Origin of the sequence: Zavarzinia marina (assembly GCF_021568905.1) — a bacterium.
Classification (GTDB): Bacteria; Pseudomonadota; Alphaproteobacteria; order Zavarziniales; family Zavarziniaceae; genus Zavarzinia; species Zavarzinia marina.
Map to the genome: position 1 here is coordinate 165,080 of NZ_JAKGSB010000006.1, position 56,058 is coordinate 221,137.

Below are 56,058 nucleotides of genomic sequence, written 5' to 3' on the forward strand. Positions count from 1 at the left end.
TCGGCTGTCTCGACGGCGCGGTCAGACCAGGGGGGCACCCGTCCGCAGCCGGCGCCTGAAATCCCGCAACACCAGGAGGAACGGCGCCTGGCGCAGCACCCTCGGCAACAGCGCGTTGAGCGTGCCGAGGCGCCGGGCGACCCGCTCGAAGCGGCGCTGGCGCCTCTCGTCCCAGGGCAGCCCCATGGCCGTGCGCAGTTCCGGGGGCAGGAAGCCCGTGGTCATGAAGCGGTTGAAGCGCCCGAACAGCAAGGGCAGCGGCGCCGGCAGAAAACGCAGATCGGCCAGCGCGCCCAGAAAATCGCGCGTCGCGGGATCGATCCGCGCCGCCGCCAGCCCCGCCGCCCAATAGGCGTCGAAAGCGGCGATATCCTTCGGCCAGATGCCGGGCCGGACCTGCAGCATGGTGCCGAGCCCCGCGGCCCGCGCATGGAAATCCTCGCCCCGCCCGGCCGAGGTCTCGCCGCGAAAGGCCGCGACCGCATCGACGAAACCGCGATAGAGACAGGCGGCGACCCAGAGCTGAAGGTTCGGATCCATGGCGCTGTAGGAAACCGCGGCCCCCGGTTCGGAACGGACCTGGGCGTGGACCCGGTTCACCGCCGCCGCATAGGCCGCCTTTTCCGCCGCCGTGCCCATGGTCGCGACCGCGAGATAGGTCAGCGTGGTGCGGGTGCGCTTGAACGGATGCTTGAACAGGCTGCCGCTCTCGACCTTGCTGTCCTTCACGCCATGGCCGACACCCGGCCACGACAATTGCATGATCACATTGGCGCCGCCCGCCAGGATGTTGATGCCGTCCAGCACGCCGGGGACCCATCGGTCGAGGTCACGCGCGGAAAGCGGGATGTCCTCGGTCGCCCGATCGGCCTGAAGGGAGAGTGTCATGGCGTCCGCACCGTCGCTTTCTACCTTCCCGGACTCTCGCGGTGTCGCGCGCGGGCCACAACTCGCAATGGATCTTGCCCCGTTCCCTGCGCAAAAGGCGGGCAGCCATGCGCGGTGCGGCATGGTGTTTCGCCGCGCGCTCGTGTAATGAAAGCGGCCATATGCGCCCGACGCGCGCCAGCGCCGTTCTCTCGACCGCGATTTCGCGGCGCGGGGCGGCCGGCTCTCCCAGCCTCCACGCCGCCGTCGAGGCCCCCCTTCTACAGAGACCCCATGCCCTTTCCCTTCATCAATACCCATGTGAACGGCGCCCTTGCCGCGCGCGACTATGCCGAACCGACCGCCGTCCAGACCGCCGTCCTCGAACCGGCGGCCGAGGGCCGCGACCTGCTGGTCTCGGCCCAGACCGGTTCCGGCAAGACGGTCGCCTATGCGCTCGCCATCGTGCGCGACCTGCTCGGCGATGCCGAACGCTTCGCCCAGGCCCGCGCGCCGCTGGCGCTGGTGATCGCGCCGACCCGCGAACTGGCCATGCAGGTCCATGCCGAATTGAGCTGGCTCTACGGCCCGGCCGGGGCCCGCGTCGTCTCCTGCGTCGGCGGCATGGATCCCCGGCAGGAAGCCCGCGCCCTCTATGGCGGCTGCCATGTCGTCGTCGGCACGCCGGGACGGCTGCGCGATCATCTGGAACGCGGCCGGATCGAGACCGCCGAGATGCGCGCCGTCGTCCTCGACGAGGCGGACGAGATGCTGGACCTCGGCTTCAAGGAAGACCTCGAATTCATCCTGGAGGCGACGCCCGAAAGCCGACGCACCCTCCTCTTCTCCGCGACCATCGCGCCGGAGATCGCCCGCCTCGCGACCCAGTACCAGAAGGACGCGCTCAGGATCGAGGCGACGGCCAAGGGCGAGGCCCATGGCGACATCGAATATCGCGCCATCCGCGTCGCCCCCAACGAGATCGAGCATGCGGTGGTGAACGTGCTGCGTTACTACGACAGCCGCGTCTCGATGATCTTCTGCTCGACACGCGAATCCGTGCGCCACCTCTCGGCCCGGCTGCAGGAGCGCGGCTTCGCCACCGTGGCCCTGTCGGGCGAATTGTCCCAGAACGAGCGCAGCCACGCCCTGCAGGCGGTGCGCGACGGCAGGGCCCGGGTCTGCGTCGCGACCGACGTCGCGGCGCGCGGCATCGACGTCGCCGATCTCGGCCTCGTCGTCCATGCCGAACTGCCGAACAACCGCGAAACCCTGCTGCACCGCTCGGGCCGTACCGGGCGCGCCGGGCGGAAGGGCACCTGCGTCATCCTGGTGCCCTACAACCGCCGGCGCCGGGCGGAACAGCTTCTGTTCGGCACGCGCCTCAACATCGTCTGGTCGGGCCCGCCCACGGCCGACGAGATCCAGCGCCTGGACCACGACCGCCTGCTGGCCGATCCCCTGTTCGAACAGGCGGCCGGGGAGGACGATCTGACGCTTGCCCGCGAACTTCTCGAACGCCATGGCGCCGAAACCCTGGTCGCCGCCCTGATCCGGCTGCGCCGCGCCGACCTGCCGGCGCCGGAGGAGATTTCGGCGGAAGCCCCGCCGCCGCCCGCCGCGCGCGGCCCGCGCATCGCCGGCGGCCGGGGCCCCGGCGGTGACGGTGTCTGGTTCCAGATGAATGTCGGCCGGCGCAACAATGCCGATCCGAAATGGCTGCTGCCGATCATCTGCCGCCTCGGCAAGGTGACCAAGCAGGACATCGGCGCCATCCGCATCTTCGACCGCGAGACCCGCTTCGAGATCGCGCCCGACATGGCCGGCGCCTTCGCCGACAGCGTGCGCGACGCGAATGATCCCAAGATCCGGATCGAACCGGCCGGCGCCGGCGGCGAAACCATGCCGCCCCGCCCGCCGAAGCGCCCCCATCGCGGCCAGGCCCCGCGCGACGGCGCGGGCCACGCCCCGCCCCGCCAGAAGAAGCGCCGCCACGCCTGACGGCGTGGCGCCTGCGTCCGGGCTGTTCCGGTCTTAGTGCCCCATTCTTACTGGCCCATCATGCCGGGCAGGGCGCCCATCATGGCGCCCATGGGCATGACCTGGACGCCCGGCGGCACACGGAAGCGCGAGGCGTCCTGCGGGCCGACGTCGACGCGCGTGGCGGTGACCGTATAGGTCTTGCCGCCTTCGACGGATTCGGAGAACAGCATGACGTTGTCGCCGGTCAGGCAGACCTTGGATTCCATGCGATCGCCGTTCAGGGTGCCGACGGCGTCATAGAGCGTGCAGTCGTGGCCCGCGACGGTCTTGGCGCCGATCGCGGTCAGGGTCACGTCGCCTTCGGTGAAGACCTGCTGGGGCGACACGCCGCCTCCCATGCCGCCGGGCATCGGCTGGTTCATGTCCATCTCGAACGCCATCTTCATGGGCGCGGTCATGATCACCGTCATCTTGTCGGTCTTCAGGTTCATCAGCCCGGTCATGGACTGGCCCTGCTCGTTCATGTCCATGCGCATGATGCCGTCGTGATGGGCCATGTCCATCGCATGGCCGCCCGGCTGCACCAGATAGGAGATCGAATAGTCGACCGTCGGCAGCGGCACCGGATCGGCGAGCGCCACCCCGGGCAGAAGCACGGCGGCGGCGAGGACGGCAAGACGAGACATGCGGTTACTCCCTGTTTTCGGGCATGGTGCCATGGCGGGTCCCGGAAGACCAACCGCCAGGGCCGCCTGCGGTTCCCGCCATGCGCGATCGAAGCGAATCGCGGCCGCACCATGGCATGAAGCCGCCCGCGCCAAAGTGACCGCCGTCACCGCGCCGCCGCGTCACCCTCGGCCCGGGCGTGACGCTTGCGGGGGGCGGAAAGCCGGGGCACCCTTGGGCAAAAGACGGCGCCCGGACGCCGCCGGAGGAGAGCTCATGACCGAAATGCCCGTGTTCGATCCCCTGCTGCGGGAAGTGCCCAGCCCCTATTACACCCCCGCGCACCGCGAATTTCGCGCCACCATCCGCCGCTGGGTCGACGAGCATGTCGCGCCCTTCGTCGAGCAATGGGACGAGGCCGGCACCTTCCCCCGCGAGCTCTATGGCAAGGCGGCGGAGATCGGCCTGATCGGCATGGGCTTTCCCGAGGAATATGGCGGCATCGAAGGCACCGACCTGTTCCACATGATCGTCGCGACCGAGGAATTGGCGCGCGCCGGCTCCGGCGGCCTGATCGCCTCCTTGATGAGCCACAGCATCGGCGCGCCCCCCATTGCGGCCCTGGGCAGCGACGAGTTGAAGGCGCGGGTGCTGCCCGGAATCCTTTCCGGCGAGAAGATTTCCGCCCTCGCCATCACCGAACCCTCGGGCGGTTCCGACGTCGCCAACCTGCGCACCACGGCCCGCCTCGACGGCGATCACTACGTCGTCGACGGGGAGAAGGTGTTCATCACGTCGGGCATCCGCGCCGACTACGTCACCACCGCCGTCCGCACCGGCGGCAAGGGCTTCGGCGGGATCTCCCTCCTCCTGATCGAGACGGACCGGCCGGGCATCACCCGCACGCCCCTGAAGAAGATGGGCTGGTGGATGTCCGATACCGCCGCCATCCATTTCGACGGCGTCAGGGTGCCGGCGGCCAATCTGGTCGGGCCCGAAAATGCCGGCTTCCTCGGCATCGTGCGCAATTTCAACGGCGAACGCATCGGCCTTGCCGCCGGCGCCAATGCCTTCGCCCGCGTCGCCCTCGAGGAGGCGATCGACTGGGCACGCCAGCGCCAGACCTTCGGCAAGCGCCTGGCCGACCATCAGGTGATCCGCCACAAGATCGTCGACATGGCCCAGCGCATCCAGGCCACCCAATGCATGCTGGAGAACCTGGCCTGGCGCGTCGAACAGGGCGATGCCCCGATCGCCGAGATCTGCATGCTGAAGAACCAGGCGACCCTGACCATGGAATTCTGCGCCCGCGAGGCTATGCAGATCCTGGGCGGCGCCGGCTACATGCGCGGCGTGAAGACCGAACGCATCTATCGCGAGGTGCGGGTGAACGCCATCGGCGGCGGCTCGGAGGAAATCATGCGCGATCTGGCGGCCCGGCAGCTGGGGCTGTAGGATCCGCTCCGCTCCCCTTCGGTCAAGGAATTGTCGGTTGCGTCCTTCCCTCGTGATCTTCGATTGTGACGGTGTCCTGGTGGATTCCGAAGGGATCGCCAACCGTGCCCTGGCCGAGGCGGTCACCGCCCTCGGCCATCCGCTGGGCGAGGCGGAGAGCCGGCGCGACTTCGTCGGCCTCTCGATGAAATCGGTCATGGCGGGCATCGAGGCGCGGATCGGCCGCCCCTTGCCGGACGGCTGGCTCGACGATCTCCAGGTCAGGACCTATACCGCCTTCCGGGCCGAGCTCGGCCCGGTGCCCGGCGTCGCCGACGCGGTCCGCGCCGTGCAGGCCGCCGGTATCGCGACCTGCGTCGCCTCTTCCGGCACCCCGGACAAGCTCGCCCTCACCCTCGGCCTGACCGGGCTGGCGCCCCTGTTCGAAGGGCACGTGTTCTCCGCCGTCTCCGTTGCCCGCGGCAAGCCGGCACCGGATCTCTTCCTCCACGCCGCCGCGCGCATGGGCCATGGGCCCGAGACCTGCGTCGTCGTCGAGGACAGCGTGCCGGGCGTCACCGGCGCGGTCGCCGCCGGCATGCGCGCCCTCGGCTTCTCGCGCGAGACTTCGGCCGGCCTGCTGGCCGGCGCGGGGGCCGATGTCTTCGACGACATGGCCGCCCTGCCCGGCCTCATCGGACTGGAATGATGATCGACAATGCGAATTTCGCCGTCACCTGGCGCGGCGGCACCGATGCCTGGGAATGCGATCAGATGGGCCATATGAACGTGCAGTTCTATGGCGCCAAATTCGACATGGCGGAAGCGGTATTGCTCGCCCGCCTGGGCCTGCCCGCCGGCAGCCCCGTCCGCCCCCTGACCGAGCAGATCGTCTTCCGCAAGGAAAGCCGCGTGGGCGCGGCGTTGTGGATCCAGAGCGCGGTGATCGGCGTCGATCACCCGGGCGACGCGCTGCGCCTGCGCCACGTCATGCACCATTCGCCCAGCGGCGCCATCGCCGCGACGGTCGATACCACGGTCGGCCATCTGCCCCCCGAGGTTCTCGCCGCCGGCGAGAAGGTGGGGGTCGAGCCGGCACTGACCGGCGCCCCCGACCTGGCGGAGCCGGTCGGCAGCCACGACGGCGTCACGCTGGCCCGTGCCCGCGACCTCGGCCTGATCGAGACCGGCGTCTCCTGCCTCTCGCCCGACGATCTTCACCCGAGCGGCATGATGACCCGGAAAGGCCTGATCGGGCGCCTGTCCGAAGCGGTCGGCCATCTGATCGCGTCCGAGGACACGGCCGCCGAATTCCTGCGCGAACGCCACATCGGCTCCGCCGCCCTCGACTACAAGATCCGCTGGGCGGAACCCCGGGCTTTGGGCGATGTCGTGGTGCTGCGCTCCGGCGCCTCCGGCACCGTGGGCCGCACCCTTCGCTTCTTCCACTGGATGCTGGACGAGGCGACGGGAGATCCCGTCGCCTCGGTCGAGATCGTCGCCGTCTATTTCGACATGTTGGCCCGAAAGGCGATCCCTGTCCCGGAAGAGATCCTGAAGCTGTTCGACGGCAGGCTGGTCAACTGGCCGGCTGCTTGACCAGCTTTCGCCTTTTGGACGCGACGCGCCCCTTCCGCTTGTAGCCCCAGATCACGATCCCGGTGATCGAGAGGGTGGCGACCACCACCCCCATGATCGAGATCAGGATCCGGCCGGGCAGACCGATGATGCGCCCCGAATGCAGCGGATATTGAATCTGCAGGAAGAGGTCGCCGACGGTGCCCTCGCCCGGGTTCTCGGTCAGCAGGGGCTCGCCCGTCTGGTCGTCCAGATAGATGGTGGCGACGCCGAGACCGACGGGATGTTCCGCCTCGCCATAGGTCACCATATAGGCCCTGAACATCGAGAAGCGATAGGCGCCGAGGACACGGCCTTCGAAACCTTCGGCCTCGGCCTTCGCGGCGCCCCGCGCCATCGCTTCCTCGATCCCGACCTTGGCCGGCGGCGGATCCTCGACGAAGCGGGGCATGCCGACCTCGATCGGGCCCGGCGTGACCTCCGTCACCAGGGAAACCAGCGGCCGGAACACCTCGTACTGGAGATTGAGGGCGACACCGGACATGGCGATAACCGCCAGCAGCGCCCAGGGCCAGAGCCCCCCGGCGCGGTGGATGTCGACATTGCGGCGATAGAAGGCGGCCTTCTTCTTCATGGTGAAGGCCGGCCACCAATTGGTGAAGAAAGGCCGGTTGCGCGGCATGGTCAGAATGGCGCCGACGAAACAATCGACGAACCAGAAGATCGAGACCAGCCCCATGAACCACATGCCCCAGCGGTCCGGCAGGGCCAGGGAATAATGGAAGACGTAGAGGAAGGGGATCAGGTTCTCGGCCGAGAAGCAGCATTCGCCGAAATGGCGCGCGCCCAAGACCTCGCCCGTCACCGGATCGACGAAGATCTGATTGGGGACGGCGTCCTCCTCGATGCCCTTCTCCGGCTCGGCCCAGAAGACATAGGGATGGCCCGCCTCGTCGGGCAATGAAATACCCGAGATTACGACGTCCGGTATCGTTTCCTCGGTCCGCCGGGCCAGGGTGTCGACCGCCAGGGGCTCGCCCTCCGTGTCCACCTGGAAGAGCGAGGGGTTCAGCCATTCGTCGAGTTCGTGGTGGAACGCGATGACGCTGCCGGTCAAGCCCGACATCGCGAGGAAGGCGGCGATCGCGAGACCGACGTAGCGGTGAACGGCGAGGAGTTTCGTGCGCATCGTCCTAGAACCTGTAGCCGAGGGTCAGTTGCACCTCCGTCGGGGCGCCTGGCAGGACGTAGAAGGCGTCGTAGGAACCGACGTAATATTCCGCATCGAAGAGGTTGCTGACGTTGAGCCGCACCGTGAGCGGGCCGCGTTCCCAGGAAACGGCGGCATTGACCAGCGTATAGGCCGGCAGGATGAAACTGTTCGGCAGGGTGCCTTCCTGCTTCGTGTAATGCTGGACGCCCGCGCCGAAGCCGAGGCCGGCGAGCATGCCGTCCTGAACGCGGTAATGGGCCCAGGCGCTGAAGATGTGATCCGGCACGTTGCGCACACGGTTGCCCACCTTCGCGGCGTTGGTGTCGGCCGTCACCACGGCGTCGGTATAGGTATAGGCCGCGAGCAGGTCGAGCCCCCTCACGGGCGACCAGCGCACATCCGCCTCGATGCCCCGGCTGCGCTGTTCGCCCGTGACGTCGTAGAACTGCGTGCCGGTGCCGAGGTCGATGGTCGGCACATCCTCGACCACGTTCTGGCGTGTCAGATGGAAGAGCGCGATGGTGCCGGCCAGGCCGCCGTCCTCGGTCTCCGCCTTGAGGCCGATTTCCCAATTCTCGCCCGTCTCCGGCGGCGCGTTGCCGCCGGCGGCGACGGGCTTGCCCGGTTGCGGCATGAAGGACTGGCTGTAGTTCGCATAGGCCGCGAAGCCGGGGGCGAATTCATAGGTCAGGCCGACCTTGGGACTGAACTCGCCGTCGGTCGAACTCGCATAGGGCGCCGTCGCATTCGTCCCGACGAGGCCCGCCGCGATGAGGTCGACGATGCCCGACGCGGCCCCCGTGTCGTCCTGCCATGTGGTCGTCAGAACCTCGGCATGATCGTAGCGGGCGCCGAGGGTGACCGTCAGCAGGTCGAGGCGGATCTGGTCCTGGACGTAGAGACCGAGCTGGCGCGCGACCGAATCCTTGTGACTGGTCAACGGCTGATCCGGCACGGTCGCGCCATAGTCGGGCTCGAAGACGTCGATGGTGCCGAAGGTCCCGATGCCGAATTCGGATTCCGAGGCGCTCTCCTCGAAGTAGCTGTAGTCGATGCCGAAGGCGAGGAGATGGTTCATGCCCGCGATGTCGAAGCGGGCCTCGAGCGCGGTGTCGATATTGGCGATCAGCGCCTCGCCTTCGCGGGAATAGAAGAAGCGGACCAGGGTTCTGTCGTCGGGCGCGGCGCAGAGCGGGGTCGGGATCAGGAAACCGTCGAAGCAGAAGGGATAGACGATGTTCCGCCAATCCTCGTCGTGCCAGGTGATGCGCGCCTTCTGGCGCAGCGCCATGGCCTCGCTGAATTCATGGAGGAATTCATAGCCGATGCGCGCCTCCGTGGTCTCGCTGAGCGCCGGCGTTTCGGGTTCGCCCAGATAGCGGTCCTCGGGGATGGAACCATTGGCGTTCGGCGCCACCGTGCCCGCCGCCGGCAATGTCGGCGCGCCCCGGTTGCGGCTGTTCAGATATTGGCCGAGCAGGGTGAGACTGGTCGCATCATTCGGCTTCCAGGTCAGGGAGGGCGCGACCAGGACGCGTTCCGACGGATGGACATGGTCGATGAAACTGCCGTCCGACGTATAGGAGAAGAGGAGACGGCCGTAGAGGCTCTCGTCTTCCGTCAGGACGGCGCCCGCGTCCAGGCGGCCGATATAGTCGGCTTGCGAGCCATAGACGAATTCGACCTCGGCGAAATCATCGGCCACGGGACGCTTGCTGACGGCGTTGACCATGCCGCCGAGCGAACCCGCGCCATAGAGGGTGGAGGCCGGCCCGCGCACCACTTCCACCCGGTCGAACAGGAAGGGATCCAGCGCGGTACTGACGTAATAGGAATTGGACAGGCCGTCGACGAAGAGCGAGCTGTCGGCATCGAAGCCGCGGATCCTGAAATAGTCCCAGCCGTAGTAATAGCCGCCCGGCATGACACCGGCGGCGTTGCGCAGGATATCGGTCATGGAGCGGCTGCCCTGATCGTCCATCAGGCGGCGCGTGAACACCTGCACCGCCTGGGGCGTCTCGAGGATGCTGGTCCCGGTCTTGGTCGCAGACTGGCTGGTCGGGGCGCGATAGCCGTCGCCCGGGCCGAGCGGATCGCGGCCCGGATCATCGCCCGTGACCGTGATGACGCCGAGCAGCGTCGCCTCGACCGCCGCACCGTCGCTTTCGTGCCGGCTGCCTTCGGGGCCGCCGGTACCGCTGCCGTCGGCGACGGCACTCTCGTCCATCGTCTGCGCGACCGCGGCGGCCGCCAGGGACACCGCGAGGGCACAGAGCGAAATCCGCAATACGCGATACTCGAACACTCTCATCGCGGACCCGCCCCCTCCGCGGAACCATGCGTACAATCCTGTCCATAGACTAGGGAATTGCTATTGATATCCATTATCAAATAAATGGATCACCAAAGGCGATGCGGCCCGCCCGGCGCCACCGGCGCGTGCGGGCCGCGAATGGTCCTGGTCTAGAATTTGTAGCCGACCGTCAGTTGCGCCTCGGTCGGCGCCCCCGGCAGGACGTAGAAGTCGCTGTAGGAGCCGACGTAATATTCCTCGTCGAGAACATTGTTGACGTTGAGCTGCACCGAGAACGGCCCCGTCTCGTAGGAGACGGCCGCGTTGACCAGCGTATAGGCGGGCAGGGTGAAGCTGTTCGGCAGGGTGCCTTCCTGTTCGGTGTAGTGATTGACCCCCGCGCCGAACCCGAACCCGGCGAGCGGCCCTTCCTGCAGACGGTAGTGCGCCCAGGCGCTGAAGATGTGTTTCGGCACGTTACGCACGGTCTGGCCGATCTTGGCCGCATTGGCATCGTCGGTTACCTCGGCATCGGTATAGGTATAGGCCGCCGTGACGTCGAGGCCGGCTATGGGCGACCAGCGGACGTCCGCTTCGAGCCCGCGGCTGCGTTGCTCGCCGGTCACACCGTAAAAGAACGAGCCGGACGGCAGGACACCGCTCGGATTGTCGTCGACCACATTCTGGCGGGTGAGTTGAAAAACGTCGATGGTGCCGCTCAGCGTACCGTCCTCGCTCTCGACTTTGAGACCGACCTCATAGTTCTCGCCCGTTTCCGGATCGGCATTGGCGCCGGAGGCCGTCAGGTAGCCGGGTTGCGGCATGAAGGACTGGCTGTAATTGGCGTAGGCCGCGAAGCCGGGCAGGAATTCATAGGTCAGGCCGACCTTGGGGCTGAATTTGCTGTCCGATGATTTCTGGGTCAGATCCTCCACCGAGGCGTCGTCGATGCGCCCCCCGAGCGTGAGGGTCAGGTCCTCGTAACGGATCTGGTCCTGCAGGTAGACGCCGAACTGGCGCATCGTTGTCTTCGCCGGCGCCACCAGCGGCTGGGCCGGCACGGTGCCGTTGTAGTTCAAGGTGAAGATGTCGATCGTGTCGAATTGCGTGAAGTTCGATGCGGTCGCATCCTCGTCGAAGTAGCCGTAGTCCAAACCGAAGGCGAGAAAGTGCTCGAAGCCGCCGACATCGAAGCGGGCTTCGAGAGCCGTGTCGATATTGCCGATCAGCGCCTTGCTTTCCCGGGAGTAATAGAACCGCAACAGGGTGCGATCGTCGCCTAAGGGAAAGCCGGAGGGATAGATGATGTTCGCCCAGTCCTCATTGTGCCAGGTCACGCGGGCGTTCTGGCGGATCGCGATGGAATCATTGAATTCATGGCGAAACTCATAGCCGATGCGGGCCGTTTCGAGTTCCACACTCTCCGGCGCATCGGGCTCGCCGAGAAAGGTGTCGAGGGGGATGGAACCATTGGCGTTCGGCAGCACCGTGCCATAGGCCGGTAGGGTCGGCGCGCCCTCGTTGTCGTCGGTCGCATATTGGGTCAGCAGGGTGAAGCTGGTCGCCGTCGTCGGGTTCCAGGTGATCGACGGCGCGATCGCCAGATGTTCCGACGGATCGACCTCATCGATGAACGTATCGTCGGAGCCATAGGAAACCAGCAGGCGGCCGAGCAGGGTTCCGTCGTCCGTCAGTACCCCGCCCGCATCCACGCGGCCGATGTAATCGCCCTCGGTACCATAGATGAATTCGAAGTCCGCGAAATCGTCCATGATGGGGCGCTTGCTGACGGCATTGACCATGCCGCCGAGCGAACCCGCGCCGTAGAGGGTGGAGGCCGGACCGCGCACCACTTCGATGCGGTCGAACAGATAGGGATCGAGCGACGTGCTGACGTAATAGGAGTTGGACAGGCCGTCGATGAAGAGGGAAGCGTCGGCATCGAAGCCACGGATGCGGAAATAATCCCAGCCATAGTAGTAGCCGCCCGGCATGACACCGGCGGCGTTGCGCAGGACGTCGGTCATGGAGCGGCTGCCCTGGTCATCCATCAGGCCGCGGGTCAGCACCTGCACCGCCTGGGGCGTTTCCAGGATCGGCGAGCCGGTCTTCGTCGCGCTCTGGCTGGTGGTGGCGCGATAGCCGTCGCCCGGGCCGGTCGGATCCGAGGCGATGCCTTCCCCCTCCACCGTCACGGTGCCGAGCATGATGCCCTCTTCGGCGCCCTGCGCCCGCGCCGGCCCCACGCCCGCCATCGCCGCCAGTACCGCCAGGGAACCGGCGACGCCCCTCGCCCCAATGCTCTTCATCGTGCCTCCGAACGTCCGATGCGCCGGCCCTGGAAGGGCGCGCTTCTCGTCGGCACCTTAGGTATTTGATAACGATTCTTATTATCGAATTAATCTATTGTTGCAGAGCAACAACGAACCCACGGAATCCGTGCCCTCGCGGCCATGGGAACGAATGAACATCAAACATATGTTCAACGTGGGAGAGACGGCTTCAGCGCTTCCGCTTGCCGGGCTCGAACAAGCGGCCGACGCCATCCAGGGCGGAGGCGGCGGTGCCGAGGGGATCGCCGGCCGCCGCCTGGGCGGCGTTGCGGAACCGTTGGTTCGCGGCGGCGGCCGAACCGGCCACCGCATCGGCCATGGTCGCGCCCGGCGTCTTCGGCCGCCGGGCCAGCACGGCGGCCGGCGCCATGAACAGGGCGCCGGTGACGGCGGCGGCGAAGACACTGCCGATCAGCGGGCGCAACACCTCATAGAGGGCAAAAGCCAGAAATGCGGCCCCGACGAGAGTCGGGCCCGCCAGCATCAAGGCCCGTGCATAACCCCGTTCCATTGCCGCTCCTCCCCGGTAAGTCGCCGCCTTGCCGACGATGATCCGCCAGTCTCCGCCGCCATGCAATGCGGCGGCGCGGCCACTCTCTGGCGCGCGCCCCGCAATCCCGCCATAGTCCCGCCTGGACGATCGAGAATGGGAGACCCGGCATGACGCCCTTCGCCGAAATTTTTGCCCGGGCAGCGGCCCGCAAGGGTGGCCCCAAGGCGCTGGAGGCGATCCTGGCCGAAACGCCGTCCAAGACGCCGGACGAGATCGCCGCCACCCCGGACGACCGGATCCTGGCCCTGATGACCCGGCGCATCTTCTACGCCGGCTTTTCCTGGAAGGTGATCGACGACAAATGGCCGGCATTCGAGGACGCCTTCTTCGGCTTCGATCCCGCCGCCTGCGCCCTGATGTCGGACGAGCACTTCGATGCCCAGCTGAAGAATGCGGCGATCGTGCGCAACGGCGCCAAGATCCGCACCATCCAGGTCAATGCCCAGCTCATCCAGGATCTCCGCCGGGAACACGGCAGTGCCGCGCGCTTCTTCGCCGACTGGCCGGATGCGGACTACGTCGGCCTGCTGGAGATCCTGAAGAAGCAGGGCAGCCATCTCGGCGGCGATTCCGGCATGCGTTTCCTGCGCATGCTGGGCAAGCCCGCCTTCGTCACCTCGCGCGACGTCGTTGCCGCCCTGATCGCCGATGGCGTCGTGGCCAAGGCACCGGGCGGCAAGCGCGACATGGCCCTGGTGCAGGATGCCTTCAATGCCTGGTCCGCCGAAAGCGGCCGCGACCTGACGGCAATCAGCCGGACCCTCGCCATGAGCGTCGACGCGCCCGACGCCCATTGATCCACACCATGTCCGATTGCCTGGCCGCGCGCGCCGTCGATGTCCTGACCACGGCCGACGCGCTGGAGAAGAGCGCCAAATCCCGCGCCCATGCCGGGGCCTGGTTCGAGGCCAGGGCGGCGGGACGGCCCCTGCCCATCGGCCGGGCCGAACCGCCGCCGCGCCCGGCGCGCCCGGCCCGGCCCGAACTGCTGGCCCCGCGCGAGATGCCGCGCCGGCGCCCGGGCACGGCCCAGGGGCGGAAGGCCCTGCTCCACGCCGTCGCCCATATCGAGCTGAACGCCGTCGACCTGCATTGGGACATCGTCGCCCGCTTCACCGATACGCCCATGCCGCCCGACTTCTACGACGATTGGGTGCGGACGGCTGACGAGGAGGCCCGCCACTTCCGCCTGCTGCACGATTGCCTGACGGCGCGCGGCAGTTGCTATGGCGAACTGCCCGCCCATGCCGGCATGTGGCGCGCGGCCGAGGATACGGCCGACGACCTGCTGGCCCGCCTCGCCATCGTGCCCATGATCCTCGAAGCGCGCGGCCTCGACGTCACCCCGCCCATGATCGAGATCTTCCGCAAGGCCGATGAGGCGGACGCCGTCGCCGCCCTCGAAACCATCTATGCCGAGGAGGTCGGCCATGTCGCCCATGGCGCCAAGTGGTTCCACGTTCTCTGCGACCGGGATGGCCTCGACCCGACGGCAACCTTCCACGCCCTGAAGCGCCGCCATTTCCACGGCGCCCTGAAGCCCCCCTTCAACGACGAGAAACGCGCCGAAGCCGGCATCCCGCCGGATTTCTACTGGCCATTGGCGGAATGAACGCTCAGAGCGCCCGCGCGACATCGGTACTGGCGAAGTCCTGGCCGACGAAGAGCAAGGGGCAGTCATGGGCGATCGCCTCGGCATAGGCGAAGCAATCCCCGAAGTTGAGCCCGGCGGGATGGATGCCCTTACCCCAGCGGCCATAGGCGTCGGCCACCTGCTTCGCTCCCGCCGCCGACAGCGGAACGATATCGAAGCCCAATCCGTCGATCAGCGTCTCCATCTCCGCGCCCACGTTCCGCAGACGCGCGACGATCATCGCTTCCGCGACGGTTCCGGCCGAAATCAGCAGGCGATCGGCGGTCTCGAGCGCGGCGATACAGACCTCACCCTCGGCCTCGCCCAGCAGAATGGCCATCAGGGCCGAGGTATCGACGACGATCATTCGGGCAAGCCATCGCCGCCGTAGAGGACATCCTGGCTGCGCGCCGCTGCCGGGCCCAGTGTCGGCGCGGCCGCCGCGCGCAGGTGTTCCAGCAGGCGCCGCCTTGCGGCGGGATCGACGGCAGCCTTGATGGGCGCCAGTCGCGCGACGGCATGGCCATGGCGGGTGAGCACGACCTCCTCCCCCGCTTCGGCACGGCGCACCAATTCCGTCAATTGCGCCTTGGCGTCACTCACGGATATCCGCATGCCCCGGTCTCCGTTCCATGGTTAATCCGAAATGGACCAATAGTTGGTCCATCATATCGCGAACTTGCTTGAGAGCAATATCCAGGGGACCAAACGAAAAAAGCCGGCGGGTCGCCCCGCCGGCCTTTCTCGTTGGTGCCTGGGCCGATTACTCGGCGGCGGCGGCCAGTTTGGCGGTCTGGTAGAAGGTCTCGCCCTTGGCGGCCATGTCGCGGAGCATCTGCGGCGGGGCGTAGCGCTTGCCGTACTGCTGGGCGAAGCCGTCGGCCATCTTCACGAATTCGGCGACGCCGATCCGGTCGATGTAGGACAACGGGCCGCCGGTCCAGGGCGCGAAGCCCCAGGCCAGGATCGAGCCGACGTCGGCATCGCGCACGTCGGTCGTGACCTCTTCCTCGAAGCAGCGGGCGGCTTCGACGGCCTGGCGGACCAGCAGACGGTCGCGGATCTCCTTGATCAGCGCCGGCGTGCCTTCGGTCTGCTTCACCGGGGCGAGGTCGGCGAGACCTTCCCACAGGTACTTCTTGCCGTCGGCCGGATATTCGTAGAAGCCCTTGGCGTTCTTGCGGCCATAGCGGCCGAGCTTGACCACCAGGGTTTCCACGATGTCGTCCGCAGGCGTCGCCTCATAGGCATCGCCCAGGTCCAGCCTGGTCTGGGTGCGCACCTTGTGGCCGAGGTCGAGGGCGACGTCGTCGTTCATCTCGAGGGGACCACGGGGCATGCCCGTCGCACGGCCGACATTGTCGATGATGGCGGGCGCGATGCCTTCCGCCAGCATCTCGATGCCCTCGTTGACATAGGTGCCGAAGCAGCGGCTGGTGTAGAAGCCGCGGCTGTCGTTGACGACGATCGGGGTCTTGCGGATCTTCTTGACGTAATCCATGGCGACCGCGAGCGCCCGCTGGTTCGTCTGCTTGCCCATGATGATCTCGACCAGCATCATCTTGTCGACGGGCGAGAAGAAGTGGATGCCGATGAAGCTCTCGGGGCGCTTCGACGCCTCGGCCAGGCCGGTGATCGGCAGGGTCGAGGTGTTGGAGGCGTAGATCGCGGTCTCGGGGATCACGGCCTCGGTCTTCCTGGTCGCCTCGGCCTTGACCTCGCGGTTCTCGAACACCGCCTCGATCACCAGGTCGCAGCCGGCGAGATCGGCATGATCGGTGGTCGGGGTGATGAGGGCGAGGTGCTTCTCCTTCTTCTCAGGGGTCGAGCGACCGCGCGAGATCGCCTTGTCGAGAAGATTGGTCGAATAGGCCTTACCCTTTTCGGCGGCTTCGATGGTCTGGTCCAGCAGCACGCATTCGATGCCGGCCATGGCCGAGACATAGGCGATGCCCGCGCCCATCATGCCGGCGCCGAGGATGCCGAGTTTCTTCACCTCGGTCTCGGGCTCGCCCACCGGACGGCGGGCGCCCTTGTTCAGCTCCTGCATGGAGATGAACAGGGTGCGGATCATGTTGCCGGCGGTCGGGTCCAGCAGCAGCGAGACGAAGTAACGGGTCTCGACACGCAGGCCGGCGTCGAAGGGAATCTGCAGGCCTTCATAGACGCAGGACAGGATCGCCTTGATCGCCGGATAATTGCCGAAGCTCTCCTTGTGCGACATGGCGATGCCGCCCATGAGGGTCTGGGCGCCCGTCGGGCTGTAGACCGCGCCGCCCGGCACCTTGAACTTCTTGTCGTCCCACGGCTGGGCGCTGACGGGCGAGCCCATCAGATATTCCTTGGCGCGGGCGAGCAGCTGATCGGCCGGCACCACTTCGTTCACGATGCCTTCGGCCAGCGCCTTCTTCGGATCCAGTTCCTTGCCCTGCAGGAGCAGCGGCAGGGCCTTGGCGATGCCAATGATGCGGGGCAGGCGCTGGGTGCCGCCGGCGCCCGGCAGCAGGCCGACCTTCACTTCGGGAAGACCGAGCTTGGTCTTCGGATTGTCGGCGGCGATGCGGTAGTGGCAGGCCAGCGTGATTTCGAGACCGCCGCCGAGGGCGGTGCCGTTGATCGCCGCGACGAAGGGCTTACCGCTGGTCTCGTAACGGCGGAAGATCTTCTGCAGGGTGCCCGAATTCTCGGTCAGGGCCTTGGCGTCCTTCGGACCGAAGGCGGTCTTCACCAGCATGTCGAGATCGGCGCCGGCGAGGAAGGCATCCTTCGCCGAGGTAATGATGACACCCTTCACCGCCTCGTCGGCGATGGCCTTTTCGGTCGCTTCGGCGAAATCGCGGATCGAGGACTCGTTCAGCACGTTCATGGAACGGCCGGCCATGTCCCAGGTGATGGTGGCGATACCGTCGGCGTCGACGTTGTAATTGATGTTGTTGCTCATGGCTCTCTTACCCCGTCGCTCAGACGCGCTCGATGATGGTGGCGGTGCCCATGCCGGCGCCGACGCAGAGCGTGATCAGCGCGGTGTTGAGATCGCGGCGCTCCAGTTCGTCGAGAACGGTGCCGAGGATCATGGCACCGGTGGCCCCCAGCGGGTGGCCCATGGCGATGGCGCCGCCGTTCACGTTGATCTTGTCGTGGGGCACGTCGAGGGCCTGCATGAAGCGCAGCACCACCGAGGCGAAGGCTTCGTTCAGCTCGTAGAGGTCGATGTCGGTCGGCTTCATGCCGGCACGCTTCAGGGCCCGTTCGGCGGCGGCCGAGGGGCCGGTCAGCATGATCGACGGCTCGGAACCGATCGAGGTGAAGCTGCGGATCTTGGCGCGCGGCTTGATGCCGGCGGCATCGGCCGCTTCCTTGGAGCCGAGCAGCACGGCGGCGGCGCCGTCGACGATACCCGACGAGTTGCCGGCATGGTGAACGTGTTCCACGCGCTCGACTTCCGGGTAGCGGAGCTGGACGACGCCGTCGAAAGCCATCTCGCCGAACATCTGGAACGACGGGTTCAGCGAGGCGAGCGACTGCATGGTCGCATCCGGGCGCATGTGCTCGTCATGGTCCAGGATGGTCAGGCCGTTGATGTCCTTCACGGGGACGATCGAATTCTTGAAATAGCCGTTGTCCCAGGCGTGCTTGGCGCGCTTCTGGCTTTCGATCGCATAGGCGTCGACGTCCTCGCGCGAGAAGCCGTATTTGGTCGCGATCAGGTCGGCCGAGACGCCCTGCGGCGCGAAATAGGACTTGAAGGCGATCTGCGGGTCCATCGGCCAGGCGCCGCCCGAGGTGCCCATGGGCACGCGCGACATGGCTTCGACGCCGCCGCCGATCGACATCGGGCTCTGGCCCGACATGACCTGGGCCGCCGCCATGTTGGTCGCCTCGAGGCCCGAGGCGCAGAAGCGGTTGATCTGCACGCCCGCCGTGGTCTCGGCGTAATCGGCATTCAGGACCGCGATGCGGGCGATGTCGGCGCCCTGCTCGCCCACCGGCTCGACGCAGCCGAGCACGACGTCCTCGACCATGGTGGTGTCGAGATTGTTGCGGTCGCGGATCGCCTTCAGCGCCGTGGTGGCGAGATGAAGCGACGTCACCTCGTGCAGGCTGCCGTCCTTCTTGCCCTTGCCGCGCGGCGTGCGCACCGCGTCGAGGATATATGCGTCGGCCATGGTTCTCTCCTCAGGTGAAGCTTGTCGGTCTTTGATGTTTGCCCGTCATCCAGGCAGCCGGCCGGGATGACGCGGGAATGGATCACAGCATGCGGCTGATGAGTTCCTTCATGATCTCGTTGGTGCCGCCGTAGATCTTCTGGACGCGGCCGTTCACGAACATCTTCGCGATCGGATATTCCATCATGAAGCCGTAGCCGCCATGGAGCTGCAGGCACTCGTCCACCGCCTTGCACTGCAGTTCCGAACACCACCACTTGGCCATGGCCGCGGTCTGGACGTCGAGCTTGCCCTCGACCAGCAGTTCGATGCAGTGGTCGACGAAGACGCGGGCGATGCGGGCCTCGGTCGCGATCTCCGCCAGCTTGAAGCGGGTGTTCTGGAAGCTGAACACCGGCTTGCCGAACGCCGTGCGCTCCTTGGTGTATTTGGTGGTGATCGCCAGCGCCAGCTCGACGGTCTTGATCGCGGTGACGCCGATCTGCAGGCGTTCCGAGGGAAGCTGCTGCATGAGCTGGATGAAGCCCTGGCCCTCCTCGTGCCCGAGCAGGTTCGACGTCGGTACGCGGACTTCGTCGAAGAAGAGTTCCGACGTGTCCTGCGCCGCCATGCCCACCTTGTCGAGGTTGCGGCCGCGGCGGAAGCCTTCGACCTCATCCGTCTCGACCACGATCAGCGAGGTGCCATGGGCCCCCTTGGTCGGGTCGGTCTTGGCGACGACGATGATCAGATTGGCGAGCTGGCCGTTGGTGATGAAGGTCTTCTGGCCGTTGATGACGTAGTGGTTGCCGTCCTTCTTGGCCGATGTGCGGACCCCCTGGAGGTCGGAGCCGGCGCCCGGCTCGGTCATGGCGATGGCGCCGATCAACTCGCCCGTCGCCATGCGCGGCAGCCAGCGCTGCTTCTGCTCTTCCGAGCCGTAGGCATGGATGTAGGGGGCGACGATGTCCGAATGCAGCGAGAAGCCGGGGCCGGAGGCACCCGCCTCGATCTGGGCTTCCATCAGCATGGTGGAGGCACGGAAATTGAGGCCCGAGCCGCCGTATTCCTCGGGCATGGTGGCGCAGAGGAGACCGGCCGCGCCCGCCTTTTCCCAGGCTTCACGGTCGATGACGCCCGCCTCGTCCCAGCGTTCGTTGTGCGGCACGCACTCGCGCTCGAAGAACTTCAGCGCGTTGTCGTACACCATCCGGTCTTCTTCACTGAGCTTCAGGGTGCGCTCGAACATCGTTTCTCTCCTCTGCCAGGTTGTATGGTCTTGCGGAACCGTGGACGTTCCCCGGTTCCGCTGCCTTTTGTCGTGGCGGGGAACGGCGCTGGCCTCGCCGTTCCCCGCGTCTCCTCCGCTTGCGGAGTGATCAGAAGTTGGCCGCGTCCAGCGCCATGATGGTGTCGGCGCCGGCGGAGATCTTGGCCAGCAGCGACGCCGTCTCGGGCACGATGCGGGCGATGAAGAAGCGCCCGACGATCAGCTTGTTGTCGTGGAACTCGGTCGCCGTGCCGGCCGCCTTGGCTTCCAGCGCCACCTTGGCCATCTGCGACCACATGTAGGCGAGGACCTGGATGCCGAAGAGGTGCATGTAGTCGACCGAACCGGCGCCCGCGTTGTCCGGGTTGGCCATGGCGTTCTGCATGAACCACATGGCGCCGTCGCGCAGGTGGTCGGTCGCGGTGCGCAACCCGTCCAGGAAGGGCTTCAGGTCGGCGTTGCCTTCGTTGTCGGCGATGAAGGCCTCGATCTCGCCGATATAGGCCATCAGCGGCTGGCCGCCCTTGGCGCCGAGCTTGCGGCCGACGAGGTCGAGCGCCTGCACGCCGTTGGCGCCTTCGTAGATCTGGGTGATGCGGGCGTCGCGAACGAACTGCTCCATCCCCCATTCCTTGATGTAGCCGTGGCCGCCGAAGACCTGCTGGGCATTGACCGCGGACTCGAAGCCCTTGTCGGTCAGGTAACCCTTCACGACCGGGGTGACCAGGGCGACGATGTCCTCGTTCGCCTCGCGCACCGCCGCGTCCGGGTCGCGGTGGGCGATGTCGATCTTCAGGCCGGTCCACAGGTAGAAGGCGCGCGCGCCTTCCGTGAAGGCGCGGATCGACAGCAGCATGCGGCGCACGTCCGGATGCACGATGATCGGGTCCGCCGGCTTCTCGGGGAACTTGGTGCCCGAGATGGAACGCATCTGCAGGCGTTCCTTGGCATAGGCCGCCGCGTTCTGATAGGCGACCTCGGCCTGGGACAGGCCCTGGACGCCGACGCCGAGACGGGCCGCGTTCATCATGGTGAACATGGCGCGGAGCCCCTTGTGCGGCTCGCCGATCAGGAAGCCCGTCGCCTCGTCGTAGTTCATGACGCAGGTGGCGTTGCCGCAGATGCCCATCTTGTGTTCGATGTTGCCGGCCTTCACCGCATTGCGGGCGCCGAGCGAACCGTCCTCGTTGACCATGAACTTCGGCACGATGAACAGCGAGATGCCCTTCACGCCTTCCGGCCCGCCGGGGATCTTGGCCAGCACGAGGTGGATGATGTTGTCGGACAGATCCTGTTCACCGGCGGAGATGAAGATCTTGGTGCCGGTGATCTTGTAGGTGCCGTCTTCCTGCGGCTCCGCCTTGGTGCGCAGCAGGCCGAGGTCGGTGCCGCAATGCGGCTCCGTCAGGTTCATGGTGCCGGTCCATTCGCCCGACACCAGCTTCGGCAGATAGGTCTCTTTCTGCTCGTCCGTGCCCCAGACGTGGATCGCCTCATAGGCGCCGTGGGACAGGCCCGGGTACATGCCGAAGGCCATGTTCGACGACGAGACGAATTCGTTGACCGCGAAGCCCAGCACATAGGGCATGCCCTGGCCGCCGTATTCGGGATCGGAGGTGATGCCCGACCAGCCGCCCTCGGTGAACAGCTTGTAGGCTTCCTTGAAGCCCTTGGGCGTGGTCACCACGCCGTCCTCGATGGTGCAGCCTTCCTCGTCGCCCGACTGGTTGATCGGGGCGAGAACGCGCTCGCACAGCTTGGCGCCTTCCTCGAGGACCGCGTCGACGACGTCCTTCGGGGCGTCGGCGAAGCCCGACAGGTTGGAATATTTCTCGATGTTCAGAACGTCGTGCAGGACGAAGCGGATATCGTCCACGGGCGCCTTGAAGCTGGGCATTGGTCTCTCCTCAGACAGCCTGATTCCGGAAGGGGGACGGGGCGCCGCCGTGCGCGGGCCGCTCCCAGGCCCGCGCGCAACGATGTTGCGCATTCCCGCCGGTTTCCTTCCGGCTCGCATCGCCATAGCGGCTTGGCGAAGACAACTCAAGCATCTTTCCAAACAAATTTGTCAGCATGGCGGCGGTCACGCCGTCCGTGCCCTGCGCTGCCGGGGGGCCGCGATCGCCGCCTCGGGGTCGAGGCCGCGTTCCGCCAGCAGTTTCTCGAAATAGGTGCAGGCGGTGCCGAGCTCCGCCATGGTCTGATCGATGTCCTGGCGCTGGCGTTCCAGCGCGACCATCTTGTTGCGGGCGAGCACGAGGGTGAGGCGGATCTGTTCCGTCTGCTGGTCGCCGAGATCGTAGAGGTCCAGGATTTCGCGCAGTTCCGCCAGCGAGAAGCCGACCCGCTTGCCGCGCAGGATGAGCAGCAGGCGCACCCAGTCGCGCTGGGAATAGATCCGGGTCTGGCCTTCGCGGCGCGGGTGCAGCAGGCCGCGATCCTCGTAGAAGCGGATCGCGCGGGGCGTGACGCTGAATTCCTCGGAAAGCTGGGTGATCGAGTAAGTCTTCGATCCCGCGGGCTCCGCCCCTGTCCTCATGCGACCGCCTCCTCCTCTGGTTGGCGGAGTCATAGGTGACGTTGACGTTAACGTCAACTGGTCATTTGTCAGATTGGGAAATTTTATATCCCTGCCCATTGCCGAAATATTTCATCCATTGCGGAAAACCCCATATGCGAGTGCGCCGGCCGTCAACAGGGTTGTGGCAAAGACCGGCAAACCGGCGCAGGATCACGAAAACGGGAGAGCGCCATGACCAGCAATCGCGACCAGACGATCGAGCGTTACGCCGATTTCTTCCCCTATTACCTTCAAGAGCACGCCAAGCCGGAGACGCGGGCCCTGCACTATTTCGGCACCAGCCTGACCTTCGGCTTCCTGGCGGCGGCGGTGCTGACCGGCAATGCCTGGTGGCTGCTGGGCATGCCGCTGGCGGGCTATTTCTTCGCCTGGGTCGGGCACTTCGGGGTGGAGAAGAACCGCCCGGCGACCTTCACCTATCCGTTCTGGTCGCTGATCTCCGATTACCGGATGTTCTTCCTGTGGCTTTCGGGGCGGCTTCGCCGGCACCTGCGGGCCGCCGGCGTGACCGACTGAGGGCGCGAGCCCGCCCTGTGCATTGCACCACCGGACGGCGGCTCCCATAATCGGCCAGGAACTCGAAGCGCGACGGCCGATTCCCGATGCAGATCTACCTGCCCATTGCCGAGCTTTCGGTCGACGTCTTCATGCTTCTCGGTATCGGCGGGGCGGTCGGCTTCCTGTCCGGCCTGTTCGGCGTCGGCGGCGGTTTTCTGATCACCCCCCTGCTGATCTTCATCGGCGTGCCGGCGCCGGTCGCCGTGGGCACCGGGGCGCAGCAGGTCGTCGCCTCCTCGGTCTCGGGCGTCATCGCCCATTGGCGCCGGGGCACCGTCGACATTCCCATGGGCCTTGTTCTGACCGCCGGCGGCCTTGTCGGTTCCGGCCTCGGGTCGTGGGCCTTCGCGGCGCTGCGCAAGGCCGGCACGGTCGACGTCGTGGTCGCCATTTCCTATGTCGTCTTCCTCGGCACCATCGGCGGGCTGATGTTCGTCGAAAGCGCCAGCGCGCTCTGGAAGCAGCATCGCGGCGGCCCGCGACGGCGCAAGCTGCACCAGCACAATTGGGTCCACGGCCTGCCCTTCAAGATGCGTTTCCGGAAGTCGCGGCTCTACATCAGCGCCCTGATGCCGCTGACGGTCGGTTTCGCCATCGGCGTGCTGTCGGCGATCATGGGTGTCGGCGGCGGCTTCATCCTGGTGCCGGCGATGATCTATCTGCTCGGCATGCCGACCCAGGTGGTCATCGGCACCTCCCTGTTCCAGGTCATTTTCGTAACCGCCTCCGTCACTTTCCTCCAGGCCTGGGCGAACCAGTCGGTCGACGTCATCCTGGCCATGCTGCTGCTGGTCGGCTCGGTCATCGGCGCCCAGTTCGGCACCCGTGTCTCGATGCGCCTGAAGGGCGAGCAATTGCGCGTGCTGCTCAGCCTGCTGGTGCTGGCGGTCGGCCTTCGCCTCGCCGTCGACCTGCTGATCGAGCCGGCGGAACTCTATTCCCTGACCCTGATCGGGGGCCGGCCATGAGACGCGCCCTCGCCCTCTGCCTGTTCCTGCTGCTGGCCGGCGTCGCCCGGCCGCACGCCGCGCGCGCCGACAGTCTCAGCGCCGATCTCTCCCACCGCCTGATCGCCATCACCTCCAGCTTCACCGGCTCGTCGATCCTGGTCTTCGGCGCGGTGGTGCCCGACGGGCCGGGGCGGCGCGACGTGGTGATCGTGCTGCGCGGCCCGGACCAGAGCCTGCGGGTGCGCCGCAAGGAACGCGTCTTCGGCATCTGGGTGAATGCCGCGGCCCATCCCTTCATCGGCGTGCCCGCCTATTACGCCGTCGCCGCGACCCGGCCGCTGGAGGACATCGGCGCCGAAAGCCATTTCGCGCGCCATCAGATCGGCCTCGACGCGCTCCGCCCGATCGACTACGCCCTGCCCGAGGGCGCGCCGCCCGATCCCGCCGCCACGCCGTTCCGCGACGCCATCCGCCGCCTGAAGGAGCGGAACGGGCTCTACAACCCCATCCGCGTGCCGGTCACCTTCATCGGGCCGAACCTGTTCAGGGCCGAGTTCCAGTTCCCCTCCAACGTGCCCGTGGGCAGCTACAAGGCGGAGATCTATCTGTTCAACGACGGCGAGCTGGCGGGCGCCAATGCCTCCGCCCTCTTCGTCGACAAGACCGGCCTCGAGCGCTGGGTGTTCAAGGCCGCCCGCAACTATCCGGCCCTCTACGGCATCGCCGCGGTCGCCATCGCCGTCGCCTTCGGCTGGGGCGCCGCCGTCGTGTTCCGCCGCGCCTGAGCCCGACACCGGCCCCAACCCCGACCCCGGCACCGAGATGTTCTTCATCGCCTCCAAAATCTTCTGGCTGATCGCCGCGCCGTTCAACCTCGCCTGCCTGCTGGGCATCCTGGCGGTCGCCGCCGCGCTGGCCCGCCTGCGGCGGACGGCGCGGGGCCTGGCGTGGGGCGGGATCGCGGTCATCCTTCTCGCCGGGGCGACGCCGATCGGCCCCTGGGCGACGGCGGTGCTCGACCAGCGCTTTCCCATGCGCCCCGCCCTGCCCGGGACGATCGGCGGCATCATCGTCCTTGGCGGCGCCATCAGCAACGAACAGTCGATCGCCTTCGACACGCCGGTGCTGGCGGCCGATCCGGACCGGGTGACGGCGCTGCTCGAACTCGCGCGCCGCTTTCCCGAGGCGCCGATCATCTGGGCGGGGGGCTATGGCGGGCTGGGCAGCGTCGAGAAGACGGAAGCCTGGTTCGCCCGTGATCTCTATACCGCGATCGGCTTCGACGTCGCGCGCATCACCTTCGAGCCCCATTCGCGCAACACCCACGAGAACGAGGTGGAGGCGCGGAAACTGGCGGGCACGGTGGACGGCGCGCCCTGGATCCTGGTGACCGGTGCCGTCCACATGCCGCGCTCGGTCGCGATCTTCCGCCACGGCGGCTGGAACGTCCTGCCCTGGCCGGTGGCGCCCCTGTCGCCGGGGCCCGACACGGCGTGGGAACCGCTCGCCTTCGGGCAGACCCTGGAGCTTTCGACCCGGGGCCTGCGCGAATGGATCGGCCTCGTCGCCTATCGTCTCGCCGGCTATACCGACGAGATCCTGCCGGACTGAGCGGGCCTCAGGCGGCGAGGCCCGCGCGCAGCGACGCCGCGATCTCGGCGTTGGCCACGTCGGACGCCGCGACATTGCCGCCGAGCGAGATCAGGCCGTGGATCAGGCTGTCGTAGGCCAAGACCTTCACCGGCACGCCCGCCGCCGCCAGCGCCTCGCCATAGGCGCGGCCTTCGTCCTGCAGGGGATCGAAACCGGCGATCACCAGGGTCGCGGCCGGCAGGCCCGCCATATCGGTATTGCGGAGCGGCGAGACCCTGATGTCGGTCTTGTCCTGTTCGGGCGGCAGGAAATGGCCCATGAACCAATTCATGGCGTCATGGGTCAGCAGGAAGCCGTCGCCATAGGTTTCGTGGGACGGCCAGTCCCGGGCGATATCCACCACCGGATAGATCAGCAACTGGTGCCTGGGCAGGACATCGCCCGCGAGCTTCGCCTGCTGGCAGACGACGGCGGAGAGATGGCCGCCCGCACTGTCGCCGCCGACCGCGAGGCGCGCCGGATCGGCGCCATAGTCGGCCGCGTTGGCCACGACATGGCGCCATACCGCCAGACATTCGTCGATCGGCACCGGAAACTTGAACTCGGGCCCGAGACGGTAGTCGACCGACAGCACGCGGCAGCGCGCGGTATCGGCGTAGAAACGGCAGGGCTGGTCATAGGCTTCACGGTCGCCGATGACGAAACCGCCGCCATGGAAGAAGATCAGCATCGGCGCCGGACCCGCCGGCATGTCGTGAGGCACGTAGAGGCGCACCGGAATATCGCCATAGGGGCCGGGCACGCGCCGTTCCTCGACCCGGGCCATGGAACGCGGGCTGCCGCCGAACGTATAGGCCATGTCGCGATACATCTGGCGCGCCGCGGGCACCGGCAATTCGTTGATCGCCGGTCGCTTGGCCGCCAGGGCCAGCATGAACTGGATCTGCGGATCCAGGGTCTTGCCCTCGATCTGGATCGGCTTGCCGCCGGAAAGGCGCAGCAGCCACGACTTCGGCAGGCGCATCAGCAGCCACACCAGCCACTTCTCGATCAGTCGCTTCAGTTTCGACAAGTCGTCTCTCCCCTAGTCGTCTTTTTCAGCCGCGGGGCGCCGCCTGGGCCCCACGCACCAAGAGATTGGTCGCGAAACGGGCCGCGCGTTCCACGTCGTTGTCACCCGTCTCGATCATGCGCCCAGCCATGTTGACGGCGATGCCGTGAATGGCCAGCGTCAGATAGTCCGGATCGGTGCCGGCCGGCAACAGGCCGCGATGCACCGCATCCTCCACGTCCTCGCGCAATTCGCCGCGCCCCTCCGCCAGTTCGGGACTGTTGAACACGGTGGCGATGGCCGCCACGTTGCGCCGGATCAGGTCGTAGGTCGGCCGGTCCTCGACGACATAGCGGAAATAGGTCGAATAGGCCTGGTAGCAGAATTCCTCGAAGGTCCGCGCGGAGCGGCGCTCGGCGCGGAGTCTCTTCCGCAGGCGGCGGGCGCTGTCGTCGACGACGGCCCGGAACACCGCCTCCTTGGTCGGGAAATAATTGTAGAACGTGCCCGAGGCCAGCGAGGTGCGGCGGATGATGTCGCGCACCGTCGTCGCGTCATAGCCGAGACTGGCGAAGACTTCCCGCGCCGCGACCAGGATCTGGGCCCGGTTCTGGGCCTTGGTCGCCGCCCGCCGGCCGCCTTCGGCCTCGGCCCTTTCGCCGATGGGCCTTTCGTCGATGAGCCTTCCGTCCATGGGTCTTCCGTCCATGGGCTCGTCGTCAACCGACATTGCCTCGTCCCCGACAGACACAACGCTGTCCGCCATGCCACCCCCGTCCCCGGAATCCCCCGAATGCCGAAACGCCGCCGGACGGCGGCCCCGGCGGCCCGGCCGGGACGGAACCGCTGTTCCCGCCCCGCCAGACTCGGCCAAGAAAATGATGCTGTCGACGTTTTTCACACAGACGCCCGCCGCCCGAAAGCGATCGCCATCTTCCAGAAAATGACGCCAGCGTCAATTCACGGCGCCGCTCGGCGTGATGCTTGTCGCCATCTGCCGGCCTCGCTAGTGTCGCGTCGGAAAGTATGACACAGGCCGGCATGTTTCGCGCGACCCGACGCCCCTTGGCGCTCCTGATCCTTCTTCTGTCGCTGCTGGCCGTGCCGACGGCACGGGCGCAGTCGAACAACCCCGACCAGCCGATCGCCGGCGTGCCGGTGGCGGCGGATGCCGCCGATTTCACGCGCCAGGTGGAAACCTGGTCCAGGCGCCTCGAGGTACTCGACGGTGCCGTGCGCGATCCAGGCGCCGGCGAGGCGGAACTGATCGCCTGGCGTCACGAACTCGAAACCATCCGCGACAACGCCCGCGAAGCCGCGGCGGCGACCAACGAATCCCTGGCCAAGACCCGCACCCTGCTCGACGCGCTGGGCCCGCCCCCGACCGAGGAAGGCGCCAAGGAGGCGCCGGAACTGGCGCAGCAGCGCGCCAATCTGAACGCCGAACTGGCGGATCTGGACGGCCGCGCCAAGCGCGCCGCGATCGTCGCGGCCCGTGCCGTCGCCCTGATCGACATCGCGGTGGAGGCAACCCGCAAGTTGCTGACCGACCGGGTGTTGTCGCGCGAACCCTCGCCCCTCTCCCTCGAGCTGCTCGCCAAGGCCGGGCCCGAGGGCATGGATGTGGTCGAGCAACTGGCCGACGCACCGGCGAACTGGTGGACCATCGTCGCCGGTTCGGTCGATCTCGGCGGCGCCCTGCCGACCCTGCTCCTGGTGATCGCCGGGGCGACGGTCATGGGCTGGCCGATCCGCCGCTGGCTCCTGCGCCGGGGCGGGCCGCGCGCCGAGGTCGAGGCGCCCAATCAGGCGCGCCGGGTGCTGGCGGCGGCGGCCGGCGGGCTTGCCTCCTGCGTCATTCCGGTGCTCGCCATCGGCTCGGTCTATGTCTCGCTCAAGGTCCACGGCCTGCTGGTCGGCGACATGCGCTTCATCGTCACCGGGCTCATCGTCGGCCTGTCGCTCTATTTCGTCATCGCGGGCTTCGCCCATGTCGCCCTGCAGCCGCATCTGCCGCAATGGCGCGTCGCCGGCCTCGAGGAGGAGAGCGCCGACAGCCTCGATGCGCGGCTCAGGCTGCTGGCGGTCATGGTCGGCATCAGCGTCTTCCTGCGCATCGCCCTGCGGATCACCGACCAGGGCGAAAGTCTCGACGCCCTGCTCGATTTCCTGGCCAATTCGACCCTCGCCTTCGGGCTCTGGCCAATGCTGAGCGACCGGGCGTGGCGGCGCAGCGCCGCCACCATGGATGCCGCCGACGGCGAGACCCAGGATCCCCGACTCTATATCCTGCCGCGCCGGATCCTGCGCCTCGCGGTGCTGGCGATCCCGATCTCGGCACTCGCCGGCTATCACAATCTCTCGGACTACCTGACCCGCAACGTGGTCATGGTGGGCCTGCTGTTCGGCTTGTTCTGGGCGATCTCGACCCTGGTCGGGGAAGCGGTCTGGGCCCTCATCAATGCCCAGCGCGGGCCGCTCCGCCAGATCCGCGGCGCCCTCGGCCTTTCCGAGGATTCGGGGCGCATCGCCCATTTCTGGATCGCCGGCTTCTTCAACATCGTCCTTGCCGGCGTCATCTTCCTGCTGTTCCTGCCGAGCGCCGGGGTGCCGCGCCAGGACATTCTCGATTTCCTGGAATCCGGCGTCACCGGGGTGACCATCGGCAATTTCACCCTGTCCTTCACCGACATCCTGCTGTCGATCACGATCTTCGTCCTGGCGCTTCGCGTGACGCGGATGGTCCAGCGCCTGCTGGAACGGCGCATCCTGCCCCAGACCCGCTTCGACGTCGGCGCGCGCAATTCGATCAAGTCGGCGGCGGGCTATGCCGGCACCACCCTCGGCCTCGTCGTCGCGGTCTCGGTCGCGGGCATCGACTTCTCGAACATCGCCATCATCGCCGGCGCGCTGTCGGTCGGTATCGGCTTCGGCCTGCAGAATGTCGTCAACAATTTCATCTCGGGCCTGATCGTGCTGGCGGAACGCCCGATCAAGGTGGGCGACTGGATCATCGTCGGCACGGCCGAGGGCACGGTCCGGCGCATCAACGTGCGCGCGACCGAGATCGAGACCTTCACCCGCGCGACCGTGGTCGTGCCGAACGGCGAACTGCTGTCCCAGTCGATCGTGAACTACACGCTGCGCAACAAGATGGGGCGGATCGAGATCCCCGTCGGCGTCGCCTATGGTTCCGATACCGCATTGGTCGAAAAGACCCTGATGGAGGTGGCGACGGGGCACAAATCCGTGCTTTCCTATCCCAAGCCCTATGTGGTGTTTCAGGCTTTCGGCGCCAGCTCGCTGGATTTCATCCTGCGCTGCTACATCGCCAACGTCGAGGAGATCCTCTCGGTGCGGACGGCGCTGATGTTCGCGATCGATCGCGGGTTCCGCGAACGCGACATCGAAATCCCCTTCAACCAGACCGACGTCAATTTCAAGGACCGCGATTTCGAGCGCCTGGCCGCCCTCGTCGACCGCCTGGTCGAGGCCCGCCTCGCCGCCGGCGCGAACAAGGCGGCCGACACCGATACGGCCGAGGGGAAGACAGAAGCATGAGCGATACCACCGAACGCCCCAAGCTGATCGGCGAGATGATCGGCGACAACAAGGACATGCTGCTCGCCCCCATTCCCTTCGCCATGGCGGTCGGGATGGAGGTGGTCTCGGCCGGTCCCGCCCGCGCCACCCTGCGCCTGCCGTGGCGCGAGGACCTGGTGGGCAATCCCGAGACCGGCGTCCTGCACGGCGGCATCATCACCGCCCTGATCGACAACGCCTGCGGTTCCGCCGTCATCTGCGCCCTGACCAAGATGACCAGTGTCGCCACCCTGGACCTGCGCATCGACTATCTGCGCCCGGCGACCCCGGGCGAGGCCGTACTGGTGGACGCGGAATGTTACCGCACCACCCGCAACATCGCCTTCATCCGCGCGCTCGCCCATCACGGCGACCGCGACAATGCGATCGCCCATTCGGTCGCCACCTTCATGCTGGGCGCCAACAGGACGCCGCCGGTGGATCGCACGGGACCAAGTGACGGAACGGAAAAGGAGACGACGGCATGAATGCGCCGCCCGCCAAGCTGCCGCGCCTCAACCAGCCCGTCGGCGCCGACGATCTGTCGCGCCTGATGCAGGCCATTCCCTTCGCCCGCCTGCTCGGCGTGACCGCGACCACCGACGACGAGGGCCGCGTGATCGCCAACATGCCCTTCGCCGACCATCTGATCGGCAACCCGCGCCTGCCGGCGCTGCACGGCGGCACCATCGGCGCCTTTCTGGAAATGACGGCGATCGCGCAGCTGATCGCGGAAATGCCGGTGCCCGGCATTCCGAAGACCATCGACATCACGATCGACTATCTGCGCTCGGGCCGGCCGCGCGATACGTTCGCCCGCGCCATCGTGGCGAAGCACGGCCGGCGCGTCGCCAACGTCCGCGTCGAAGCCTGGCAGGAAGACCCGACGCGTCCCATCGCCACCGCCCACGGCCATTTCATGCTGCCGAACGAGAGCGCCTGACTCAGCGCCGGCGCGTCGCGACGAAGCCGACGACGCCGGCGAGCAGCGCGGAAACCACCGCGTTCCAGACCGCCATGGAAAGCCCCAGGAACGACCAGGCGATATCGCCGCAGCGGACCAGCGGCGCCTGTTCGATCGCCGTCAGCATCTCCTCGACCGTGGCGGCATTGCCGCCGCCACCGCCGCAGGATGCCAGCCCCTCCCACCATTCCTGTTCGACCCCGGCATGGAAGACGGCGATGCCGACCCCGGCCAGCAGCGCGAGAACGCCGAGCGCCAGCGCCCCGCCACGCGGCCGCCCGCTCAGCGCCAGGGCCAGCACGCCGCCCGCGATCGCCCCCGCATGGGCCCAGCGCTGCCACAGGCAGAGTTCGCAGGGCGCCAGCCCACCGAAGACCTGGAACCCGAACGCCCCGGCCAGCATGGCCCCCGAGCCGAGCACGAGGAGAAGTGCTGCCATGAACACCGGGCGGGATCGACGCGAACTTCCGACCATGACCTTCCCTTCAGCGCGGATCCGCGCCTTCGCTGTGGATTCTCTCGGGGTGATAGCCCTCGGCTTCCAGCAGGGCCAGCACATTGTGCGGCCCGACGAGATGCCCCGCCCCGACGGCGATGAAGCTGGTTCCTGCACCGGTCAGGACATCGCGGATCTTCGCCATCCAGCGTTCGTTGCGTTGCCGAAACAGCCGGTCGTTCAAGGAGCCGGGTTCGAAATCGTCGCCGATGACGGCCTCGATGCCTTCGACGTCTCCTCCCTGCCAGGCGTTCGCCATCTTCTCTGCGACCAATCGGCTCCCCTCTTCGTCCCGGACGAAATGAAGTCGTACGCGCATCATGTGCAGTTCGGCATCCCAATCCATTTCGGAAAACGCACGAAGCTGGTCGCCAATCGTCTCGAGATAATGCACAGGCTTGTCGACGCTCGACGCGGCGATCTCGAGATCGTTGTCCGGATAAGCATTCGTTTCGCCGCCTCGACCAAAAATGAGATTGACATCGATCAGCATGCTGACGGCCCAGGGCCGCAGATGCCTTAAAATCACCGGCGGGATGTCGGACCGTTCCGCTGCTTCGTCCACAAGTTCGATTTCTTCATCGGTCAGTTCCTCGACGAAGGAAGCTCCGTAGTTTACGCCGTAAGTCAGAATAGCGACCGTAAAATCGAAGTCGTTGCTGATGTCGACTTCGAGCCACAGCTCATCCGACTGCTCGAAAGCCCGGACGACACGCGGATCGGCCCATTCGAAATCGGCGGAGACGGCATGCATCGTCCCGAACAGATAGACGGTCGAATCCCCGTCCCGCACCACCCAGAGAGCCGGTTCCGCCGATGCAGCGCCGCCGAACGCAAAAAACGGGAGAAGAACCAGGCCAGCCCATTTGAACGCCCTCGACCACAGGGACATGGCGCGTCCCCTCACGGTCCTTCGCCGCCGATACGGTCGATCCGATAGCCCTCGGCTTCCAGCATCACCAGCACGCTGTCGGGCCCGGCGAGATGGCCCGCGCCGACGGCGATGAAGCTGGTGCCGGCGCCTGCCATGAGGTCGCCGATCTGGCCGACCCAATTGACGTTCCGCTGGCGCATCACCCTGTCGTAGAGGGGGCCGCCGGGTGCGAGTTGGCCGTCGCTTTCGAAGAGACCGTAGATCCGGTCGGTGTCGCCCGACATCCAGGCCTCGATCAGGTCGGGAATGCCGGCCTTGCCGGCATCGTCCATCCGGTCGAGCGTGGCCCGCAACAGGTCCAGTTCCTGTTCCGGTTCGAGACCGGCGAAGAGGCTGAACTGTTCGTTCAGGGTTTCGAGGAAGCGGATCTCCTTGCCCGCCGCCTCGGCGATGATCATCAGGTCGCCGTCGGCGCCGACCGCCATGTCGCCGGCCTGCCCGCCCGTCTCGATCATCATGGAGACGAGCCAGGGGCGCAGCCGGTTGAGACCGCCCTTCGGCATGCCCATGCGCCGTTCGGCCCGGTGCAGGCGCGCCGCATCCTCCTTCGACAGGCGCTTGTCGAGATCGATGCCGTAGTTGATCGCATAGCGGAGCGTCGAGAAGATCGAGCCGAGAATATTGTCGATGTCGGCCTCGAGCCAGAGCTCGTCGGACGCCGCCAGCGCCGCGTCGATGCGCGCGTCCCGCCAGTCGAGGTCCGCCGGCAGGATATGGATGGTACCGAACAGATAGACCGTCGAATCCGCGTCCCGCACGACCCAGAGCGCCGGCTCGGCCCGGGCAGGTCCCTGTGCCGCGAAGAAGAGACAGAGCGAGAGAAGAAAGGCGGCGGCGCCGCGAAGCATCATCGAAGAGCGGTGGTGCCCGCTGTCAGACTCGAACTGACATGGCTTGCGCCGAGCGATTTTGAGTCGCTTGTGTCTACCATTCCACCAAGCGGGCACGGCTCCGAAGAGCGGAGCGCGGAGCTTCTCCGAAGTCATCCGCGTTGGCAAGATCCGATCGCCAGCGATCGGTGGCGGCAAGATCCGATCGCCAGCGACCGGTGGCGGCAAGATCCGATCGCGCGACCGGCCGCTATGCGAGGCGGCGCTGGGCATAGGGCTTCCACAGCCCCTCGATCTGCGCCAGGCGATCGGCGATCACGCGCAGCGACAGGGGATTGTGGGCAAGGCCGAGGTGGCTGGAGAAGACTTCGATGCTCTCGTGCATCGGGCCGTCCGCTTCGAGGCAGGCGCGCCAGGCGACCAGACCGTCGGAGCGGCTGTAGATCGCCGTCGTCGGCACGGGCGGCGCCTTGGCGATCCGGTCGCGCATCGATTCGACGGCGAGGCGAAGGGCGTCGATCAGGCTCTGCGGGGCATCGCCGCTCAGGACGTCGTCCGCCAGCGGGCGGGTCGGGGTGCCGAGGGTGATCACCGCGCGCACCGCGTCCGGCCGGCTCTTCGCCGCCTCGCGGGCATAGATGCCGCCGATGCTGACCCCGACCAGGCTGACCTTGGTGCCGTGGAGATCCGCCAGATGGGCGATTCGCGCCTGGAGCGCCGCCATCACGTCGGGCCTCGGCCCCAGGTTGAATCCCTGGTCCCAGCCATAGACGGCATAGCCGCGATCGCCGAGGAACTGGCGCAACGGCCAGGTCGCGATGTCGCCAGTCAGGAATTCGGGGACCACCAGGACCGGGTGGCCGTCGCCCCGCGCGGTCATCGACAGCAGGCCCCAACTCGCGGCGAGACCGGCCAATTCGACCGTGGCGCGCGCCTCCGCCGCCAGCATGAAGGTGCGTCGAATGAAACTGAACGTGCTCAAGACCGGGTCCGCCATCGCCTTCCCAAGCCCCGTATTGGCGACGAAACGCGCCGTTGAGTCAATCCGGCGCCCCGATACCGCCCGCGCCCGCGCCCCTTCGGACCGGCCGCCGGGAACGGCGCCTTCCGCCTGCGCCCGCTTGCCGCGCGCGCCCGACAGTGTTCTATAATGGCGCCAACAGGAGAGATCGTCATGTTCGACAAATTGGGGAAGGTCCTGCGGGACAACCCGCTGACCGGCATCGCCACGGCGGTGGTCGACGCGGCGACGGGCAAGAAGACGCCCGACGGCTCCGCCCATGCCTTCACCTTCGACGGCCTGCGCGGCGGCGAGATACCCCTGTCGCAATATGCCGGAAAGCCCCTGTTGGTGGTGAATACCGCGTCGAAATGCGGCTTCACCCCGCAGTACAAGGGGCTCGAGGCGCTCTATGAGGAATTCGGGCCCAAGGGGCTGGTGGTGGTCGGCGTGCCGTCCAACGATTTCGCCGGTCAGGAGCCCGGCACCTCGGACGAGATCGCCAGCTTCTGCGAAATCAATTATGGCGTCACCTTCCCCCTGGCGGCCAAGGTGCCGGTGACCGGGGCGGACGCCCATCCCTTCTTCAAGTGGATCGCGGAACAGCGCCCCATGGCGCGGCCGCGCTGGAACTTCCACAAGTACCTCTTCGACGGCGAAGGCCGCCTGGTCGAGACCGCCGCGTCGGTCACCAAGCCGTCGTCGCTGCGCGGCGCGATCGCCAAGATGCTGGACGAACCCGCCAAATAGACCATGTCAGAAGCAGCCGGCGCCATAAGCTCGGACGCGCGCCCCGCCGGCGCGCCCGAACGCGGCACGCCCGCCCCCCGGGGCGCGGGCAGGGTCCGCGACGGACGACAGACCACAGGAACCGGAGGCGACATGCGCGCCATCGCCAGGGAGCCCGATCCGCCGCCGACATGGCTGGCGGTCGCCGAAACGCGGGCGATCCCCGAACTGCTGTTCTCGATCAAGGTCGGCCCCTTGCTGCGCATGGCGCCGCGCGGCGACGGCCATCCCGTGCTGGTGCTGCCCGGCTTTCTCGCCAGCGATCTTTCGACCGTGCTGCTGCGCCGTTTCCTGACCCACCGCGGCTATTCCGTCCACGCCTGGGAACTGGGCCGCAACCTCGGGCCCAACGCGGCGCTGGAGGACGGGCTGCGCCATCGCCTGCTCGAGATCGTGCGCGCCCACGGCCGCAAGGTCTCCATCATCGGCTGGAGCCTGGGCGGCGTCTACGCCCGCGAAATCGCGCGGGAAGCGCCGCAACTGGTGCGCCAGATCATCACCCTGGGCAGCCCGATCGCCGCCGGGCCCAAATCGACCAATGCCTGGCGCCTGTTCGAGCGCCTGTCGGGCGAATCCGTCGACGACGTCACGGAAGCCTATGCCCAGCAGATGTTCGCCCCCGTGGACGGCGTGCCCTCCACCGCCGTCTATTCCCATTCGGACGGGATCGTCGCCTGGCGCGGCTGTCTCGAAGCCGACGGCCCGATGCGCCAGAACGTCCGCGTCCGGGGCAGCCATTGCGGGCTGGGCCACAATGTCGCCGCGCTCCTGGTGATCGCGGACCGGCTGGCCCAGGCGGAGGGCGAATGGTCGCCGTTCCGGCCCCATGGCGCCCTGTCCCTGCTCTTCCCGCGCGGCGGCGCCGCGCGCGGGCAATTGTCCGCCGCTTAGAGACGCCCCGATCCAGGACGCCCCGATCCAGGACGCTTCGACACCCACGGCTTGACACGCGGCGCCGTGCCGTCAGTCTGGCCGACGATTTATCAGCAACGTCAACGCGAGGCCATGACGATATCCCAGCCGGTTCCCCTGACCGACGAAGAGAAGGCCGCGGCGCTGCGCCGCATGAAGCGCGTGGCGGGCCTGATGATCCTGCTGATGGCGGCGATCTTCCTGGCCAGCCGCCTGCTGGCGCCCCAGTTCCCCTGGGTCGAGATTCCCGGCGCCTTCGCCGAGGCGGCCCTGGTGGGCGGCCTGGCGGACTGGTTCGCCGTCACCGCCCTGTTCCGCCACCCCCTCGGCATTCCGATCCCCCATACGGCGATCGTGCCGCGCAATCAGGCGCGCATCGGCTCGACGCTGGGCCGATTCGTCGCCTCGAACTTCCTGAAACCGGAGGAGGTGACGGCCAAGCTGCGCCAGGTCGATCTGCCCAAGATCATCGCCGACTGGCTGGACGAGCCGGAAAATCGCGCCCGCGCGTCCGAACGCATCGCGAAATCCGTGCCCGCGATCCTGAACGCCCTCGACGACGAGGACGTCGGCCGTTTCATGCAGACCAATCTGTCGGCCCGCGTGAAGGACATGGGCGTCGCCCCCGTGCTCGGCCAGGTCGTCCAGCTCCTGACCAACGAGGGGCATCACCAGCGCCTGCTCGACGAATTGCTGGAGCGCGCCCACCGCCTCGTCCACGACAATCGCGAACTGATCGAGAAGCGGGTGGACGAGCAATTGCCGCGCTGGCTGCCGAAGGCCGTCGACCGTGCCGTCTATACCAAGGTGCTGAGCGCCCTGGACAACACGCTGACCGAGATCCGCGACCCCGAGGGCCCGTGGCGCCAGCAGTTCGACGAGGCGACCCAGGCCTTCGTCCACGAATTGCGCACCAGCCCCGAGATGCGCGAGAAGGGCGAGGCCCTGCTCCACCGCCTCCTCGGCAACGACACCCTGAAACAATATTTCCGCGATATCGCCCGCGCCCTGAAGGAGCGCATCCACCGCGACGCCATGGCCGAGGATTCGGGCCTCAGGCGCCAGATCGACGCCGCCATGCGCGTCTACGGCGAGACCCTGACGCGCGATCCGGCGATCCGCCACACCCTGCAGAGCTGGATCGAGCAGGCGGTGAATTCCACCATCGTCGCCCGGCGCGAGCAGATCGGCGAATGGATCGGCTCGATCGTGCAGAAATGGGACAAGGACATGATCGTGACCAAGCTGGAGACCCAGGTCGGCCGCGATCTCCAGTTCATCCGCATCAACGGCACCGTGGTGGGTGGCCTGATCGGTCTCTGCCTCTATCTCGTCGAGACGGTCACCGGCTGATCACGGCACCTCGCCCGCCGCCTCGGGCATGGGGCTCGGCGCCGGCGTCCCGCGCCGCAGATAGGCGTTGACGCGGGCGATGGCGTCCAGGCGGATGTCCTGCCAGAACAGGGCGTAGTCGTAGACGTGATAGTCGCCGCCCGGCAGCAGGATCGCCCGGAAGACATAGGGTTCCGGCTCGGAAATGCGCAGGATGCCGTCGTGGCAGCGGGTGTCCACCAGGGCGGTCGACAGCGGTTCCAGCTCGCCGGTGACCATCGAGCGGACCGTGCCGCCGCGATTGGCCTCGCGCGGGATTTCCGCCTCGTCCATCGTAAAGCTGACCGGATTGACGCAGAGGATGGGCCGGCCCGCCACCGGCGCGAAGCCCGTGTCACGCTTCGGATCCCAGATTTCCGCCCGATGGCGGTAGAAGTCGGGCGCGCCGTCGCGCGCGAAACTGGACCACGCGAGGACGCAGCCGGTCGCGCCCGGGGCGCGGCACGGCCGCAGCGGCGCCAGCACCCCGTCGAAGAGCTCGACGGGCAGCGGATAGCCGACCGCATAGGCCGCGACCAGCCGGCGCCGCAGGTCGGCATCCGGTGCCACCACCTCGGCCAGCAGGCGCTGGAGGTGCAGCGTGCCCTGGCTGTGCGCGACCAGGATGAAGGGCCGGTCCCCGCCCCAATGGGCGAGATAATGGCGGAAGGCCGCGAGGACGTCGTCATAGGCGACCCCCAAGGCCTTGCGCCCGTCCTCCCGCGATTCGTCCTGGAAGGCCGCCAGGGTCGCCTGGCGGTAACGGGGGCCATAGACCCGGCAGCAGCCGTTGAAGACGGCCGCCTGCCCGAGCTCGCCGGCCAATCGCCCGGCATCCGGATCGTCGAAGGGCGCGTTCCAGCCGGCGGCATCGACATAGGTCGTCGGATGGACATAGAAGGCATCGACCGGGGCATGGTCCTGATTGTCCCCGGGAACGGCGCCCTTCGGCACGAGATCGGCCGAATCCGCCCGGTCGGGCAGGGCCAGCCAGGCATCGGGATCGTCATAGTCGGGCGCCGGCGGGACATGCGCCGCGTCGAAGCGGCCGGACGGCGTCACCATGAAGGAGAGCAGCGCGAAACGGAAATGATAGGCGCCATAGCCGAGCACGGCGACGACGGCGACGACTGCCAGAATGATCCGTCCCATGTCCGGCCCTTCACTCGGTCTTTCCGGGTCCAACGGCATCCGGGCCCACGCGGGGCCCGGACGGAACGGAGGGCGCCGCTGCGGACGCCCTCCCCTATATGGTCGTGATCGGCCTCAGTCGGCGGTCACGGTGAGGCCCAGGGCCTTGGCCATGCCTTCCATGTCCTCGCCCTTCTCGCTCAGTTCCTGGAAGGAGACCGGCTTTTCGGGCGACAGCGCCACCGTCAGGCCGCCGCGCTTGTTCACGAAGTCGAGCAGGCCCTGGACCGCCGCCTTGGTGACGTCGCCCGGCGCGCTCGCCATCTGCAGCTGGAGGAAACCCTTGACCTGCTCGACCAGCGCATCCGGCGTCGCCTGCATCTGCTTCGACACCATCTTCAGCACGCGGTCGATCAGGGAGTTTTCCTTATAGGCGAGGCTCGCCTCGACGACGCTGGCGTCGAGGAGGGCCAGCGGCGGCTCGAACGACTGGGACGCTTCCTGCAGCGCTTTGACGTCGAAGTTGCCGAGTTTCATCTTCAGGGTCAGGGAACCGCCGTCGACCACGGTCAAGGTGAAATCCTCGAGGTCCATGGTCTTGGTCTCGGGCTCGAAGGTGTAGTCGGTGTTCAGCTCGAGCTTGATCGCCTCATAGCCGAGATCGACCAGGGGCTGGCGCTCGGACTCGGGAATGATGCTGATCGGCAGGGAGAAGCCGGTCATCTTGCCCGACCCCTTGGTGGCGATGCCGTCGACATAGTCCGAGGAACTGCCGACCATGGATTCGAGGGTCACCTTGGCGCCGTCCTTCGGCCCGAAGGAGAGGCCCGCCATCTCGTAGCTGTCGATGCGCATCTTGGCGAAATCGGGCTCGGCCGAACTGTCCTCCGTCAGCGGCGCCAGGGCGCTGCCGATGTCGACACCGCCGATCGCCAGCTTCTGCAGGGAGAAGGCGACGTCGGCGTCGGAGACGAGGCCGTCCACGCCCTCGATGCTCAGCTCGTCGAAGGCGAGCGCCTTCAGGTTCTCGATGGCGACGCGCTTCAGGGTCACCCGATCCTCGGGCGAATCCATCCCCGTCGCCTCGAAATCCGAGAGGACGGCCGATTCGGCGCTGATCGAGAGCAGGGCGCGGATGCCCAGGGCCCCTTCGTCGACCATGCCGCCGGCGGCGGAGGCCAGCGCCGCGAGATCGGCGACGCCGATGCCGCGCAGCGCGATGCCGCCGATTGTCACCTTGCCGTCGCCATATTCGGGAACGGTGGCGAGAGTGCTCAGGTCGAAGGCGCCGAGCGACTTGCCGTCGAAGGCCGAGAGCATGATGGAGGCGATGCTCATCACGGTCTTGGTGGCCCCCGGCGTCCCGCTGTCGGGCGGACCGCCCGCGACATTGGCGACGCTGATCGAGGAGAAGCTGAAGGCCTGCAGGATGTCCGCCGCCTCGGTCGGGCCGAAGCCGCCCAGCTCCGCGAGAGTGGCGGGCGGCGCCTTGGCGAACTGGCGCGCCGCCAGATCGGCGACCTGAAGGTTCTCGAAGCCGAGACCGCCGCCGCCCTCGGGCCCGATGGTGACCTTGGCCGCGGTCAGGCGGCCCGCGATCGGCAGGAATGCGGTTCCGGGAGCCTGGCCTTCCGGATAGGAGGCCGAATCGAAGACGGTCTTCGCATTGGCCGCGAAGGCGTTCTCGATCACCACGCTTTCGAGGCGCAGCGCGCCGTCCTCGGTCCCGCCGGCGCCGAGGACGCCGAAGCGGAGTTCGGCGAAGAGCAGCTTCTGCGGGCTGCACTGAAGGCCGCTGTAGGTCGCCTTCACCTCGGGCGGAAGGGCGGCGAAGGTCGCATCCACGCTGGTCTGGATGTTGGCGCAGTCGAGGGCGGGCGCCGCCCCGGCGACCGGCCCCGGGCCGCTTTCCTTGCCGAGGAAATACCAGCCTGCCGCGGCCCCCACGCCAACCACCACGGCGGTTACGGCGCCGATGACGATCTTGTTCATTGTCTCCCCTTCCGGTGAGTTTCCCCTATACGCGATGTCGGCCGACGACCGCGTCCCCTGGCGGCGTCCGGCGTCGGACCGGAAACCTAGAACAACAATGCGGCGGAGGCGAGACAATGTCGCGGATCACACTTCGGCCACCGACCGAAAAATATGCCGATGCCGATCGCCGTCCACCCCCGACGCATGGGATTGGACCCGGCCGGCGGATGTCATAGTCTGCCGCCATGCGGGATCAAACGGGCAGTCGGGGCATGAACAAGTCTTCTGTGGGGGGCCGGCGGCCGGCGCGGCGCAAGGGTTCGCTGGCGGTCGCGTCGGTCGCGGCGCTGATCGTCGGCCTGATGGCGCCACCCCTCCTCGCCGCCTCCGGCAAGGGTGGCCTGCCTTCGGTCAAGGCGCGGCCCGCTCCCGAAGCGGGCGTTCCAGAAGCAGGCGGGGCGGGCGGCATCGCGCCCGACGACGGCAACGGCCTGCGCGAACTGGCGGCCGACGACGATACCCGCAAGCTCCAGCTCGCCCTCATCTGGGCCGGCCATTCGGCGCGAATCGCCGACGGCGTCATGGACGAGGCGACCCGCGGCGCCGTCCGCGCCTTCCAGCGCGCCATCGGCGAGCGTGCCACGGGCGAACTGACCGAGGACCAGAAGATCGAACTGCTGCGCCAGGGCATGACCGCGCGGGCCGAAGCGGGCTGGACCTCCTACATCAATCAGGATCTCGGCTATCGCGTCGGCTATCCCGGCATCCTGCTGACCAGGGCGCGCGCGACCGAAGGCGGCAGCCGCGTCCTCGCCAGCGACGACGGCGCGCGCCGCCTGGAGATCGAGGTCATCGATCCCATGTCCGACCGCGAGTTCGAAGCCTTCTTCCAGTCGGTGCGCGGCCTGGACGACGGCCAGAAGACCATCACCCGGATCGAACGCGGCGCCCGGGGCTTCCTGTTCGAGGGGCGGGAGGGCCGCCAGCACTTCATCGGCCGGGTCGAGCGAAGGGCCAGGGCCATCGTCGGCTTCACCTATTTCCACCCGGCCGGCAGCGACGGGGTCATCGTGCCGGCGATCGCCAGCGAGTTCGAGGTGCCCGACGTCCTCGGCCCGCCGGAACCGCCGCCGCCGGACACCGAAGTCGGCCTCTACGAGAAGAACGACGCCCGCGTCGGCGAGACCCCGGACCGGGGCGAGGACGGCGCGGGCCCCGATGTCGCCGAACCGGCGCCCGCGAGGCCGCCAGCGCCGGCACCTTCCCGGCCGCGCCCGCCGGCGACCGCCGATGCCCGCGATCTCGTCCCCCTGCCCAGCCTGCCCATGGCCGTCGAGACCCAGCCGCTGGATCCGGCCGGCCTGTTCCAGAAGGTGAAGGATTCGGTCTGGGTTGTCGTCGCCTCGCCGATGCGCGGGGACCTGCCCTATCTGGAGGACGGCTTCAGCCAGGGGTCGGCCGTCGCGGTCTCGGACCAGCACCTGTTCACCAATTGCCACGTGCTCGAGGACCAGCAGTTCTTCGGCATCTTCCGCAACGAGGACATGTCGGATCTTCGGCCCGTCACCGTGAAACTGATGGACGAGGACGGCGACCGCTGCATCATCCGCGTCGACAAGCCGGACCTGCCCGCCCATGTCGCGATCCGCAGCCATGCCGACGTGGTGATCGGCGAGCGCGCCTATACGGTCGGCGCGCCGTCGGGTCTGGACCTCACCCTCGGCGAGGGCCTGGTCTCGTCGAAGCGCCGCCACAAGGGCCAGCAATACGTCCAGACCAGCGCGCCGATCTCGCCCGGCTCGTCGGGCGGCGGGCTGTTCGACAACCGGGGCAATCTTCTGGGCATCACCACCTTCATGCTGCGCGACACCCAGGCGCTCAATTTCGCCATCGCCGCGGAGGAATTCCTCCGCGACGCCGGACAGTGACTTGCGGCGGGCTCAGTCCCGCTTCAGGAGGTCCGGAAAGGACGCATGCAGCTTTGCCACCTTGGGCTGGGCGACATGCACGATATAGGGCTGGCGCGGGTTCTGCGCCGCATAGTCGTGGTGATAGGCCTCGGCCGGGTAGAAGGCGCCCAGGGGCTCGATCGTGGTGACGATCGGGGCCTCATAGGCGCCGGCCTCGGACAACAGGCGGATATAGTCTTCCGCCGCCGCCTTCTGCGCATCGTCGGCCGGGAACACGGCCGATCGATACTGGCGGCCGACGTCGTTGCCCTGGCGGTTCAATTGCGTCGGGTCGTGGGCGACCGAGAAGAACAGCCGGAGCAATTGGCCATAGGACGCGCGCGCCGGATCGAAGCGGATGCGCACCACTTCGGCATGATCGGTCATGCCGGTGCAGACGGTGCGGTAGTCCGCCGTCGCCGCCGTACCGCCGGCATAGCCCGGCTCGACGCCGAGGACGCCGTCGACCGCGCGATAGACCGCTTCCGTGCACCAGAAGCACCCGCCCGCCAGCACCGCGCTCTGCTCGGCGCCGTCGCCGGGCGGCACGTCGATGCGAGGGGCCGGAAATTCTGCGGGCTTCAAGGCCCGGCCCAGGGGAAGGGGGCAGGAGGTCATCACGTCTCTCCTTTCGGGATCGGGCGGCGGGACTGCCGCAAACCTATGTTCGCCGTCGGCGGCCCGAAGTTACGGGCCCGGCGTGACGTTAAGGTCAGGGCCGCATCGCGTCCAGCGCGGGGCTCGTCGACCTGCCCACCAACGGCGGAACTGTGCTATCCCCACGGTACGCGACGTTCGACGAAGACCGAAAGGCGATTCATGACGCACCGCTCGTTCAGGCTTGCCGCCGCTTTCCTCGTGCTGGCCGCGCCCCTCGCGGCCGCCCGGGCCCAGGACGCCGCCGCCGAAATGGAGACGGAGGTCTTCGGGGCGTGGACCATGCGCTGCGTCGAGCGCACGGACGCCCTGCCGCCCTGCGACATCACCCAGGCCGTGGCCAGCCGCGAGACCGGCAAGCCGATCATGCAGGCGTCGCTGGCCTATGCGCCGGACAAGGACAAATACGCGGTACAGATCCTGCTGCCGCTCGGCTTCCTGATCCCGCCGGGCCTCCACGTCCGGATCGAGGGGGTCGAGCCCGACATCACCGACTGGCTGGTCACCCGATGCGAGCCCCAGGGCTGCTTCATCGAGGGGCTGCACGATGCCGCCGTGCTCGCACCCTTCCGCGATCACGAGACGGCGGGCGTGATCGTCATCGGCAAGAACGGCAAGCCCATGATCTTTCCGATGGCCCTTGCCGGCTTCGGCGATGCCCTGGACGCCATGACGGCGCGCAACCGTCCCCCGCCCGGTCCCGGTCAGGCCGGCGACTGGAAGTAGCGGCTGGGCGCCTCGCCCAGCAGACGGCGGAACATGGTGGTGAAGGCGGCGACGCTCTCGTAGCCGAGATCGAGGGCGACGCTGGTCACCGCCTCGCCGGCGCCGAGGCGCGGCAGGGCGGCGAACAGGCAGGCGCGCTGGCGCCACTGCGCGAAGCTGAGGCCGGTCTCGGCCCGGAAATTCCGGGTGAAGCTGCGCCGGCTCATGTTCAGGCGGCGGCACCAGTCGTCGATCGTCGCATGGGGATCGGGGGCTTCGGCGAAACGGTGACAGAGGTCCGCCAGGGGCCCCGAAACCGGCATGGGCAGGCCCAGCGGCAGCACCGGCAGGGCCACCAATTCGTGCAGCAGCAGCGACATGACGGCGGCGGGCCTTCCGCTCTCCTCATATTCGAGGGGCAGGTCCACCGCCTCCAGGATCAGGGCCCGCATCAGGGGCGTGATGCGCACCACCCGGCTTTCCGCCGGCAGGCCGTCGATCGCCCCCGGTTCGACGAACAGATTGCGCACCGCGAGCGGCGCACCGGTCGAGCGCATGGCATGGGTCAGCCAGGGCGGGATCCAGACCGCGCGATCCGGCGGCACCAGGAGAGTGCCGGCGTCGGTGGTCACCAGCATCACGCCTTCGACCGCATGCAGGAGCTGGCCGCGCCGGTGACGGTGCGGGGTGATTTCATAACCCGCGGGATAGTCATTGCCGACGGCGAGCACGGGCCGGGGCACGGCTTCGAATTCCGCAACACTGATATTCCGCGCCATGGCCCACTCCCGAAAGTGATCGACCCAGCCGCGATGGCAGGCCAGATTCCATAGCATAGGATGACGGCGCACCAGCGGGAATTTCCGCCCCGACGAGAACCGAGATGAGCGACACGACCCTGACCGCCGCCGCCCGCCCCGCAAAGGAAGGCGCCGGCACGACCTATGCGATCCTGCTGGCGATCAGCGCCTGCCATCTGATGAACGACCTGCTGCAATCGCTGCTGCCGGCGATCTATCCGATGCTGAAGGCCAATTTCGCCCTCGACTTCGCCCAGGTCGGCCTGGTCACCCTGACCTTCCAGGGCACGGGTTCGATCCTTCAGCCCTTCGTCGGCCTCTATACCGACAAATATCCGAAGCCCTATTCCCTGGTCGTCGGCATGGGCCTGACCCTGTCGGGGCTGGTGCTGATCTCCCAGGCCTGGTCCTACCCGGTGCTGCTGCTCGGCGCCGCGCTGCTCGGCTCCGGTTCGTCGATCTTCCATCCGGAATCGTCGCGTGTCGCGCGGCTCGCCTCCGGCGGGCAACACGGGCTGGCGCAATCCCTGTTCCAGGTCGGCGGCAACGCGGGCTCCGCCCTCGGGCCGCTGGTCGCCGCCTTCATCGTCCTGCCCAACGGCCAGAGTTCCGTCGCCTGGTTCGCCGCGCTGGCCCTTCTCGGCATGAGCGTGCTGTGGCGGGTCGGCACCTGGTACGGTCCCCGGCGCCTCGCCGCCGCCGCGCCGACACGCGCCTCGATCGGCGGCGTCGCCCTGGGCAATGCGCGGATCGCGGGCGCCATGGTGGTGCTGATCACCCTGATGTTCTCGAAGTTCATCTATATGTCGAGCTTCCAGAGCTATTACACCTTCTTCCTGATGGACCGTTTCGGCCTCTCCATCGGCGAAGCGCAGGTGCGGCTGTTCGTGTTCCTGGGCGCGGTCGCGGTCGGCACCATCGCGGGCGGGCCAATCGGCGACCGCATCGGGCGGAAATACGTGATCTGGGGCTCCATCCTGGGGGTGCTGCCCTTCACCCTGGCCCTGCCCTACGCCAGCCTCTTCTGGACCGGCGTGCTCTCGGTGCTGATCGGCCTGATCCTGTCGTCGGCCTTCTCGGCGATCGTGGTCTATGGCCAGGAGTTGATGCCCGGCCGGGTGGGCACGGTGGCGGGCCTGTTCTTCGGCGTCGCCTTCGGTCTCGGCGGTATCGGCGCCGCCGTGATCGGCCAGATCGCCGATGCGACCAGCATCCAATATGTCTACCGGCTCTGCGGCTGGCTGCCCCTCCTCGGCGTCCTCACGGTGTTCCTGCCCAGCATCAGGGAACGCCGCGCCTGAAGCGGGCGCGATAGGCGGCTGGGCTGATCCCGAGCCGCCTGTTGAAATGGTGGCGGAGCGTCGCCGCCGTGCCGAAGCCGCAGGCCAGCGCCACCTGCTCGATCCCGGCGTCTCCGGCTTCGAGCAGATCGCGGGCCCGGCGCAGACGCTCCGCCAGCAGCCATTCGCCCGGCGCCATGCCGGTCGCGGCGCGGAAATGGCGAAGGAAGCTGCGAAGGCTCATGCCCGCCCGGTCCGCCAGTTCGGCCAAGGGGTGGGATCGGTCCAGATGGGCCAGCACGTCGTCCAGCAGGGGCCCGAGCCGGGCCGTGCCGGAAGGCCGGGGCACCGGCCGCTCGATGAACTGGGCCTGGCCGCCGTCGCGGTGGGCGGGCAACACCAGGCGCCGCGCGACGCTGTTCGCCGCCGAGGCGCCGAAATCGCGCCGCACCAGATGCAGGCAGAGATCGAGCCCCGCCGCCGACCCGGCCGAGGTCAGGACCTGCCCCTCGTCGACATAGAGAACGTCGGGATCGACCGTCACCGCCGGATGGCGCGTGGACAGCGCCGCGGCATAGCGCCAATGGGTGGTCGCGCGACGCCCGTCCAGCAGGCCGGCGGCGGCCAGCACGAAGACGCCGGAGCAGATCGACAGCAGCCGTGCCCCGCGCCCGTGGGCCCTGCGCAATGCGGCCGACAGGGCGTCCGGCACCGGCGCCTCGACCCCGCGCCAGCCCGGCACGATCACGGTCCCCGCTTGGTCCAGCAGGTCCAGCCCGCCGTCCACCATTAGTCGGACCCCGCCGGTCGCCGCCAGCGGTCCCGCATCGACGGCGGCGACGGCGAAGCGATACCAGTCCGGCCCCATTTCCGGCCGGGGCAGGCCGAAAACCTCCACCGCCAGGCCGAATTCGAAGGTGCACAGACCGTCATAGGCCAGCGCCACTACGAGGCGGTCGGGCGATGGATCGGCGAAGACAGGCTTTGGCATGATCTTGATGATAATCGGCAATCGCGCCATCTTCCAGCGCGGCGGCGGCGGCCCGATGATCGCACCATCAGGAGGTACCCCATGCCGAGCATCGTGACCGCGATCCCCCCCGCCCCGCCGGCCGAGGCGGAAGCCCATTTCCGCCGCCGCCTGTCGCTCGAGACCGATTGCGCCGACGTTCACGCGGTGCTGGCCGAAGGGCCGGCGGATTTCATACTGCTGGACGTGCGCGGCCCGGGCGCCTTTGCCCGGGGCCATGTACCGGGCGCCGAGAATCTGCCGCATCGGGAAATCGATGCCGAACGGCTGGCCCGCTATCCGGCGGACGCGGTCTTCGTCGTCTATTGCGCCGGGCCCCATTGCAACGGCGCCGACCGCGCCGCGCTCCGCCTCGCCGCCCTGGGCCGGCCGGTGAAACTCATGATCGGCGGTATGACCGGCTGGGCCGACGAGGGGTTCGCGGTCGAACGGGATCTGTGATCCCCGGCGAGCCCCCTCGCCTCACCCCTCTCCCCAAAGGGGCGAGAGGGCGGACCGAGCACGAAACGAACGCCCTCGCCCCGCTTGCGGGGAGAGGGTTGGGGTGAGGGGCGAAACGCCGCTCCCACCCCCTGCCCCGATCAGCCCCGGGCGTTCGCCGCGTGGAGCCGGTTGGCGGCGCTGGCCACCGCCTTCAGGGAGGCGACGGTGACGTTGCGGTCGCGGCCGACGCCATAGAGGGTGCGGTTGCCCTCCCCCTTCATCTCGACATAGGTGACCGCCTCGGCGTTGGAGCCGTGGCCGACGGCGTGCTGGCTGTAGTCCACCACTTCGAGACCGATGCCCAGTTCCTTGGCCAGGCTGTCACAGAAGGCGTCGATCGGGCCGGTGCCCTTGCCGTGGATCTCCTTCGCTTCGCCGTAGACCTTCACGCGCGACGTGATCGTGCTGTTCTCACCCGTGTCGTTGCCCGGCAGGGTGTTGTGGTGCAGGAATTCGAGGGGATATTTCGCCTCGAAATATTCCTTCTCGAACATGTCGAACAGATTGGCGGCGGAGACTTCCTTGCCGGTGGTATCCGTGTGGTTCTGCACCACGCGGCTGAATTCGATCTGCAGCTTGCGCGGCAGGTGCAGGCCGTAATCCTCTTCCAGCAGATAGGCGACACCGCCCTTGCCGGACTGCGAATTGACGCGGATCACCGCCTCGTAGGACCGGCCCAGGTCTTCCGGATCGATCGGCAGATAAGGCACTTCCCAGACGACGTCGTTCTGCTGGCGGCGCGCGGCGAGGCCCTTCTTGATGGCGTCCTGATGGCTGCCCGAGAAGGCCGTGAAGACCAGATCGCCGACATAGGGGTGGCGCGGGTGCACCGGCAGCTGGTTGCAGTATTCAGCCGTGCGGCGCAGGTCGTCGATGTCGTCGATCTCCAGGTCCGGATCGACGCCCTGCGTGAACATGTTGAGCGCGATATTGATCACGTCGACATTGCCCGTGCGCTCGCCATTGCCGAACAGGGTGCCCTCGACTCGGTCGGCGCCGGCCATCATGCCCAGTTCGGCGGCGGCCACGCCGGTGCCCCGGTCGTTATGGGGATGCAGCGACAGGATATAGCGGTCGCGCCACTTCACATTGCGGATGAACCATTCGATCTGGTCGGCATAGATGTTCGGCGTCGCCATTTCGACGGTCGCCGGCAGGTTGATGATGATCCGGTTCTTCGGCGTCGGCTGCCAGACGTCCATCACCGCCTCGCAGACTTCCTTTGCGAAATCCAGTTCGGTGCCGGTGAAGCTCTCGGGCGAATATTCGAGGACGATCTCGGTCTCCGGGATCGTGTGCACCAGGCTCTTCACCAGTTCGGTGCCCTTGACCGCGATGTCCTTGATGCCGGCGCGGTCCAGGCCGAAGACCACCCGGCGCTGCAGGGTCGAGGTCGAATTATAGAGGTGCACGATGGCACGCTTGGCGCCCCGGACCGCATCGAAGGTGCGGGTGATCAGTTCGGGGCGGGCCTGGGTCAGCACCTGGATGGTCACGTCGTCCGGGATCTCGCCCTCGTCCACCAGGAAGCGGGCGAAATCGAAATCGGTCTGCGAGGCCGAGGGGAAACCGATCTCGATCTCCTTGAAGCCCATCTGGACGAGGGTGCGGAACATGCGCAGCTTGCGCTCGTGGCCCATGGGCTCGATCAGGGCCTGATTGCCGTCGCGCAGGTCGACGGAGCACCAGATCGGCGCTTTGGTGATCACCTTCGACGGCCACTGCCGGTCGGGCAGGTCGATGGGCTGGAAGGCGCGGTATTTCTCGATGGGCATGCGGGACATTGTCGGGTCCTCGGAATCTGTCTTTCGGTCTTCGGTATCGGTTCAGGCAATCAGGCCGCGGCAGCGGGACGAAGGGGCGCCACGGCCCCGATAAGTCGCGCCAGCGCCCGCGAAACGGCACCGAGGGCGAAGGGATGAACGGCGGACCGAAGAACGGTCTCGAAGCGAGTATGGCGGGACATGTGTGAATTTCGCGTTGATCGAAGCGGCTGGCTGAAGATCGGGACTACCGATATCGGAACATGGCGTTCCGCCCGACGCCTAGGAGGCGCCGGTCAAATAAGTCGGCCGAGAAGGGTCCGGATCACGCGGGTCATCATGGCCGACAAGATGGGCGCCCGATCCATGAAGGTCAAGCAAGGATTTCCACGAAAGGCGCGGAAATCCACGCTGCTCCGCACCCTTCGCATTGCATGGCCGCGCCCGCCGGTCCACGATCCAGCGAGCAAAAGCCAACACCCACGGGGGCCGATGACCGCCGACGCGCCTTCAGAGACCGACCTGGCGACGATCCGGGCCCTGCCCCTCTGGCGGGGCGAAATCACGGTCGAGGCCCTGTCGGGCGGCATCACCAACCGCAATTTCGTGGTGACGGACGCGACGCGGAAAGCCGTCGTCCGCCTGGGCGGCGACATTCCGGTGCACGGCATCATGCGCTTCAACGAGGTCGCCGCCAGCCGCGCCGCCGCCGCCGCCGGCATCTCGCCCGCCGTGCTCGACGCCGGCCCCGGCTATCTGGTGCTGGACTTCGTCGAGGGCGAGACCCTGGACGAGGCCGGGGTGCGACGGCGGCGCGATGCCTGTGTCGAATTGGTCGCGCGGGCGCACCGCGACATGGCGGATCACCTGCGCGGCCCCCTGTTGTCCTTCAACACCTTCCATGTCCTGCGCCACTACGGCCATGCGCTCCGCGAGGGCGGCCACCGGCTGGCGGGACACCTGCCCGACTTGCTGGCCGTCGCCGATCGGCTGGCACGAACCATAGGCCCGATCGATCTGATCTTCGGCCACAACGACCTGCTGGCGGCCAATTTCATCGACGACGGCAGCCGGCTGTGGCTGGTGGATTGGGACTACGCCGGCTTCAACACGCCGCTCTTCGATCTGGCCGGCCTGTCGTCCAACAATGGCTTCGGCGCGGCGGACGACGCCGCGATGCTGGGCGCCTGTTTCCCCCGGGTGGACGATCACCTGCGCCTTCGCTTCGCCGCCGTCCGCTGCGCCTCCCTGCTGCGCGAGGCGATGTGGAGCATGGTGTCCGAGATCCATTCCGGCCTCGACTTCGACTATGCCGCCTATACCGCCGAGAACCTGGCCCGGTTCGAGGCGGCGCTCGGCCAATTCGCCGCCATGGACCGCTCATGACCGACCTGCCCGATAGTGCCCGGATCATCATCGTCGGGGGCGGCATCGTCGGCTGCTCCACCGCCTATCACCTGGCGAAGCGGGGGCTGGAGGTGCTGCTCCTCGAGCGCCATCAGCTCACCGCCGGCTCGACCTGGCATGCCGCCGGCCTCGTCGGGCAATTGCGCACCTCCGCCAATATCACCCGCCTGCTCGGCTATTCCGTCGATCTCTACCGCCGCCTGGAAGAGGAGACGGGTCAGGCCACAGGCTGGAAGATGAACGGCGGCCTGCGCCTCGCCTGCAATCACGACCGCTGGATAGAGGTGAAACGCCAGGCGACCACGGCGCGCAGCTTCGGCCTCGAAATGCATCTGCTGTCCCCGGCGGAGGCGCGCGATCTCTGGCCCCTGATGCAGGTCGACGATCTGGTGGGCGCTGCCTTCCTGCCGACCGACGGCCAGGCCAATCCGACCGACATCACCCAGGCGCTGGCCAAGGGGGCGCGCATGGCCGGCGCCCGCTTCGCCGAAGGGGTCTCGGTCGACGGGCTGTCGGTCGAGAATGGCCGCGTGACCGGCTTGGTCGCCGACGGCCGGACGATCCGGGCGGAGAAGGTGGTGCTCTGCGCCGGACTCTGGACAAGGGCGCTGGCGGCAACTGCCGGGGCCAATGTCCCGCTCTACCCCGTGCAGCACCAATATGTGATGACGGAGGCGATCCCGGGCATCACGTCCTCCCTGCCGACGCTCCGGGATCCCGACCGCCTGACCTATTACAAGGAAGAGGTCGGCGGGCTGGTCATGGGCGGTTACGAACCGAACCCCATTCCCTGGGGCGCGGAAACGGCGCCCGCCGATTTCGCCTTCCGCCTGCTGCCCGACGATTTCGATCATTTCGAGCCGATCATGGAACGCGCCATGGGCCGCGTGCCGGCCCTTGCCGAGGCCGGCATCAAGCAGATGATCAACGGGCTGGAAAGCTTCACCCCCGACGGCAATTGGATGATCGGCGAGACGCCGGAGGTGCGTGGCCTCTTCGTCGGGGCGGGGTTCAACGCTTTCGGCATCGCCTCCGCCGGCGGCGCCGGCATGGCGCTGGCGGAATGGGTGGCGGAGGGCGAAGCACCCTTCGATCTCTGGCCCGTCGACATCCGCCGTTTCGGCCCCCACCACCGCGACACCGGCTTCGTTCGCGACCGGACGCTGGAAGCCTATGCCCGCCACTACACGATCGCCTGGCCGGCGGAGGAATATGAGAGCGCGCGGGGCCTGCGCCGTTCCCCACTCTACGACCGGCTGAAGGCCAAGGGCGCCTGTTTCGGGGAGAAGATGGGTTTCGAGCGCCCGAACTGGTTCGCCGCCCCGGGCGAGACGGCGCGGGACGTCTATTCCTTCACCCGTCCTGGCTGGACCGACGCCGTGGCGCGCGAGCATCGCATGGCACGGGAAGCCGCCGTCATCTTCGACCAGAGCAGTTTCGCCAAGGCCTATGTCGTCGGTCGCGACGCGGCGGCGGCGCTGGACTGGATCTGCGCCGGCGACGTGATGCGCCCGCCCGGCCGTGCCACCTATACCCAGATGCTGAACGCCAGGGGCGGCATCGAATGCGACCTGACCGTCGCGCGCCTGTCGCCCGATCGCTATTACATCGTCACCGGCACCGGCTTCGCCACCCACGACTTCAATTGGATCGCCCGCAACATGCCCGTGGGCCTGGATGCCCATCTGGTCGAGGTGACGTCGGCTTTCGCCGTGCTCTCCCTGATGGGCCCGAAGTCCCGCGCGATCCTGGAACGCCTGACCGGGGATGATGTCTCGAACGAAGCCCTGCCCTTTTCCGCCTGCCGCGAGATCCGCCTGGCCGGCGCCCCGGTCCTGGCGATCCGCCTCACCTATGTCGGCGAATTGGGCTTCGAGTTGCATGTCCCGAGCGAATTCGCCGCCAATGTCTATGACGCGCTGTTCGCGGCGGGCGCCGAATTCGGGCTGATGGATGCCGGCTATCGCGCGATCGAGACGCTACGCCTCGAGAAAGGATACCGGGCCTGGGGATCGGACATCGGGCCGGACCATGATCCGCTGGTCGCCGGCCTCGGCTTTACCGTGAAACTGAAGTCGGGCCGCGATTTCCTGGGCCGCGACGCCCTGCTGGCGATCAAGGCAAAGCCCCTGCCCCGGATGCTGGCGGGTTTCACGGTCGACGACCCTGACGCCGTGCTGCTGGGCCGCGAGACGATCTTCCGCGATGGCGAACGGGTCGGCTGGCTCTCGTCCGGGGGCTATGGCCACACCATCGGCAAGGCGATCGGCTATGGCTATGTCCGGCGCGCGGCGGGCGTGGACCGGGATTTCGTGCTCGCGGGCACCTACGAACTGGAAATCGCCACGGAACGCTTCCCGGCCCGCGTCACCCTCTCCCCGCTCTGGGATCCGAAGGGGGAAAGGGTGCGGGCCTGAACGTCAGAGCAGCTTTGCCGCCGGGGCGGGCAGGTTCTCGAATTCGGGCGCCTGCTTCTGCATGCGCGCGGCCAGGGCCGCCGGCATGTCGTTGCCGAAGATCATGGCGGCGTTCCAGGTGGCGATATAGTTGAGCCCGTCCGCGACCGAATGATCGCGGCTGTAGTTCAGCATTTCCTTGGAGCCGGCGACGGCCAGCGGGCTGTGGCCGGCGATTTCGCCGGCGATCGCCATCACGCCCTCCAGCATCGCTTCCTGGCTGTCGTAGACTTCGTTGACGAGGCCGAGTTCCTTGGCCCGTTCGGCCGGCAGGCGGCGCCCGGTATAGGCCAGTTCGCGCACCACGCCCTCGGGGATCAGCTTGGGCAGGCGTTGCAGGGTGCCGACGTCCGCCGTCATGCCGATATTGATCTCGGCGATGTGGAAGAAGGCGTCCCGGGTGGCATAGCGCATGTCGCAGGCCGTCACCATGTCGACGCCGCCGCCGATGCAGCCGCCCTGGATGGCCGCGAGCACGGGAAAGCGCTGGCGTTCCATGATCGAGAAGCAGTCCTGCAGCGCCAGAACCTTGCGGCGGAATTCCTCGCGCATGCGGGCCGGATCCTCGATCTGGGGGGCCAGGCTGGCGAAGAGCGACAGGTCCATGCCGGCGGTGAAATGCCTGCCGGTCGAGGACAGCACCGCGACGCGCACGTCCGGATTGCCGCCGAGGTCCGTGAAGATGTCGCGGATCTCGGTCCAGAACGCCGGGATCATGGTGTTCAGCGCCTCGGGGCGCTTGAGTTGCAGATGGGCGATGCGGTCCTTGATGGTGACGTCGAAAGCCTGATACGCCATGGGCCTCTCCTCTTTTCGTTGGGAAAAGCCCTAGCACGGGCGCCGCCCGACCAGAAGCCCCCCGCCGAGCACAAGGCTGACGCGACGTTCCCGTCCACCGCCTTGACAGGGCCAAGCGAGCGTTGCACCAAGTCAGGCGTCGAGAGGGAGCGAGACGACGTGGCGGCACGCAGAACAGAGACCATCACCCTGATGGCATCGAGCCCCGGCACGGCGCGGCAGATCACCGTTCATCGCTACGGCACGGCCGGCAAGGGCCCCAAGGCCTATGTCCAGACCGGCCTTCATGCCGACGAACTGCCGGGCCCCGTGGTCGTGCAGCATCTCCTTTCGCTGCTCGACGGGGCCGAGGTCACGGGCGAAATCGTGGTCGTGCCCCATGCCAATCCGATCGGCCTGTCGCAATATCTGTTCGGCAAGCATGCCGGGCGCTTCGAATTCGACAGTCTCGGCAATTTCAATCGTCTCTATCCGGATCTGGCCGGGCCGGTCGGCGATGCCGTCGCCGGCGACCTGACCGATGATGCCGACCGCAACGTGGCCCTGATCCGCGCCGAATGCCGCCGCCTGCTGGAGGCCCGCGTGCCGAAGTCCGAGGTCGACCATCTGCGCCTCGAATTGATGAGACTGGCGGTCGATGCCGATATCGCCCTCGACCTTCATTGCGACGATGTCGCGGTGATGCATCTCTATCTCGGCACGCCGCTGTGGCCGGGGGCGGCCGATCTCGCCGCCGATCTCGGGGCCCGCGCCGCGCTTTATGCCGAGGTTTCGGGGGGCGAGCCCTTCGACGAGGCGGTGGGCGGCATCTGGTGGCAATTGGCGAACCGCTTTCCCGATACCCCGATTCCGCCTGCCTGCCTGTCCACCACGGTCGAACTGCGCGGCGACCGGGACGTCGACGATGCCCTTGCCGCGGCGGACGCCGCCGGCCTGTTCCGTTTCCTGCAGCGGCGCGGCCTGATCGCCGGCGATCCCGGGCCGCTGCCGCCCCTGCTCTGCGACGGCACGCCGCTCGACGGGGTCGACATCATCGAATGCCCCCATGGCGGCGTGCTGGTGTTCCACCGCGCGGCGGGCGACATGATCGCCGCCGGCGATGTGGTGGCGGAAGTCCTGGACCCGGTCACCGGCCGGCGCACGCCCCTTGCCAGCCGGACCGACGGCATCCTCTTCGCCCGCGCCGGCCATCCGCTGGCCCGGCCGGGCCTGCCGGCGGCCAAGGTCGCGGGCAGGCATCCCCTGCCCCACCGAAGGGGCAGCCTGTTGACCCAATAACGACGCGAAAAACGCAGAGGAGAGTGACGTGGCGATCGACTACGAAAAGATCATGAAGCTGGAATCCGGTCCCTGGACCGTCAGCTATACCGACCGCGAGACCATGCTCTATGCCCTCGGCCTCGGCATGGGGCTGGATCCGCTGAACGCGGACGAGCTGCCCTTCGTCTACGAGAACGGCCTGAAGGTACTGCCCAGCCAGGCGACCGTGGTCGCCTGGGACAACGAACTGCTGGCCAAGTCGGGCGTCAACTTCATCATGGTGGTGCACGGCGAGGAACGCCTGACGGTCCACGCCCCCCTGCCCTATGAAGGCACCATCGAGTGCAAGGGCAAGGTGACCGGCTGCTTCGACAAGGGCGAGGGCAAGGGCGCCATCATCCTGGCCGACACCGAGATCCGCGACAAGGCGACCGGCCAGCTGCTGGTGACCCTTGGCATGACCATCTTCGCGCGCGGCGATGGCGGCTTCGGCGGCCCGGCCGGCGGCGGCCCCGCCCCCCATGTCCTGCCCGAGCGCGATTTCGACAAGTCGGTCGCCTATAGGACGCTGGAAAGCCAGGCCCTGATCTACCGCCTGTCGGGCGACCGCAATCCCCTGCACGCCGACCCGAACTTCGCCCAGATGGCGGGCTTCCCCCGGCCGATCCTCCACGGGCTGTGCACCTATGGCAACGCCTGCCGTGCCGTCGTTGAAGCCTATTGCGACTTCGATCCGACCAAGGTCGTGGAATTCAACGCCCGCTTCTCCACCCCCGTGTTCCCGGG

Annotated in this window: 51 protein-coding genes and 1 tRNA gene (2 of these 52 only partly in view); 25 read left to right on the forward strand and 27 right to left on the reverse strand. The window is 67.6% G+C overall.

All coding sequences use genetic code 11. The features are described from left to right. A protein-coding gene (locus L2U69_RS16220; RefSeq protein ID WP_236108170.1) for an NAD(P)H-binding protein crosses the window boundary here: on the forward strand, nt 1-59 show its 3' portion. The gene continues 928 nt to the left of window position 1, outside the view; the window shows 59 of its 987 coding nt (coding positions 929-987); the start codon falls outside the window, past its left edge; its stop codon occupies nt 57-59. On the opposite strand, the gene L2U69_RS16225 is transcribed toward L2U69_RS16220, so the two are convergent. Then, nucleotides 22-888 (reverse strand): oxygenase MpaB family protein, encoded by an 867-nt coding sequence (locus tag L2U69_RS16225; RefSeq protein ID WP_236108171.1) that lies wholly within the window; start codon nt 886-888, stop codon nt 22-24. The two genes, L2U69_RS16220 and L2U69_RS16225, sit on opposite strands and share 38 nt — an antisense overlap. A gap of 273 nt (nt 889-1,161) precedes the next feature. Here L2U69_RS16225 and L2U69_RS16230 point away from each other — a divergent pair, with 273 nt between their 5' ends. Continuing rightward, nucleotides 1,162-2,868 (forward strand): DEAD/DEAH box helicase, encoded by a 1,707-nt coding sequence (locus L2U69_RS16230; protein ID WP_236108172.1) that lies wholly within the window; start codon nt 1,162-1,164, stop codon nt 2,866-2,868. A gap of 47 nt (nt 2,869-2,915) precedes the next feature. Here the strand turns inward: L2U69_RS16230 and L2U69_RS16235 are convergent, their stop codons facing one another. Next, nucleotides 2,916-3,536, reverse strand: a complete 621-nt coding sequence (locus L2U69_RS16235) for a hypothetical protein (protein ID WP_236108173.1) — start codon at nt 3,534-3,536, stop codon at nt 2,916-2,918. A 256-nt stretch (nt 3,537-3,792) separates the two neighbouring features. Between L2U69_RS16235 and L2U69_RS16240 the strand changes: the two genes are divergently transcribed. The 3 genes from L2U69_RS16240 to L2U69_RS16250 are packed head-to-tail and all read left to right on the forward strand — an operon-like array spanning nt 3,793 to nt 6,549. Further along, nucleotides 3,793-4,971, forward strand: coding sequence for an acyl-CoA dehydrogenase family protein (locus tag L2U69_RS16240; RefSeq protein WP_236108174.1), 1,179 nt, complete (start codon nt 3,793-3,795; stop codon nt 4,969-4,971). 37 nt (nt 4,972-5,008) lie between these two features. Beyond that, nucleotides 5,009-5,659: an HAD family hydrolase gene (locus tag L2U69_RS16245; RefSeq protein WP_236108175.1), complete on the forward strand. Its 651-nt coding sequence runs from the start codon at nt 5,009-5,011 to the stop codon at nt 5,657-5,659. Continuing rightward, complete coding sequence (locus L2U69_RS16250) at nt 5,659-6,549, forward strand: thioesterase family protein (protein ID WP_236108176.1); 891 nt, start codon at nt 5,659-5,661, stop codon at nt 6,547-6,549. Before L2U69_RS16245 ends, L2U69_RS16250 begins: the two co-directional genes overlap by 1 nt. Here the strand turns inward: L2U69_RS16250 and L2U69_RS16255 are convergent. The 4 genes from L2U69_RS16255 to L2U69_RS16270 all read right to left on the reverse strand — a co-directional run bounded on the left by L2U69_RS16255 (nt 6,530) and on the right by L2U69_RS16270 (nt 12,878). Then, a complete protein-coding gene (locus L2U69_RS16255; RefSeq protein ID WP_236108177.1) occupies nt 6,530-7,717 on the reverse strand; it encodes a PepSY-associated TM helix domain-containing protein in 1,188 nt (395 codons plus the stop codon). The two genes, L2U69_RS16250 and L2U69_RS16255, sit on opposite strands and share 20 nt — an antisense overlap. A gap of 4 nt (nt 7,718-7,721) precedes the next feature. After that, complete coding sequence (locus tag L2U69_RS16260; RefSeq protein ID WP_236108178.1) at nt 7,722-10,052, reverse strand: TonB-dependent siderophore receptor; 2,331 nt, start codon at nt 10,050-10,052, stop codon at nt 7,722-7,724. A 152-nt stretch (nt 10,053-10,204) separates the two neighbouring features. Then, the gene (locus L2U69_RS16265; RefSeq protein ID WP_236108179.1) at nt 10,205-12,343 is read right to left on the reverse strand and encodes a TonB-dependent siderophore receptor; all 2,139 of its coding nucleotides are present in this window, start codon (nt 12,341-12,343) and stop codon (nt 10,205-10,207) included. A 193-nt stretch (nt 12,344-12,536) separates the two neighbouring features. Next, nucleotides 12,537-12,878 carry a hypothetical protein gene (locus tag L2U69_RS16270; protein WP_236108180.1) on the reverse strand — a complete coding sequence of 114 codons (342 nt, stop codon included), beginning with the start codon at nt 12,876-12,878 and terminating at the stop codon, nt 12,537-12,539. Nucleotides 12,879-13,027: 149 nt separating this feature from the next. Here L2U69_RS16270 and L2U69_RS16275 point away from each other — a divergent pair, with 149 nt between their 5' ends. Both L2U69_RS16275 and L2U69_RS16280 read left to right on the forward strand, forming a co-directional pair. After that, on the forward strand, nt 13,028-13,717 hold the full coding sequence (locus L2U69_RS16275) for a DNA-3-methyladenine glycosylase I (protein ID WP_236108181.1): 690 nt from the start codon (nt 13,028-13,030) through the stop codon (nt 13,715-13,717). Between the two features lie 8 nt (nt 13,718-13,725). Continuing rightward, nucleotides 13,726-14,532 (forward strand): ferritin-like domain-containing protein, encoded by an 807-nt coding sequence (locus L2U69_RS16280; RefSeq protein ID WP_236108182.1) that lies wholly within the window; start codon nt 13,726-13,728, stop codon nt 14,530-14,532. A gap of 4 nt (nt 14,533-14,536) precedes the next feature. Here the strand turns inward: L2U69_RS16280 and L2U69_RS16285 are convergent, their stop codons facing one another. The 7 genes from L2U69_RS16285 to L2U69_RS16315 all read right to left on the reverse strand — a co-directional run bounded on the left by L2U69_RS16285 (nt 14,537) and on the right by L2U69_RS16315 (nt 22,507). Further along, nucleotides 14,537-14,920 (reverse strand): type II toxin-antitoxin system VapC family toxin, encoded by a 384-nt coding sequence (locus tag L2U69_RS16285; protein ID WP_236108183.1) that lies wholly within the window; start codon nt 14,918-14,920, stop codon nt 14,537-14,539. After that, nucleotides 14,917-15,168 carry a type II toxin-antitoxin system Phd/YefM family antitoxin gene (locus tag L2U69_RS16290; protein WP_236108184.1) on the reverse strand — a complete coding sequence of 84 codons (252 nt, stop codon included), beginning with the start codon at nt 15,166-15,168 and terminating at the stop codon, nt 14,917-14,919. The genes L2U69_RS16285 and L2U69_RS16290 overlap by 4 nt, the downstream gene beginning before the upstream one ends. Nucleotides 15,169-15,316: 148 nt before the next feature. Then, nucleotides 15,317-17,494 (reverse strand): 3-hydroxyacyl-CoA dehydrogenase NAD-binding domain-containing protein, encoded by a 2,178-nt coding sequence (locus L2U69_RS16295; protein ID WP_236108185.1) that lies wholly within the window; start codon nt 17,492-17,494, stop codon nt 15,317-15,319. Between the two features lie 19 nt (nt 17,495-17,513). Then, on the reverse strand, nt 17,514-18,719 hold the full coding sequence (locus L2U69_RS16300; RefSeq protein WP_236108186.1) for an acetyl-CoA C-acetyltransferase: 1,206 nt from the start codon (nt 18,717-18,719) through the stop codon (nt 17,514-17,516). An 82-nt stretch (nt 18,720-18,801) separates the two neighbouring features. Further along, on the reverse strand, nt 18,802-19,947 hold the full coding sequence (locus L2U69_RS16305) for an acyl-CoA dehydrogenase family protein (RefSeq protein WP_236108187.1): 1,146 nt from the start codon (nt 19,945-19,947) through the stop codon (nt 18,802-18,804). A 130-nt stretch (nt 19,948-20,077) separates the two neighbouring features. Further along, the gene (locus tag L2U69_RS16310; RefSeq protein WP_236108188.1) at nt 20,078-21,865 is read right to left on the reverse strand and encodes an acyl-CoA dehydrogenase C-terminal domain-containing protein; all 1,788 of its coding nucleotides are present in this window, start codon (nt 21,863-21,865) and stop codon (nt 20,078-20,080) included. Between the two features lie 186 nt (nt 21,866-22,051). Beyond that, nucleotides 22,052-22,507 carry a MerR family transcriptional regulator gene (locus L2U69_RS16315; protein ID WP_236108189.1) on the reverse strand — a complete coding sequence of 152 codons (456 nt, stop codon included), beginning with the start codon at nt 22,505-22,507 and terminating at the stop codon, nt 22,052-22,054. Nucleotides 22,508-22,720: 213 nt separating this feature from the next. Here L2U69_RS16315 and L2U69_RS16320 point away from each other — a divergent pair, with 213 nt between their 5' ends. The 4 genes from L2U69_RS16320 to L2U69_RS16335 all read left to right on the forward strand — a co-directional run bounded on the left by L2U69_RS16320 (nt 22,721) and on the right by L2U69_RS16335 (nt 25,668). After that, entirely contained in the window at nt 22,721-23,065 is a 345-nt protein-coding gene (locus tag L2U69_RS16320; RefSeq protein ID WP_236108190.1) for a DUF962 domain-containing protein, read from the forward strand. Between the two features lie 86 nt (nt 23,066-23,151). Continuing rightward, nucleotides 23,152-24,075, forward strand: a complete 924-nt coding sequence (locus L2U69_RS16325; RefSeq protein WP_236108191.1) for a sulfite exporter TauE/SafE family protein — start codon at nt 23,152-23,154, stop codon at nt 24,073-24,075. Beyond that, nucleotides 24,072-24,842: a TIGR02186 family protein gene (locus L2U69_RS16330; protein WP_236108192.1), complete on the forward strand. Its 771-nt coding sequence runs from the start codon at nt 24,072-24,074 to the stop codon at nt 24,840-24,842. The genes L2U69_RS16325 and L2U69_RS16330 overlap by 4 nt, the downstream gene beginning before the upstream one ends. A 37-nt stretch (nt 24,843-24,879) precedes the next feature. Further along, nucleotides 24,880-25,668, forward strand: coding sequence for a YdcF family protein (locus tag L2U69_RS16335; protein WP_236108193.1), 789 nt, complete (start codon nt 24,880-24,882; stop codon nt 25,666-25,668). Nucleotides 25,669-25,675: 7 nt separating this feature from the next. Here the strand turns inward: L2U69_RS16335 and L2U69_RS16340 are convergent, their stop codons facing one another. Together L2U69_RS16340 and L2U69_RS16345 are read right to left on the reverse strand one after the other, a co-directional pair. Continuing rightward, nucleotides 25,676-26,722, reverse strand: a complete 1,047-nt coding sequence (locus L2U69_RS16340) for an alpha/beta hydrolase (RefSeq protein ID WP_236108194.1) — start codon at nt 26,720-26,722, stop codon at nt 25,676-25,678. A 25-nt stretch (nt 26,723-26,747) separates the two neighbouring features. After that, nucleotides 26,748-27,395 (reverse strand): TetR/AcrR family transcriptional regulator, encoded by a 648-nt coding sequence (locus L2U69_RS16345; protein ID WP_236108195.1) that lies wholly within the window; start codon nt 27,393-27,395, stop codon nt 26,748-26,750. Nucleotides 27,396-27,766: 371 nt separating this feature from the next. Here L2U69_RS16345 and L2U69_RS16350 point away from each other — a divergent pair, with 371 nt between their 5' ends. The 3 genes from L2U69_RS16350 to L2U69_RS16360 are packed head-to-tail and all read left to right on the forward strand — an operon-like array spanning nt 27,767 to nt 31,226. Continuing rightward, nucleotides 27,767-30,262 carry a mechanosensitive ion channel family protein gene (locus tag L2U69_RS16350; RefSeq protein WP_236108196.1) on the forward strand — a complete coding sequence of 832 codons (2,496 nt, stop codon included), beginning with the start codon at nt 27,767-27,769 and terminating at the stop codon, nt 30,260-30,262. Continuing rightward, complete coding sequence (locus L2U69_RS16355) at nt 30,259-30,771, forward strand: PaaI family thioesterase (protein WP_236108197.1); 513 nt, start codon at nt 30,259-30,261, stop codon at nt 30,769-30,771. Before L2U69_RS16350 ends, L2U69_RS16355 begins: the two co-directional genes overlap by 4 nt. Continuing rightward, nucleotides 30,768-31,226, forward strand: coding sequence for a PaaI family thioesterase (locus L2U69_RS16360; RefSeq protein WP_236108198.1), 459 nt, complete (start codon nt 30,768-30,770; stop codon nt 31,224-31,226). The genes L2U69_RS16355 and L2U69_RS16360 overlap by 4 nt, the downstream gene beginning before the upstream one ends. A 1-nt stretch (nt 31,227) precedes the next feature. On the opposite strand, the gene L2U69_RS16365 is transcribed toward L2U69_RS16360, so the two are convergent. The 5 genes from L2U69_RS16365 to L2U69_RS16385 all read right to left on the reverse strand — a co-directional run bounded on the left by L2U69_RS16365 (nt 31,228) and on the right by L2U69_RS16385 (nt 34,489). Further along, the gene (locus L2U69_RS16365; RefSeq protein WP_236108199.1) at nt 31,228-31,686 is read right to left on the reverse strand and encodes a disulfide bond formation protein B; all 459 of its coding nucleotides are present in this window, start codon (nt 31,684-31,686) and stop codon (nt 31,228-31,230) included. Between the two features lie 46 nt (nt 31,687-31,732). After that, nucleotides 31,733-32,635 (reverse strand): TraB/GumN family protein, encoded by a 903-nt coding sequence (locus tag L2U69_RS16370; protein WP_236108200.1) that lies wholly within the window; start codon nt 32,633-32,635, stop codon nt 31,733-31,735. Between the two features lie 11 nt (nt 32,636-32,646). Beyond that, on the reverse strand, nt 32,647-33,528 hold the full coding sequence (locus L2U69_RS16375; protein WP_236108201.1) for a TraB/GumN family protein: 882 nt from the start codon (nt 33,526-33,528) through the stop codon (nt 32,647-32,649). Between the two features lie 10 nt (nt 33,529-33,538). After that, nucleotides 33,539-33,622, reverse strand: a tRNA-Leu gene (locus L2U69_RS16380). Between the two features lie 135 nt (nt 33,623-33,757). Beyond that, a complete protein-coding gene (locus tag L2U69_RS16385; protein ID WP_236108202.1) occupies nt 33,758-34,489 on the reverse strand; it encodes an esterase/lipase family protein in 732 nt (243 codons plus the stop codon). A gap of 192 nt (nt 34,490-34,681) precedes the next feature. On the opposite strand from L2U69_RS16385, the gene L2U69_RS16390 reads away from it, so the two are divergent. The 3 genes from L2U69_RS16390 to L2U69_RS16400 all read left to right on the forward strand — a co-directional run bounded on the left by L2U69_RS16390 (nt 34,682) and on the right by L2U69_RS16400 (nt 37,561). Further along, nucleotides 34,682-35,257, forward strand: a complete 576-nt coding sequence (locus tag L2U69_RS16390; RefSeq protein WP_236108203.1) for a glutathione peroxidase — start codon at nt 34,682-34,684, stop codon at nt 35,255-35,257. A gap of 132 nt (nt 35,258-35,389) precedes the next feature. Further along, nucleotides 35,390-36,187, forward strand: coding sequence for an esterase/lipase family protein (locus L2U69_RS16395; protein ID WP_236108204.1), 798 nt, complete (start codon nt 35,390-35,392; stop codon nt 36,185-36,187). Nucleotides 36,188-36,301: 114 nt separating this feature from the next. After that, complete coding sequence (locus L2U69_RS16400) at nt 36,302-37,561, forward strand: DUF445 domain-containing protein (protein ID WP_236108205.1); 1,260 nt, start codon at nt 36,302-36,304, stop codon at nt 37,559-37,561. Here the strand turns inward: L2U69_RS16400 and L2U69_RS16405 are convergent, their stop codons facing one another. Both L2U69_RS16405 and L2U69_RS16410 read right to left on the reverse strand, forming a co-directional pair. Continuing rightward, nucleotides 37,562-38,731 (reverse strand): DUF3089 domain-containing protein, encoded by a 1,170-nt coding sequence (locus L2U69_RS16405; RefSeq protein WP_236108206.1) that lies wholly within the window; start codon nt 38,729-38,731, stop codon nt 37,562-37,564. A gap of 114 nt (nt 38,732-38,845) precedes the next feature. Continuing rightward, complete coding sequence (locus L2U69_RS16410) at nt 38,846-40,702, reverse strand: hypothetical protein (protein WP_236108207.1); 1,857 nt, start codon at nt 40,700-40,702, stop codon at nt 38,846-38,848. Nucleotides 40,703-40,956: 254 nt separating this feature from the next. On the opposite strand from L2U69_RS16410, the gene L2U69_RS16415 reads away from it, so the two are divergent. Beyond that, nucleotides 40,957-42,612: a trypsin-like peptidase domain-containing protein gene (locus L2U69_RS16415; protein WP_236108208.1), complete on the forward strand. Its 1,656-nt coding sequence runs from the start codon at nt 40,957-40,959 to the stop codon at nt 42,610-42,612. Between the two features lie 12 nt (nt 42,613-42,624). On the opposite strand, the gene msrA is transcribed toward L2U69_RS16415, so the two are convergent. Next, nucleotides 42,625-43,251, reverse strand: coding sequence for a peptide-methionine (S)-S-oxide reductase MsrA (gene msrA, locus L2U69_RS16420; protein ID WP_236108209.1), 627 nt, complete (start codon nt 43,249-43,251; stop codon nt 42,625-42,627). A gap of 201 nt (nt 43,252-43,452) precedes the next feature. Between msrA and L2U69_RS16425 the strand changes: the two genes are divergently transcribed. Next, complete coding sequence (locus L2U69_RS16425) at nt 43,453-44,016, forward strand: invasion associated locus B family protein (RefSeq protein ID WP_236108210.1); 564 nt, start codon at nt 43,453-43,455, stop codon at nt 44,014-44,016. On the opposite strand, the gene L2U69_RS16430 is transcribed toward L2U69_RS16425, so the two are convergent. Continuing rightward, nucleotides 43,995-44,774 (reverse strand): AraC family transcriptional regulator, encoded by a 780-nt coding sequence (locus L2U69_RS16430; RefSeq protein WP_236108211.1) that lies wholly within the window; start codon nt 44,772-44,774, stop codon nt 43,995-43,997. The two genes, L2U69_RS16425 and L2U69_RS16430, sit on opposite strands and share 22 nt — an antisense overlap. Nucleotides 44,775-44,878: 104 nt before the next feature. Here L2U69_RS16430 and L2U69_RS16435 point away from each other — a divergent pair, with 104 nt between their 5' ends. Further along, nucleotides 44,879-46,096, forward strand: coding sequence for an MFS transporter (locus L2U69_RS16435; protein WP_236108212.1), 1,218 nt, complete (start codon nt 44,879-44,881; stop codon nt 46,094-46,096). On the opposite strand, the gene ftrA is transcribed toward L2U69_RS16435, so the two are convergent. After that, the gene (gene ftrA, locus L2U69_RS16440; RefSeq protein WP_236108213.1) at nt 46,077-47,066 is read right to left on the reverse strand and encodes a transcriptional regulator FtrA; all 990 of its coding nucleotides are present in this window, start codon (nt 47,064-47,066) and stop codon (nt 46,077-46,079) included. The two genes, L2U69_RS16435 and ftrA, sit on opposite strands and share 20 nt — an antisense overlap. A gap of 81 nt (nt 47,067-47,147) precedes the next feature. Between ftrA and L2U69_RS16445 the strand changes: the two genes are divergently transcribed. Beyond that, nucleotides 47,148-47,546, forward strand: coding sequence for a rhodanese-like domain-containing protein (locus tag L2U69_RS16445; RefSeq protein WP_236108214.1), 399 nt, complete (start codon nt 47,148-47,150; stop codon nt 47,544-47,546). Nucleotides 47,547-47,686: 140 nt separating this feature from the next. Here L2U69_RS16445 and leuA read toward each other — a convergent pair whose 3' ends face one another. Next, on the reverse strand, nt 47,687-49,372 hold the full coding sequence (gene leuA, locus L2U69_RS16450; RefSeq protein ID WP_236108215.1) for a 2-isopropylmalate synthase: 1,686 nt from the start codon (nt 49,370-49,372) through the stop codon (nt 47,687-47,689). A 471-nt stretch (nt 49,373-49,843) separates the two neighbouring features. Between leuA and L2U69_RS16455 the strand changes: the two genes are divergently transcribed. Both L2U69_RS16455 and L2U69_RS16460 read left to right on the forward strand, forming a co-directional pair. Then, nucleotides 49,844-50,737 carry a choline/ethanolamine kinase family protein gene (locus L2U69_RS16455; RefSeq protein WP_236108216.1) on the forward strand — a complete coding sequence of 298 codons (894 nt, stop codon included), beginning with the start codon at nt 49,844-49,846 and terminating at the stop codon, nt 50,735-50,737. Further along, entirely contained in the window at nt 50,734-53,175 is a 2,442-nt protein-coding gene (locus L2U69_RS16460) for a GcvT family protein (protein ID WP_236108217.1), read from the forward strand. Before L2U69_RS16455 ends, L2U69_RS16460 begins: the two co-directional genes overlap by 4 nt. 3 nt (nt 53,176-53,178) lie before the next feature. Here the strand turns inward: L2U69_RS16460 and L2U69_RS16465 are convergent, their stop codons facing one another. Continuing rightward, nucleotides 53,179-54,012: a crotonase/enoyl-CoA hydratase family protein gene (locus L2U69_RS16465; protein WP_236108218.1), complete on the reverse strand. Its 834-nt coding sequence runs from the start codon at nt 54,010-54,012 to the stop codon at nt 53,179-53,181. A gap of 159 nt (nt 54,013-54,171) precedes the next feature. On the opposite strand from L2U69_RS16465, the gene L2U69_RS16470 reads away from it, so the two are divergent. Both L2U69_RS16470 and L2U69_RS16475 read left to right on the forward strand, forming a co-directional pair. After that, nucleotides 54,172-55,290, forward strand: coding sequence for a succinylglutamate desuccinylase/aspartoacylase family protein (locus L2U69_RS16470; protein WP_236108219.1), 1,119 nt, complete (start codon nt 54,172-54,174; stop codon nt 55,288-55,290). A 28-nt stretch (nt 55,291-55,318) separates the two neighbouring features. After that, nucleotides 55,319-56,058 carry the 5' portion of a MaoC family dehydratase gene (locus tag L2U69_RS16475; RefSeq protein WP_236108220.1) on the forward strand. Its footprint extends 115 nt past the window's final position, so 740 of the gene's 855 nt are visible here — the first part of the coding sequence; its start codon is at nt 55,319-55,321; its stop codon lies beyond the right edge, outside the window.

Coding starts and splice junctions, on each gene's coding strand:
- L2U69_RS16260 (WP_236108178.1), bottom strand. CDS start 10,052: ATGAGAGTGTTCGAGTATCGCGTATTGCGGATTTCGCTCTGTGCCCTC.
- L2U69_RS16370 (WP_236108200.1), bottom strand. CDS start 32,635: ATGTCCCTGTGGTCGAGGGCGTTCAAATGGGCTGGCCTGGTTCTTCTC.
- msrA (WP_236108209.1), bottom strand. CDS start 43,251: ATGACCTCCTGCCCCCTTCCCCTGGGCCGGGCCTTGAAGCCCGCAGAA.
- L2U69_RS16445 (WP_236108214.1), top strand. CDS start 47,148: ATGCCGAGCATCGTGACCGCGATCCCCCCCGCCCCGCCGGCCGAGGCG.
- L2U69_RS16375 (WP_236108201.1), bottom strand. CDS start 33,528: ATGATGCTTCGCGGCGCCGCCGCCTTTCTTCTCTCGCTCTGTCTCTTC.
- L2U69_RS16300 (WP_236108186.1), bottom strand. CDS start 18,719: ATGGCCGACGCATATATCCTCGACGCGGTGCGCACGCCGCGCGGCAAG.
- L2U69_RS16345 (WP_236108195.1), bottom strand. CDS start 27,395: ATGGACGGAAGGCTCATCGACGAAAGGCCCATCGGCGAAAGGGCCGAG.
- L2U69_RS16275 (WP_236108181.1), top strand. CDS start 13,028: ATGACGCCCTTCGCCGAAATTTTTGCCCGGGCAGCGGCCCGCAAGGGT.
- L2U69_RS16325 (WP_236108191.1), top strand. CDS start 23,152: ATGCAGATCTACCTGCCCATTGCCGAGCTTTCGGTCGACGTCTTCATG.
- L2U69_RS16430 (WP_236108211.1), bottom strand. CDS start 44,774: ATGGCGCGGAATATCAGTGTTGCGGAATTCGAAGCCGTGCCCCGGCCC.
- L2U69_RS16355 (WP_236108197.1), top strand. CDS start 30,259: ATGAGCGATACCACCGAACGCCCCAAGCTGATCGGCGAGATGATCGGC.
- L2U69_RS16455 (WP_236108216.1), top strand. CDS start 49,844: ATGACCGCCGACGCGCCTTCAGAGACCGACCTGGCGACGATCCGGGCC.
- L2U69_RS16360 (WP_236108198.1), top strand. CDS start 30,768: ATGAATGCGCCGCCCGCCAAGCTGCCGCGCCTCAACCAGCCCGTCGGC.
- L2U69_RS16265 (WP_236108179.1), bottom strand. CDS start 12,343: ATGAAGAGCATTGGGGCGAGGGGCGTCGCCGGTTCCCTGGCGGTACTG.
- L2U69_RS16465 (WP_236108218.1), bottom strand. CDS start 54,012: ATGGCGTATCAGGCTTTCGACGTCACCATCAAGGACCGCATCGCCCAT.
- L2U69_RS16390 (WP_236108203.1), top strand. CDS start 34,682: ATGTTCGACAAATTGGGGAAGGTCCTGCGGGACAACCCGCTGACCGGC.
- L2U69_RS16410 (WP_236108207.1), bottom strand. CDS start 40,702: ATGAACAAGATCGTCATCGGCGCCGTAACCGCCGTGGTGGTTGGCGTG.
- L2U69_RS16295 (WP_236108185.1), bottom strand. CDS start 17,494: ATGAGCAACAACATCAATTACAACGTCGACGCCGACGGTATCGCCACC.
- L2U69_RS16285 (WP_236108183.1), bottom strand. CDS start 14,920: ATGATCGTCGTCGATACCTCGGCCCTGATGGCCATTCTGCTGGGCGAG.
- L2U69_RS16335 (WP_236108193.1), top strand. CDS start 24,880: ATGTTCTTCATCGCCTCCAAAATCTTCTGGCTGATCGCCGCGCCGTTC.
- L2U69_RS16235 (WP_236108173.1), bottom strand. CDS start 3,536: ATGTCTCGTCTTGCCGTCCTCGCCGCCGCCGTGCTTCTGCCCGGGGTG.
- leuA (WP_236108215.1), bottom strand. CDS start 49,372: ATGTCCCGCATGCCCATCGAGAAATACCGCGCCTTCCAGCCCATCGAC.
- L2U69_RS16280 (WP_236108182.1), top strand. CDS start 13,726: ATGTCCGATTGCCTGGCCGCGCGCGCCGTCGATGTCCTGACCACGGCC.
- L2U69_RS16320 (WP_236108190.1), top strand. CDS start 22,721: ATGACCAGCAATCGCGACCAGACGATCGAGCGTTACGCCGATTTCTTC.
- L2U69_RS16290 (WP_236108184.1), bottom strand. CDS start 15,168: ATGCGGATATCCGTGAGTGACGCCAAGGCGCAATTGACGGAATTGGTG.
- L2U69_RS16255 (WP_236108177.1), bottom strand. CDS start 7,717: ATGCGCACGAAACTCCTCGCCGTTCACCGCTACGTCGGTCTCGCGATC.
- L2U69_RS16315 (WP_236108189.1), bottom strand. CDS start 22,507: ATGAGGACAGGGGCGGAGCCCGCGGGATCGAAGACTTACTCGATCACC.
- ftrA (WP_236108213.1), bottom strand. CDS start 47,066: ATGCCAAAGCCTGTCTTCGCCGATCCATCGCCCGACCGCCTCGTAGTG.
- L2U69_RS16250 (WP_236108176.1), top strand. CDS start 5,659: ATGATCGACAATGCGAATTTCGCCGTCACCTGGCGCGGCGGCACCGAT.
- L2U69_RS16240 (WP_236108174.1), top strand. CDS start 3,793: ATGACCGAAATGCCCGTGTTCGATCCCCTGCTGCGGGAAGTGCCCAGC.
- L2U69_RS16435 (WP_236108212.1), top strand. CDS start 44,879: ATGAGCGACACGACCCTGACCGCCGCCGCCCGCCCCGCAAAGGAAGGC.
- L2U69_RS16405 (WP_236108206.1), bottom strand. CDS start 38,731: ATGGGACGGATCATTCTGGCAGTCGTCGCCGTCGTCGCCGTGCTCGGC.
- L2U69_RS16225 (WP_236108171.1), bottom strand. CDS start 888: ATGACACTCTCCCTTCAGGCCGATCGGGCGACCGAGGACATCCCGCTT.
- L2U69_RS16460 (WP_236108217.1), top strand. CDS start 50,734: ATGACCGACCTGCCCGATAGTGCCCGGATCATCATCGTCGGGGGCGGC.
- L2U69_RS16270 (WP_236108180.1), bottom strand. CDS start 12,878: ATGGAACGGGGTTATGCACGGGCCTTGATGCTGGCGGGCCCGACTCTC.
- L2U69_RS16310 (WP_236108188.1), bottom strand. CDS start 21,865: ATGCCCAGCTTCAAGGCGCCCGTGGACGATATCCGCTTCGTCCTGCAC.
- L2U69_RS16395 (WP_236108204.1), top strand. CDS start 35,390: ATGCGCGCCATCGCCAGGGAGCCCGATCCGCCGCCGACATGGCTGGCG.
- L2U69_RS16330 (WP_236108192.1), top strand. CDS start 24,072: ATGAGACGCGCCCTCGCCCTCTGCCTGTTCCTGCTGCTGGCCGGCGTC.
- L2U69_RS16230 (WP_236108172.1), top strand. CDS start 1,162: ATGCCCTTTCCCTTCATCAATACCCATGTGAACGGCGCCCTTGCCGCG.
- L2U69_RS16415 (WP_236108208.1), top strand. CDS start 40,957: ATGAACAAGTCTTCTGTGGGGGGCCGGCGGCCGGCGCGGCGCAAGGGT.
- L2U69_RS16400 (WP_236108205.1), top strand. CDS start 36,302: ATGACGATATCCCAGCCGGTTCCCCTGACCGACGAAGAGAAGGCCGCG.
- L2U69_RS16425 (WP_236108210.1), top strand. CDS start 43,453: ATGACGCACCGCTCGTTCAGGCTTGCCGCCGCTTTCCTCGTGCTGGCC.
- L2U69_RS16305 (WP_236108187.1), bottom strand. CDS start 19,947: ATGTTCGAGCGCACCCTGAAGCTCAGTGAAGAAGACCGGATGGTGTAC.
- L2U69_RS16365 (WP_236108199.1), bottom strand. CDS start 31,686: ATGGCAGCACTTCTCCTCGTGCTCGGCTCGGGGGCCATGCTGGCCGGG.